Here is a 54,379-nt window from a genome sequence, read left to right as displayed (position 1 = left end):
TGCCGTCATGAAGGATGAGGAACACGTCGTAAGCCTCGCGTTCGCTCTCCGGCCCCATGCCGGGGGAACCGTAGGGCATGCCCGGAACGGCCAGACCCACGGCGCTGGGACGCTCGGCCAGCAGCCGCCGGATATCAGCGGCCGGCACATGGCCCTCGATCATGTAGCCCTCGACTTGGCCGGTGTGACAGGAGACCATCTCTTGCGGGATGCCATTGTCGGACTTGTAGCGCATCAGCATCGTGCCCATGCTCGCCTCGGTCGTGACGGTGAAGCCATCACCCTCCAGGATCTCGATCCAGGCCGAGCAGCAGCCGCAATTCGGGTCCTTCAGGACGTGTATCGACGGTCCTCCGGATTGCGCCAGCGACAGTTGGGGGAGCCCTGCAAGAAGGGCCGCGCTGCCGATCAGCAGGCCGCGTCGGGTGAGGGTGTCTTGTGTCATGTCGTTCTCCATGGGTTGAAGTCAGGTGCGCTCAGAGGTCGATCCGCCTGAGCCGCAGCGCATTGGTGATGACCGAGACCGACGAGAGGCTCATCGCCGCCGCCGCGATCATCGGCGAGAGCAGGAGGCCGGTCAGGGGATAGAGCACCCCCGCGGCGACGGGCACGCCTGCGGCGTTGTAGACGAAGGCGAAGAACAGGTTCTGCTTGATGTTCCTGAGCGTCGCGACGGCCAGTTTCCGCGCGCGGACAAGCCCCACGAGATCGCCGCGCATGAGCGTGATCCCGGCACTTTCCACGGCCACGTCGGCGCCGGTGCTCATGGCGATGCCGACGTCCGCGGCCGCGAGCGCAGGAGCGTCGTTCACGCCATCACCGGCCATGGCGACCGACTTGCCCTTGGCGCGCAGTTCCTCGACCAGCTTCTGCTTGTCCTCCGGCAGGACGCCGGCGCGGACCTCGTCGATGCCGAGCTTTGAGGCCACCGCCTCGGCCGTTCGCCGGTTGTCGCCGGTGGCCATGATGACGGTGAGACCCAGCGCGTGCAGATCGCGGATCGCCGCTTCGGTCGTCTCCTTGATCGGGTCCGCCACGGCGACGATCCCGGCGAGCGTGCCATCCACGGCGACGAACATCGCTGTCTTGCCGTCCGCGCGCAGCGTGTCGGCCTCTGCCTCGGCCTCGTCCGTCGACAGCCCGAGATCGGTCATCATCGCCGCATTGCCGAGCGCGACCCTGCGTCCCCCGACAGTGCCGTGGACCCCTTTGCCGGTGACCGCCTCGAAGTCCTCCGCAGTCTCGAGCGACAGGCTGCGGTCCTTCGCCCCGGCCACGATCGCTTCGGCGAGCGGATGCTCCGACCCGCGCTCGAGCGCAGCGGCAAGGCCGAGTACCTCCGCCTCGTCGCCATGAAGCGCCACCACATCGGTCAGTCGCGGCTTGCCCTCGGTCAACGTGCCGGTCTTGTCGACGATCACCGTATCGACCCGCGCCATGCGTTCCAGCGCCTCGGCATCCTTGATCAAGACGCCCGCCTGCGCGCCCCGGCCGGCGGCCGTGGTGATGGAGATCGGCGTGGCGAGCCCCAGTGCGCAGGGGCAGGCGATGATCAGGACCGAAACGGCCGAGGCGATCGCGAAGGCCAGCGCCGGTTCGGGCCCGGCCCAGAGCCAGACGCCGAAGGCGATGATGGCTATCACAACGACGGTCGGCACGAAAACCGAGGAGACCTTGTCCGCGAGTCCCTGGATCGGCGCCCGCGACCGCCGCGCCCCGGCGACCATCTCTACGATCTGCGACAGCACCGTGTCAGCGCCCACCTGCGTCGCGCGCACCGCCAGCGTGCCGTTCTTGTTGATCGTGCCGCCGGTGACGCGGTCGCCCTCGACTTTCTCCACCGGGACCGGTTCGCCCGTGATCATGCTCTCGTCGACCGACGACCGGCCCTCGACCACCTCGCCGTCCACCGGCACGCTGTCTCCGGGCCGGACCCTCAGAAGGTCGCCCTCGACGATGTTCTCGAGCGGTGCGTCGTATTCCGACCCGTCTGCCAAAATGCGCCGCGCGGTCTTGGGCGCGAGGTCCAGAAGCGCGCGGATCGCGTCGCCCGTCCGCTCCCGCGCGCGTAGCTCCAGCACCTGACCGACGAAGATAAGCGCCACGATGACAACGGCCGCCTCGTAGTACGTACCGACGCCGTGGCCCATCCGGTATTCGGCCGGGAACACGCCCGGCGCGAAGGTCGCGACCAGCGAGTAGAGATAGGCCGCGCCGACGCCGAGCGAGATCAGCGTCCACATGTTCGGCGAGACATTGCGGATCGAGTCGATCCCGCGCCGGAAGAACGGCAGCGCGGCCCAGAGGATCACCGGGGTCGCCAGCACGAACTCAGCATAGACCGAGAGGCGGTGCCCCATCCACCCACGCACGTCTAGCCCGACGAGTTCGCCCATGGTGATGATGATGAGCGGCACCGCCGCCGCCGCCGAGATCCACATGCGTCGCGTGAAATCGACGAGCTCGTGACTCGGTTCGTCCGAAGGCACCATGGGTTCCAGCGCCATGCCGCAGATCGGGCAGCTCCCCGGCTCGTCACGCACGATCTCGGGGTGCATCGGGCAGGTGTATTGCGTGCCGGGCTGGGCCTTCTGTCCGGCCTTCTTCGCGTTGCCGGAGGCGTAGAAGTACGGATCGGCGTCGAACTTCTCCTGGCACCCGGCGGAGCAGAAGTGGAACGTCTCGCCGCCGTAGTCGCGCGTCCGCGCGCCCTCCTTGATCTCGACCTGCATCCCGCAGACTGGGTCGGTCGCGGTCTTTGCGCCGGTTTTGGTGTCGGAGGTAGCGTGATGGTGATGATGGTTGGCCATGGATTGATGTCCTTTCTGTCCCGGTGTGCGGCCTCCAGTCGTTGGAAGGTCAAGAGGTGGGCTCGTGTCTTTCTTCTTGTGCGGAATGGTGGCTGCCATGCGCCGGTTCGTGCGATGGCGGGTTGAGCGCGAGGAAGATGCGCTCGAACAGGAAAACGGCGGTCATGCCGGCGATCGCGATGACGACGATCAGCGGGTCGCTCTGCCATTTGAGCGCGGCGAAGGCCGCAAGGACCACCGCGTCCAGTCCGATCGCCGTCAGCAGGACCCATCCATGCGCGCCGATCTCCTCCCGCAGAGTCCGCCAGACACCCCAGTGGATCAGGATGTCCATCACGAGGTAGAAAAAGGCGCCAAGCGAGGCGATCCGGCTGAGGTCGAAGAAGATCGTCAGCGCGCTGGCGATCACCACCGTATAGACGAGCGTATGGTCGCGGATCGTGCCCGGCATACCGAAATGGCTGTGCGGGATCAGCTTCATGTCGGTCAGCATGGCCAGCATCCGCGACACAGCGAAGATGCTGGCGATCACGCCCGAGGCGGTCGCGACCAGTGCGAGCGCGACTGTCAGGTAGAAGCCGATCCGCCCGAGGGCGGGCTCGGCCGCTTCGGCGAGCGCGTAGTCCTTTGCCGCCACGATCCGATCGAGCGGCAGGCTGGCGCCGACGGCGAAGGCGACGAGAAGGTAGACGACGACACAGATCGCGATGGATATGATGATCGCTCGCCCGACGTTGCGGTGCGGGTCGGTGACCTCGGCGCCGCTGTTGGTGATCGTCGTGAAGCCCTTGAAGGCCAGGATCGCGAGCGCCACCGAGGCAAGGAAGCCCGCAACCGCACCGCCATCCGCGCCTTCCGCCGCCTCGAAAGAGAAGCCGCCGGCCCAGAGCGCGGCAATGCCGAAGGCCGCGATGCCGCCCACCTTGAGGACCGCCATGAGCTGCGACAGAAGACCCACGGAGCGGTTGCCTGCCGCATTCACGAGGTAGGCGAAGACGATGAGGCCCACGCCGATGGCAGGGACCAGCCAGCCCTCGGGCTTCAGATCGAGCCCCCGCAGGAGGTAGGTCGCAAATGTCCGCGCCACGAGGCTTTCGTTGATGACCATCGACAGCGCCATCAGCAGCGCGGCACCGGCCGCGACCGTCGTCGGACCGTAGGCCTTGGTCAGGATCATCCCGATCCCGCCCGCAGACGGCCAGGCGTTGGACATCTTGACGTAGGTATAGGCGCTGAATCCCGTCACCACGGCGCCAGCGACGAAGGCAAGGGGGAACAAGGGACCCGCAAGTTCTGCAATCTGCCCGGTCAGTGCGAGAATGCCCGCTCCGATCATCACGCCGGTTCCCATTGCCACTGTGTCGAAGAGCGACAGGCTGTTCTTCTGATACTGCTGGGCCATCACTTCTTCCTTTCTGCCTTCCCTCGCGTCGCGGCCCAGATCAGCGGCAGCCCGGTCACGAGGCCGAGACCGAGGACCGCCCATGTGGCCCGGCCAAGGTCACCGCTCACCGCCTCGCCGCCGAAATGCGCCAGCAGGAAGCTCGCCGGGATGATGCCGGCCAGTGTCGCCAGTGCGAAGCGCCAGGCATGCAGGCGGCTGAGCCCGGCGGCGTAGCTGATCATGTCGAAGGACACGAAGGGCATGAGACGGCTGGCGAACACCGTCGCCGTCAGGGCGGTCTGGGACCCCAGAAGCCCGGCATCGATCCTGTCCCCGAAGACGCGGCGGACCACGTCGTGCCCCAGAACCCGCGCAAGGCCGAAGGCGATCAACGCGCCAAGCTCGGCGCCGATCACGACCTGAACCGTGCCCCAGACATGTCCGTAGGCCGCACCCGCCGCCAGCGCGATCGGTGCGCTCGGGATCGGGCTGGCCACGACCGCGATTGTCATGAGCGTGACGACCAGCATCGGCCCCCAGAGACCCGCGCGCGCGACCAGCGCCTCCAGTCGCTCGGGCTCGAACCAGTCCCGGACCTCGGCAAGGGCCGAAGGCGCGATGAACCACACCCCGAGCAGGACGATCCCGAGGATCGCCAGACCAGTGAGAATGCCGGCGCGTAGGCTCATCTCAAACCGCCGCGACGGCCTTCGCCAGCAGGTCGCGGACCTGGCCTGCAACGGCGTGCAGCTCGGCGTTCTCGATGGCCTGCATGGACGCGACCGGGTCGATGGCGCCGACCTCCACGCCGCCCTCGACCTCCCGCAGGATGACGTTGCAGGGCAGCATTGCGCCCACCCGCGGCTCGATCCCGATGGCCTGCCAGGCCATCTTCGGGTTACAGGCGCCGAGGATGCGATAGGCCGGCATGTCGACGTCGAGCTTCTTTTTCATAGTCGCCTTGACGTCGATCTCGGTCAGAACGCCAAAACCGTGATCCGCCAGCGCCTCTCGCGCCCGAGCGTCGACGTCGTCGATACTTGCGTCGGGGATCATGCGATTGATTGTGTAGGTCATCGCGAAATCCTTTCTCCTATTTCCGAAGATATTTGATCAGCGCTGCTATGGCCAAAACCAGCAGCACAAGGATCAGCAGGCCGAACAGCCAGCCAAACCCCATACCCCAACTCATTCCGGCGCCCATGTCGTTCCAGTTCATGATGTCGTCCTCCTGTTTTCCGGGCTGCGAGAGGCCCGTCTCTGCGGATCTCGCGAGAAGGTTGTGGAGCGCGCCAACGCAGCAATCGGGACGTCGGGGCGCTCGAAGCGAACGCCCCGCCTGCGGTCAGACCGAAGCCGATACCGCGAACTCGGTCATCATGCCGGTCGCCAGGTGCGGCATGTGATGGCAATGGAGCATCCAGCGCGCGGCTTCGCCCGCGTCCAGCGCCAAGTCCACCATCGACATCGGCGGCACGTAGACCGTGTCGCGCAAGGCGCCTGCCACGCGGCGTCCGTTCAACCCGACGACCTGGAACACGTGGCCGTGCAGATGCATCGGGTGCCCCATCATCGACATGTTGTGAAAGGAGAGCACAACCCGCTCGCCTCTGCGCGCCGTGACCGGCTGGTGCTGGCCCCAGACGGCGCCGTTGATCGTCCAGACATAGGGCTGCATCGAGCCGCCCAGCATCAGCATCTGGCTGCGATCCACGGGGCGCTCCGGCAGGGCGTCCACCGCGATCAGCCGTGCTTCCTGCGCAAGATCGGTGTCGAACGCGGGCGCTTCAGCCTCCGCCACGGCATCGACGCGCCGCACCTCGGCACCGGGCGTGGCGAGGATCAGACCGGTGCGCTCCCTCGCCCCCTCGCGCAGCGCGAGGATCGGCCAGGCTCCGTTTTCGTTCGGCAGGTCGATCTCGAGATCGAGCCTCTGTCCCATGGCGAGCCCGAAACGGTTGCCGGAAAGCGGCTGCACCGCGTGACCGTCCGCCGCGACGAGGCGCGCCCCGGCCGCCCCGGTATCGATCCAGAACACCGTGGCCGCCGCGGCGTTGATGACGCGGAGCCGGATGCGACCGCCGCGCTCGACCTGCACCACGTCGGGGTCAGATAGCGTGCGATCGTTGGCGAGATAGGCGTCCCAGTCGTAGTCGTTCAGGTCCATGGCCATGCCGCCCATCTGGCCGCCCATGCCCATCATCCCGCCCATACCCGGCATCTGGTCCATTGGCATGCCGCCCATGGGCGTCCCCTGCATGGGTTGAGCACCGCCGTGATGCGCGTGTGCGCCGTGGCCGCCGCCCGCGTGACCGCCGCTTATCTCGGCCAGAACCTCTTCCGGGGACTTGAACGAGAAGTCGTGCAGGAACATCACGACCTCCTGCCGGTCGGCGGCGACATCCTCGGCCGAGCGCACGATCAGCGGCGCGGCGAGCAGCTGCATCTCCTGGGTTGGCACATGGCTGTGCATCCAGTGCGTGCCGGGCCGCGCCTCGAAGTCGTAGGATCGGGTCTCGCCCGGCGCGAGCAGGGGCATCGGCATGTCGGGCACGCCGTCCTGCGCGTTGGGCGGGATCTGCCCATGCCAGTGTATGATCGTGCCGACGTCGAGATCGTTGGTCAGATCGACCCGGAACCGCTGTCCGGGATCGAGCACCAGTCCCTGGCCGCCGGAACCGGCAAGGCCGAAGACCGAAGCCGCGCGTCCGTCGATGTCGAGCGTGCGCGTGGCCGCGGCTAGGCGAAGTGAGTCAGGGGTTTGCGCAAGGGCAAACCGGGGCATGTGCGCAACTGCAACGGCGGCCGCGCTTGCGGCAAGAAAACCGCGTCGTGAAAGGGTGTTCATGGTCGTCTCCTCGGGACATTCCGTCCCGTACAAAAATGCCTATGGGGACGCCGCGGGCGTCGGCCCGGGCGCTATCAGAGGAGACGGAGCTTGGGAGGTCGTTCGTTCAGTCCTGGCATATGGCTGACGTGGACGGCCCCGGCGGGAGAGTCGTGGTCCGCGGGCTCGAAGGCGTGTCCGGTCTCCACCCCGGCATCGCCAGGAAAACCGACAGACCTGTACAAACAAACTCGCAAATGGAGGCGTCGGTCGCTCCACAATGCTGGTTGCCGTCACAGGATGGATGAGCGTCGCCGGACGCGTGCATCATCGCACCAAGATGATCCGTATGGTCCAGCTGCATACCGCCCATTCGCGTAGCATGGGCTGCGCCGATCGTCGTAACCACGGCGATCGAGATTATGGCAAGCATGGAGAGGACTCGGGCGAACATGCCAGAAAGATAGACATTGCTCGCAAAAATGTCCAGTGCCGCCGGCGATACGTCTCTGGCTGATTCGGCCTCAGCGTGAAGGCGATAAATTACTAAAGCGATCGGGACCGAACACTTGAGAAGAGGCGTCCGAATAGCGGTGGCAGGTGTGACCGCTGGCGGCATTGTGATTGCGGGCTGGCACTATCGCATTGCTTCAACCAGCGGTATCGCCTCGGTAGAGGTCGTCTCGCAAGGACGGCAGATCTATTCCGATCAATGCGCCGCATGCCACGGAACGGATCTCGAAGGCCAGCCCGACTGGCGCTCCCCGCTTCCGTCTGGCCGATTGCCCGCACCGCCGCATGACGCCAGCGGCCACACCTGGCACCATCCCGACGACGTTTTGTTCCGCATCGTGAAAGAAGGCACGGCCGCGATTGTCGGTGGCGGCTACGAGAGTGACATGCCGGGCTTCGCCGACGTGCTGAGCGATCCGGAAATTCGCGCGGTGCTGGCCTACATCAAGAGCACATGGCCAGAGCGCGAGCGGAACTATCAAGAAAGCATGTCACAGGGAAACTAGATGCTCCAAGTAGAGCTGATGCGGGGCATGGTCACAACGTCAGTGGTAGGCGGAGCGTTTAGGGAAGCGATTCAGAAACAATAGTTTAACGTGGAGTTGGTTGGATATCGGGTCCATCCCGTCCTGCGGTCGCCAAGCAAATCGTTGTTGCAGGGAAACCTCGGATTTTTCTGGCAGATTGGACCGACTTCGCAACGACCTGTGACGGCGATGTGCGATCCGTGTGCACGTCTCTGGGAGCCAGCATAATACCGCCAGAGAGGCGGCGGCCATTAGTCATCCATGCGCTTCAATGATCGCCCGCGTCGTTTGCACTGCCGCTGCCAGTTCTGATCTGCCTGCATGGTTGAGACCCATTCCTGCGAGATCGAGCGACAGCTGTCCCTGGCCACCTCCGCTTGCAGCAGCACGAGCCGCGCGGCCGCGGGCCTTCGCTGCGCTGACAGGGTCAGTTTTCGATGCGTTAGGCGCATTGTGGCCGACTTCCCGCGGTCCCGCAGCCGCCCGCACTTCCTGCAGTTCTTGCTTCAACCTCTCCACCGTTTCCCGGGTCTCAGACATCTGCCGATCCCGCCGCAGCCCGTCCTCGTCCGGATACGGGAAACTCCCCGACTGCCCGGCGTGCAGCACTTTCAAAGCCGGGTCCTCGAAATACTTCACCCTTCTTGCCCGGATCGGCATCTGCGCGTCGATCACGAGGATGACCTCGTCGAGGTCCATGCGTCGGGCCTCATCCTCGGTCAGGAGCGGGGTATCTTCTGTCCTCTCCGAGACGCTGCGCCCTTCGAATGGATTGCGTCCAACAGCACGGGAGCGGGTCACCACACGCTTGGTGGTCTTGCCGACAGCCTGGCTCAATTCCTCGATGGTCTTCTGCTCGGACGGGGTGAGGTAGAGCTTTACCCCGGCGCCGCCCTGCAGCGACCTGCGGGTGTTTTCACCATAGATCTCGTCCAGCGCGGGGATGGTCTGGGTCACGATGGCGAGGTTGCCGCCGAAGGAACGCAGCGTTTTGATGCTCTCGGCGACGATTGGCATTTTCCCGAGCCGGTCAAACTCGTCGAGCATGATCATCACCGGCCAGGGCTCGTCATCGCCGGGTTCCTGTGCTTGCAGCGAGGCAATCAGGTCCGAAAAGAAGAGGCGGATCAGCGGGGCAAGCGGGCGGATCATCTCGGATTCGACCACAAGATAGATCGCATGCGGGCGGCGGCGGATGTCCCGGAACGAGAAGTCAGAGGTCGCGGTGGCCGCGTCGATCGCGCGGTTGTCCCAAGTGTCGAGACCCGATGTCATCAAGAGGGAGAGGTAGGACGTGAGGGTGTCGTTGTTGGTCGAAGCCATGCGCTCAAAGATCAGTTTGGCCGAGGTGTTCTTCACCTCCTGCGAACGCTTCAGGTATTCCTTCTGCTTGTCGCCCCCCGAGGCTGTGATGCGGTAGATCTCGCCGATGGTCGGCACGCCGCGCTCGAAGGCCAGAAGACCTGACGCTACGAAGAGGTCGATACCCCCGGCCAAAAGCCCGCTCAGCTTTTCATTGTCGGTTTGCAGGAAGAGCTTGGCGGTGAGTTTCAGCTCCATCTGCTGCCGGTCGGGGTTGGTCATGGCAGCAATGCGCGCCAGCGGATTATAGCGATGTGTCGGTCGGTCCCAGTCGGTCGGCGCGAAGCGGAAAACCTTGTCCCCCATGCTGGCGCGGAAGCGCGAGGTCTCGCGGAAGTTCTCGCCTTTCACGTCGAGCACCACGGCGGAGCCCTTGTAGGTCAGCAGGTTCGGGATCACGAACCCCACGCCCTTGCCCCGGCCTGTCGGCGCCACGATCAGCGCGTGGGGGAAGGTTTTTGAGACTAGGAACGGGCGCTTGGATTCCGGGGAGCCGAGCTTGCCCAGAAGGAAGCCGCCGCCGGGCTTGGCAAAGAAACCGTTCCTCTTCATCTCGCTGCGAGTCTGCCAATGCGTCGTCCCGAAGCGGGTCAATGCATCCCCCAGAAGCGTGACGCTCAGCATCAGCGATGCCAGGCCGAAGCCGCCCAGGATGAGGTTCACCCAGAGGAAGTCTTTCGGTGCAGACTGAGACAGACCCCGATATTCGCGGGCAAGCAGGGTGACGTCGAAACGCGAGGGAGAAAGCCCATAGCGGAACATGACAAAGCCGGTCGCCACGACATAGCCCATGGCGAGACCGACCAGCACGAGGCTCAAAACTCCTAGGGCAATCTTGCCGTTATCCATGGGTGATCCCCTTCTCACCATGTGCCGCGGCGTGGCGCGCGCGCTGCGCCTCGATCTGCTCTTCGGCCAGAGCATCGAGAACGCGCTCCATGGCCGGGCCATGCGCGGTGACCTCGCTGCTTTGAAGATAGGTCTTGGCGAGTTCCAGCTGGCGCAGCGGATCCTCGGTGAACTTGTCCAGGACGTCCGCATTTCCCGCCCGCAGCGCGTCGATTGCGTCGGGGCTTAGTCGCTCGTTTATCTGCCGGACGATGTCCTGCTGCTCTGACTCGGAGAGCGGGCCCTCGACGTCGGCGTTTCGCACAAAGGCCATGACGGTTGGCGCTGTCTCCTCCAGATACCGGCGCTCGGCGTAGTCCTGTCGCGCCTGGTCCTCGATCTCGAAACTGCGTTCGCTGATATAGGCACGCGACGCGCCGAGCGAACGAAGGTGATTGATTTCGTCTTGGACGGCCTGCCCGAACTCGTCATCCGGCATCTCCGTGCGATAGCGGGCGAGGGTGCGGAGCTCTTCGGTGATCGGACCGAGATGATCCGAAGGATCCCGCAAGGCGAGGTCCATGTCGCCAGCATGAAGCGTGCGGTCCTGCTCCGATACCGCATATTGCGGCGGCATTCGACTGTCAGTCATCTGTTCCCAAGCCATCGAGGCCAATTCGGCATGTTGCGGAGATCTATGCGCATAGGCGTCGAACGCGACGCGGGCCTCTTCAACCTCCACGGCGCCGGCCCGCCTTACAGACGGGTCGTCGGAGAACGGATGATCGAAATCCGTCCGACGGAACTGCGCCACCAGCGCCCTGAACGCCTGCCGCTCCGATGGGGCAAAAATGTCGGGCCCGTCCTTCTCGAGATCACCCCCGGGTGCCGCCAACCGCTCGCCGAGCGCTGGCTCAGCGTTGTCCACCTCGTCGATCTCGGTTGGCGCACGCAGGACGCGTACGTCGGTCAGGACATCGCCCAACCGAACATGCACGGCTTCCAGTCGGTCGAGCGCTTCTTCCCGGTCCGCAGATTTCTCCAGATCGAGGTCGCTTGCTTTGGCAATCCCCTGCAGATCCTGTGCCAGCCACTGGCGCTCCAATGCGGCATTGGCTGCCCCCTCCCGCAGGCGCGCGGCCACAGCCTCGGCATCGATGCCCATGCCTTGCAACGCCTCGGCCAGCTTTGGTGCCACCTCTCCATCGTCAAGACGCGCGAGATGTTCTTCACTTAAGTTCGGCCTTGCATAGATGCCGTCCCGGGATGGGGCATCGAGCAGGGCGGCGGAGCGATCCCCGAGCGGGTTCAAATGCGCGACCGAGGCCAGAACGTCGGTCAGCTTGCGCTCGATCACCGGCCTCTCGGCCGCCGGCGCCCTGTCGATCGCCGCCTCGATCTGGCGAATGTTCTGAGAAAACTCGGTGATCAGCGTGTCGAACGCTGCTTCGTCTTGGGACATGTAGATGGCTCCGTCAGATTGAATCTGACCGCCACTGGCAAGGATGGTGCTGGCCCTCTCGAGCGCTTCGGCCACGTCTTCGAAATTCGAGCGTGACGCCTCCGCCGCGAGCCCGCGATAGATCAGGGCATTCTGTCGGACAGTTTCCAAAGCGGCCGCCAGGTCAGCGCCGGTTCTCTGGCGCTCGACAGGGGGACGGCCCTCGTCGCGGGCCTTGTAGATTTCATCGATCTCGGCGCGGTAGGTCGTGACGCCGCGATCCAGACGGCGCGTCGCCTCAAGGCGGATCCCATGAACTTGGGCCGCCTCGACCATCGCCTCGCGAAAGGCGTCGTAGTTGAAGTGATGATCCTTCCCGAGAAAGAACATTTCGCCATCCTTGCTGCGGCGGTTCAGAACGATATGCGCATGTGGATGCGCGCGATCTTGGTGTATTGCAGCAATATAGTCGAATTGCGACCCCTCACCTTGAAAGAACTTCTCGCAGACCGCCTGGGTGATATCGCGCACCTCTTCACCCCTGGTCCCAACCGGGAATGCCATCAGGAGATGCGACGTATGGCCAAGCTTGGGGCTGTAGCGCTCGTTCCACTGGTTCTCGAACCGCCGCGCCACTCGGTTGATCTCGGCTTCCGAGAGCTGCTTCTTCCCGTCATGGGTGCCGCGACTGTCGAGGATATGGGTCGACTTCGTCGTGAGATATGTGAGCTGAGCCCGTAGCTGCGCCCCGGTGTGGCAGCCCCCTTTCGAGATAGCCTTGAAGATCGCTGGCGAATAGCCGCGCGCGGCCCGAACCATCTGCGCGCCCTTGGAAAGCCCCTGCCAGGATCCCGAAACTCGGCTCCAGCCGCGGTCAAATAGCGCCGGGTCGATGCCACGGACCCGGTCACTCCGCTCCATTTTCATCCCTCTCGGCGAGGTCCGCCAGGGTAGAGCTGATCTCAAGGTCCAGCACGCTGCGCCGCGCACGCGACATCTCCTGAACCTGGTCGGCCAGATCGAAGACCAGACCCGCAAGGGCGCGGACGTCACGGTGGCTTGAGGCCGGGTAGGACAGTCTCTCGCCCCGCAGCTTGGCCTCGTTCAGACGTCGCGCGATCTGGTTCACATTGTTGCCGACCCGGTTGAGCGCGGCGCCGAGATTGCGCAACTCGTCACACATCTCGTCGTCGGGCAGGAAGACACCTTCGGCCGCCAGCATCAGGCGGCGCATGGCATCCGAGCGGTGCGCAATCCCGCGCCGCGACAGCGCCGCGTCGAACCGGCGCAGGTCGTCGTCCGAGACCCGGATCCCCACAACCCGCGATCGGCTGCCGTTCGCTGTCTGACGCTCATCCCGGTGGTTCACCACGTTGTAGATCGTCTTCAGGCTGACATCATAGCGCGCGGCCAATGACGCCGCGGAGACGCCGTTCCGGCGCTCCTGGGCGATGGTCGATCGTTCGATCTCTGACAGTCTGCGACGGCGGGGCATTTTGAAGTTAACGTTCCTATTTCTTGCCAACTTCGTACAAGCCCGCCGACTCCCAGCGCAAGTGGAGTTGGCCATAAGGGCTTGTACTCAATGTAGAAAATCGCCCTGCAGGGGCGATTTGACGCCTTCTGCGGAGTGCATCCCGCGCGCTGCATTCTGCAGCCCGCGAGATGCGCTTCGCGCCCCGTCTTCCGCGTTCCGCGGCCCGTTTCCCGTCTTCTGCCTGCCGTTCTCTGCGGGATGCTGTCTGTTGTCCGGCACCCGACTCACGTCCAGTGCGCCGCGTCACACGCTGACTTAGCTACGCACCCTGCGGCACGGACCGCGTCCCGTGTCGGGTGCTGCGTGCGATCCGCACCCCGGAGAGTGCGCCACGCCGACTGCCCTATGTCTCGCGCGGTCCGCACAATGCTTGACGTCCACAATTGGTCGGGATACCGACGCGGCAATCGTTTTGCGACGTTTCACCATTTTTGCCGGAGATGCCCAGATGCCCAACGACAACCTTGTGGTGATCGCTGCGATGGCCCGGAAGGGGGGGAGTGGCAAGACCACGCTCTCCCGCGCGCTGATCAGCGCCGCCGTCGCAGCCGGCCGCCGGGTGATGCTCATCGATACCGACAGCACTGGCGTGCTGTCGTCCTGGCACGCGCGCGCCGAAGGGGCAGGGTATGGCTCACCGCGCCTGAACTCATCGGTGGCGGAAAGCGTGGCTGACGTCGATCGGATGATCGAGCGGGTCTACGCGGACGGCTCAGCGGATTTCATTTTCATCGACACCGCTGGGGTGGGGGCCGAATGGTCCGACGAGATCGCGGTGCTCGCCGATCACATCGTCACCCCGGTCATGCTCTCGACCTCGGATTTCGACGTCGGCGGCCAGACAGTGGATTGGTTCCGGCAGCTCGCCGTGCGCGTCGATGACGCTTCCTCGCTGCCCCGGCATCATGTTGTCCTGAACATGGTCGACCCGAAGACCACCAAGGCGGATGCGGCGCTGATCGAGAGTGCCATCGGGATGTTCCCGCTCATCGAGACCGTGATGCTGCGCCGGAACGCCTACAAGGAGATGGACGAGAAGGGGCTCTTGCACGCCATCGCGCTGCAGAAGCAGACCGATCCGAACCCGCTGATGCGTCCCCATGTCCGCCACATGGTCGAGGCGCTGGAGGAAGCGACCGACATCCTCAACAACGTCCTCGCGGCCTGACGCGATGCGCAAGAAGATCCCCACGATCACGCGCCCGGACCCAGGCTATGCCGCAGGTCTGAAGGTCTCAGCGCCTGTCGAACCGCAACGCCAGGAGTTTACGAGGCCTGACCCTGAAGGGGTTGGGATCACGCGGGCAAGCGAGGGGTCAGAGCTGATGACGCCCGAACGGCCACCGGCGCCCCATGCCGAAGCCGTCCCTGATGTCGTTGAACGTTCGCCAGGTGTTGCGCAGCCTCAATCCGCGCGGACCCGGAAGGTGGATGTGCGGGTGACAGCCCTGGAGCGCCAGGCCGCCGCCCTGAACGCCAGTGGCGTCAATCCGGCCCATGTCGTCCGGGCCGCGCTGAGGCGCGCGACAAGGCACTGGCAGCTGAAGCCGGAGTTCGTTCCGCCGAGAAGCGACCGAACGGCGAAACCGGCGTCCTGGCGGATGCGCACGACGGTGGCCGTGGATGCGGAGGCCCTGACCGCGATCATGGCCATCGAGGACCCGCTCGACGTCTGCAGCAAGTGGTCGCTGATCCGCGGCCAGCTCGAGCCGCTGGTCTGGCAGGAGATCGACAAGATTCTGGCTGAGTTGACCGGAGCTAGAGCGCAAAGCGAAGACCCACACGCACCGGATGCCGCCAACAAAACGTCCGACGATGGCTAGCGCCTCGCAAGCAAGGTTATCGATCACAAACGCAAGAATCCGCGCAGCCCCTTGTCAACTTTGGATTGCATGTTGCGAGTGCAGCATGACGCCAATAAGAGGCGGCCAAGAATGTAACAGCGATGCAAATCAATCGCTTTGCATGACGAGTTGGAAGGAGTTCACCATGTCCCAAGCCCCGCGTTTGACCGGAAAAGCCATCATGAGAATCGTCTCCAAAACGTCGGGCAAACTGGTCGGCCATCTCTATGAATGGGACAACGGAGAACTTCAGCCCTGGTGGCTCGATGGCGAGGTTCAGGGCGTGCTTTATGAGCCGATGGGTGGTCCAGTTTAGGACCGCCTAAGCTGTCGATCATCTGGAGCGAGTAGCTCTGTCCGTCAGCAGAAGAAGCTCTTCGCATAATCGCCCATTATCGGAGATTTGAGCCTTCAACGGTGGATTCACAAATGAAGTGCAAATTCTGTATGAAACCAGAATCTTGCATGGAGAATGTAAATGGGCCGCTGCTACCCTCACCTGACTTTCGAGGAACGCCGGAAGATTGCGAAGTGGAGTTAAGCGAAGATGCCGGTTCCGGAAATCGCGGATCATCTGGGCCGCGCGCCGTCGACGATCTATCGCGAGCTGCGCAGGAATGTCTTTGAAGACAAGGAGATGCCCGAGCTGAACGGCTACCACGCCCTCCTCGCGCAGAAGATCTACGAGGAGCGTCGTGCGATCCATCGAAAGCTGATCCGCCATCCCGAGATCAAGGCCGCCGTGGAGGACGCCCTGAAATCAGGATGGTCGCCGGAACAGATCGCTGGCCGGATGCGGCTGGAACGGCATCCGATCCGCGTCAGCCATGAAACCATCTACCGCTTCGCCTATTCCAAGGAAGGTCGGGCCGTGCAATTCCACCGCCATCTATCCGAGCATCGCAGGCGCCGCCGACCACGTGGCCAGAGGCGCCACCAGCATGGGCATATCTTCGAGGCCCAGAGCCTTCGCAATCGCCCCGACGAGGTGGCTGAACGTCAGGAATTCGGACACTGGGAGTGTGATCTGATGATGTTCCGCAAGGAGCACGGCAAGGTCAACGTCACCTCGCTGGTCGAGCGCGTCAGCCGGTTGACCGTGGTGCTCCGCAACGAAGATCGCCAGTCAAAACCGATCGTGGAGGCGCTGATCGGCGGCCTGTCGAAACTGCCTGCCGATGCCCGACGTTCGATCACCTTCGACCGCGGCACTGAGTTCTCGGCCAGGCCGCAGCTGAAGGACGGCATGGGCACCGACAGCTGGTTCTGTGACCCGCAGGCACCTTGGCAGAAGGGCACCGTCGAGAACACCAACAACCGATTGCGCCGGGACCTGCCCCGCACAACCGATCCGACCACGCTGACCCCGAAGCGGCTGCGCACCATCTGCCGGAAGCTCAACTCCACGCCAAGGAAATGCCTCGGCTACAGAACACCCGCCGTGGTCTTCGAAAGCCGCCTGCTGGAGATCAGTAACCGGCTGGAATAGGCTCAGGTGTCAGGCTTTGCACTTCGGCGTGAGTTCACAAACTACAATTCGGCGCGTCGCAACCGAAGTGCGTTGCCGATGACCGATACGGAAGACAGGCTCATCGCAGCGGCAGCGATCATCGGCGACAATAGAAGCCCGATGAACGGGTACAGGATGCCAGCGGCGATGGGTACGCCTGCAGCGTTGTAGGCGAAGGCAAAGAACAGGTTTTCCTTGATGTTGCGAAGCGTTGCGGTGGCCAGTTTGCGGGCGCGTACAATGCCGGTCAGGTCGCCGCCCAGAAGGGTGATCCCTGCGCTTTCGACAGCCACGTCGGCTCCGGTGCCCATGGCAATCCCGACATCGGCGGCGGCAAGGGCAGGGGCGTCATTCACCCCGTCGCCGGCCATCGCGATATAGGCGCCTTGCGCACGCAACTCCTCGACAAGGGATTTCTTGTCCTCGGGCAGAACGCCCGCGCGGACCTCGTCGATATCGAGTTGGCGCGCGACCGCTTCGGCGGTGCGCTGGTTGTCGCCGGTCGCCATGATGACCCTAAGGCCAAGCGCGTGCAGGTCGCGGATCGCTGCGGCGGTCGTGTCCTTGATCGGGTCGGCAACGGCGACCAGACCGGCCAGCGTTCCGTCAAGGGCAACATACATGGCCGTCTTACCGTCCGCGCGCATCGCATCGGCGGGCGCGTCCCCAGCAGACGTGTCGACCCCCAGAGCCGCCATCAACGCCGGGTTGCCAAGAGCCACATCGCGGCCTTCAACCCGTCCGGTGACGCCTTTGCCCGTTACCGCATCGAATTCACTTGCGTCGTGGCGTGGGGCGCCCCTGTCCCGTGCACCCTGAACGATGGCTTCGGCCAGAGGGTGTTCGGAGCCGCGTTCCAGGGCGGCGGCATAGGCCAGCACGTCAGCCTCGTTCGCGCCCGACAGGCCGACCACGTCGGTCAGGGTGGGCTTGCCCATGGTCAGCGTGCCGGTCTTGTCGACGATGACGGTATCGACGCGGGCCATGCGCTCCAGTGCCTCGGCGTCCTTGATCAGCACGCCCGCCTGCGCGCCACGCCCGGCGGCGGTGGTGATCGAGATCGGCGTAGCCAGCCCCAGCGCACAGGGGCAGGCGATGATCAGTACGGAAACGGCGGCGGTGATGGCAAACGCCAGCGCCGGGTCAGGACCGATCAAAAGCCACGCGAAGAAGGCCAGCGTTGCAATACCGACCACGGTGGGTACGAAGATCGCCGAAACCCGGTCTGCCAGACCTTGGATTGGCGCCCGCGACCGGCGGGCGCCCGCGACCATGTCGACGATCTGGGAAAGCACCGTGTCGGCACCGACTTGCGTGGCGCGGATCGCCAGCGTGCCATTCTTGTTGATCGTGCCGCCGGTGACGCGGTCGCCTGCGGTCTTTTCGATGGGCACGGGTTCGCCGGTGATCATGCTTTCATCAACCGAGGACCGACCCTCGACCACTTCGGCATCCACCGGAATGCTGTCGCCGGGGCGGACGCGCAGCATGTCGCCCGCGACCACGTTTTCCAGCGGCGCATCGTATTCCTCGCCATCGGGCAGGATGCGGCGAGCGGTCTTTGGAGCAAGGTCCAGCAGGGCGCGGATCGCATCGCCGGTGCGTTCGCGCGCGCGGAGTTCCAGCACCTGCCCGACGAAAATCAGGGCGACGATGACGACCGAGGCCTCGAAATAGGTGCCGACGCCTTCGCCCATCCGGTAGTCCTCGGGGAAGACACTTGGCAGGAAGGTGGCAAAGATCGAATAGACATATGCCGACCCGACCCCAAGCGAGATCAGCGTCCACATGTTGGGTGACAGGTTGCGGAACGAGTCCAGCCCGCGTCTGAAGAACGGCAGCGCGGCCCACAGGACGATGGGCGTGGCCAACAGGAATTCGATGTAGGTCGCGATACGGTGACCCAGCCAGTCGCGGACGGGCAGGCCGACAAGCTCTCCCATCGTCAGGATGACCAAAGGCACCGCCGCCGCGGCGCTGATCCACATCCGGCGGGTGAAGTCGGTCAGTTCTTCGGACGGTTCGTCGCTGGGTAGCATCGGTTCCAGCGCCATGCCGCAGATCGGGCAGGCCCCCGGTTCGTCGCGGACGATCTCGGGGTGCATGGGGCAGGTCCATTGCGTGCCGGGTTGGGCCTGTTGGCCTGTCTTGTCGGCATTGCCGGACGCATAGAACCACGGGTCAGCCTTGAACCTGTCCTCGCAGGAGGCCGAGCAGAAATGATGGGTCTCTCCTCCAAAGGTCTGCGTTCGGGTGTCGTCCTTGACTTCGATGGTCATACCACAGACCGGGTCCGTGGCCGTAGGGGCGCCAGCCGGGATCGGGGCATGCTGCGAATGGGAGTGGTGGGCATGGTCGGGCATGATCGAAGTCCTTTCCCGTATCAGTCATGGGCCCTCCAGCAAGGGGAAGGTCAAGCGCCGTGATGGTGATGCATTTTGGGCGGGTGCCGACGCAAGAAGATGTGCTCGAAGCCAAAAACGATGATCATTCCGACACCTGCGATCACCACGATCCAAGGGTCGGCCTGCACCTTCATCCCGGCAAAGGCAGCCAACACGACGGCGTCCAATCCGATTGCGGTCAGCAAGACCCAGCCGCGCGCGCCCACCTCGGTCCGCAGATTGCGGAACACTCCCCAATGGATCAGCATGTCCATCACCAGATAGAAGAACGCCCCCAGCGACGCGATGCGTCCGAGATCGAAGAAGATGGTCAGCAGCGTGGCAATCACAACCGTGTAGACTAAGGTGTGGTCGCGGATGACGCCGGGCATGCCGAAATGGCTGTGCGGGATCATCCGCATCTCGGTCAGCATGGCCAGCATGCGGGACACGGCAAAGACGCTGGCGATCAGGCCGGAGGCCGTCGCCACGAGCGCCAGGCCGACGGTCAGGTAGAACCCGGTCCGCCCCAGGGCCGGTTCCGCGGCCTCGGCCAGCGCATAGTCCCGTGCAGCAACGATCCGGTCCAGCGGCAGACTGCTGCCGACGGCAAAGGCGACCAACAGGTAGACCAGCGTACAGATGGCGATGGAAACGATGATGGCACGGCCAACGTTGCGGTGCGGGTTCGTGATTTCGGCCCCGCTGTTCGTGATGGTCGTGAACCCCTTGAAGGCAAGGATCGCCAGAGCCATCGAGGCGACAAATCCGGTGATCCCGGTGTCTTGCTGTCCCCCGGTCGCCTCGAAGCTGATCCCGCCCGCCCAAAGCGCTGCTATGCCGAAAACGGTGATGCCCCCGACCTTCAGCGCTGCCATCAGCACCGACAGCCAGCCGACGGACCGGTTGCCCGCGACATTGACCAGCCACGCAAACACGATGACGCTCACGCCGATGGCGGGCACAAGCCATGTGTCGCGCGGCATGTCGAGCCCGCGCAGCAGGTAGGTGGCAAAGGTCCGCGCCACGAGGCTTTCGTTGATGACCATCGACAGCGCCATCAGCAGGGCGGCCCCGGCGGCGACAGTCGTTGGGCCATAGGCTTTTTGCAAGATCATCCCTATGCCGCCCGCAGAGGGGTAGGCGTTCGACATCTTGACATAGGTGTAGGCGCTGAAGGCGGTGACAACGGCACCGGCGATGAAGGCGAAGGGGAAGAGCGGCCCCGCCAAAGCTGCGATCTGACCGGTCAGCGCGAGGATCCCGGCGCCGATCATCACGCCGGTACCCATGGCGATGGCATCCAGCAGGGTCAGGCTGTTCTTGCGATAGTCCGAAGTCATTCCGTATTCCTCTTGTCATCGTCCCGGTGCCGCAAGGCCAGCACCAGCAGCGGTACCGCCGTGACCAGCCCCAGGCCGAGGGCCAGCCATTCCGCCGACCCGAAATCTCCCTGCATGGCGACGCTGCCCACATGGGCCAGAACGAAGCTGGCGGGCAGGATTCCGGCCATCGTCGCCAGCGCAAAGCGCCAGGCGTGCAGGCGGCTCAGTCCGGCGGCATAACTCATCGCGTCGAACGATACGAAGGGCAGCAGGCGGCTGACAAAGACCGTCAGTGTCAATGCGTTTTGCGAACCGAACAGCCCGCGATCGGCACTGTGGCCCAATAAACGCTCGACCGTGCCGCGCCCGAGCGTCCTGGCAAGGGCAAAGGCGATGACCGCGCCGATCTCGGACCCGAGGGCGACGTAGGCTGCCCCGGCATAGTGCCCATAGGCGGCACCTGCCGCCAGCGCGATGGGCGCGCTGGGGATCGGGCTGGCGACAACGGCGGCGGTCATCAGTGCGACAACGGCGACAGGCCCCCAAGGGCCCGCGGCATGGACCCAAGTTTCGACCCGCGCGCGGTCGATCGTCGGCATCTGCCCACCCAGCAGCCAGTACAGGGCCAGCGCGCCAAGCAGCGCCGCCGCGATCCACACAAAGGGGCGAAGCGCCGGACTGAACCGATCCACGCCGCGCCCGGTCATGTCAGGTCAGCGCCTCTGGGAGGGATGCAAGCGCCGCATCCAGCGGCACCACGGGCAGCCCGGCGGCGATCCAGCCCGGCCCGGCCCCGGAGCCCAGCATCCCCTCGGAGATATCGGCATACCCGGTGTAGCCCGCCCGCATCAACGCGCCCAGCACCGACAGCGACCGCCCGCCCGTGGCGCAGATCAGCCCGACGGTGCGCTCGCCCGCGTGGGAGCGGGCCGCAAAGAGGCGGTCGGCAAAGCGGGCTTCGTGCATGCTGATCGGCCAGACCCCGGCGCCGATCCCGGTTTCCTGCCATTCCTCGCGAGAGCGGATGTCGATCACCCGCGCAGTATCGTTCAACAGCGCATCATAAGCCTGACCGGCGGACCATGCGCCCGTGCCCTGCGCCCAGGAAGGAACTGCAAACGGCGCCGCGCCCGAAGCCGCCAGCCCTGCCAGCACGAACCGCCGCGTGCGATCAGGCCGCATCGACAGCCCCCATCAGCATGTCGCGGACCTGGCCCGCGACGGCGTGCAACTGGTCGTTGTCGATTGCCGCCATCGACGCGACGGGATCGATCGCGCTGACTTCGGTGCCGCCCTCGACTTCGCGCAGGATGACGTTGCAGGGCAGCATCGCGCCGACGCGCGGTTCCAGCCCGATGGCCTCATACGCCATCTTGGGATTGCAGGCACCAAGGATGCGGTAGCCCTCCATTTCGGCGTCGATCTTCTTTTTCATCGTCGCCTTGACGTCGATTTCGGTCAGCACGCCGAACCCCGCCTCGGACAGGGCTGCGCGCACGCGCATGTCGGCGTCGTCGATCGACACGCCGCTCAGCAGGCGGTCATGGGTATAGCTCATGGCAGGTCTCCTATCGTTGCGGCATGGCCCGATTGCCGGGGCCATGCCCGTGTAACTGGCTCATTCCTGCGCGGGGTCCATCCTCGGCATGGAACCGATCCGCCCGGCAAAGCCCTGCATTTCGGAACCGGTGATCTTGCCGTCGCCGTCGGCATCGAGATGCTGGAAGCGATCGACCATCGTCTCCTTCATCATCTGTGCGTGCCAATCGGCGAATTCGTCAAGGCTCAGGCTGTCGTCCCCGTCGCCGTCATGGGACATCATGCCTTGCCGCATCATGTCGCCCATGTCCCCCATGCCGTCACCGGACGGGCCCATCATGGGGCGCATCATCTGCATCATGTCGCGGTCCATCATCCCCATTGCGGAGGACCCCATGCCCATCATCGGCATGTCGCCGCCCGCGTGCATCCGCATCATCATCTGCATCATGGTGTTGTGCATGTCGCCATTCATCTGGGGAATCGCCATGTCACCGCCCGTCGGGCCGGCGCCGTTTCCGGTGTGGTGGTCTGAGTCCGCAAGGGCGGGCGCTGCGGTCAGTGCCAGAACCGCAAGAACAGAGACAGCTTGTGTAAATCGGGGCATCGTGTGCTCCTTTCGCTTGAGAGTGTCGTTTCCGGCCCCAGTCAAACGCTGTTTTCGGGCGACATGCAGCCCCGGATTTGTAACGATCTGTCGCAAAGCCGGGGCGTGATACAAACCGCTACAAATCGACCGGTGAAGTTCCCGGCCCCGGTCCGTTAGAAGGGGCGCATGGGACAGCAACCGCATATTCTCGTGGTCGACGATCACGCCCAGATCCGCGAAAGCGTCACGCGGTTTCTGCAAAAGAACGGGGTGCGCGCCACCGCAGCCAAGGATGCGGCCGAAATGGATGCCTGCCTTGCGGTCGGCCAATTCGACCTGATGGTGCTGGACGTCATGATGCCGGGCGAGGACGGCCTGTCCGTCTGTCGCCGTCTGTCGCCGCAAGGCGATCTGCCCATCATCCTTCTGACCGCCCTTGGTGAGGAAACCGACCGGATCGTCGGGCTGGAGCTGGGGGCGGATGACTATCTGGCCAAGCCGTTCAATCCCCGCGAATTGCTTGCCCGGATCAAGTCCGTCCTGCGGCGGACCACGCGCGAAGCCCCCATGGCCGGGCGGCTGGCGGGCCAGACGGTGCGTTTTGCCCACCTGCTACTGGACACGGACCGGCAGATTCTGCGCGACGAATCGGGCGCCGAAACGGCGCTGACCAGCGCTGAGTTCAAGCTGCTGTCGGTCTTTTTGGAACGCCCGCGCATTGTGCTGAGCCGGGATCAGTTGCTGGACCTGACGGCAGGCCGCATGGCCGGACCGCTGGACCGCACCATCGACAACCAGATCAGCCGCCTGCGCCGCAAGATCGAGCCCGACGTGTTGCGCCCGCGCATCATTAAGACGGTGCGCAATGGCGGCTACAGCCTTGCCTGCGATGTCGAGGCCGAGGCATGAGCCTGCGTGCCGCGATGACGCTGCGCTGGCAGTTGGTCCTGCTGATCGTAGCGGCGCTGACCGTGGCGCAGATCATCAGCCTGCTGCTGTTCGCCGACGAGCGCAGCCTTGCGATCCGTGCGGCGCTTGGCTTCGAGGCGGCGGGGCGTGCAGCCAACGTGGCGCGCCTGATCGAAGAGGCGCCACCCGATCTGCATGCCTCGATCCTGCGGGCGGCAAATTCGCCTCTCGTGCGGTTCGACCTGTCGCAGACGGCCTTGGTTCAGCACAGCGACCATTCCGATGGCGGTCTGGTCGAAAGCCGCATCCGTACCCTGCTGGATGACAGCTACAGCCGCGACATCCGTGTCGAGCTTCACCAGATCGAGGGCCAGTTGATGCCGCTCGCCAATCTGTCGCGCGAGATGACAGAGATGCACATGGCGATGATGCGGGGCGAGCTGACAGCCATCGAGATGAACCTATCCATAGCCATTTCCGGGGGGCACTGGCTGAATGTGGGCACCCGCTTCGAACGCCCGCCGATCCAGTGGCCGCTGGAATCCATGCTGGCCTTTGTGCTGTCGGCTACGGTGCTGCTGATCGTGGTGATCTGGTTCGTCATGACGCGGTTGACCGGCCCGCTGCGGCGGCTGGCGCGGGCCGCCGACCGGCTGGGGCGGGGCGAGGACGTGCCTGAACTGCCCGTTGCCGGCCCGACCGAGGTCCGCGACCTGACGGTTTCCTTCAACCGGATGCAGGAACGCCTGACCCGCTTCGTCAATGACCGGACGCGGATGCTGGCGGCGCTGGGGCACGACCTGCGCTCGCCCCTGACGGCGATGCGGGTGCGTGCCGAGATGGTCGACGACGACGAAACCCGCGACAGCATCGTCGCCTCGGTCGAGGAAATGCAGGGCATGGTCGAGGCAACGTTGACTTTCGCACGCGGACTGACCGGATCAGAGCAGCCCGAACGCGTCAATCTGCACGACTACCTCGGCGCTCTGTGCCAGACCCTGCCCGCCGGGGTCGACCTGCTGGGAGCCGACGACACCGAACTGCGCTTGCGCCCCAACGCCATGCGCCGCGCCTTGCGCAACCTGATCGAAAACGCCCTGCGCTACGGCCATATGGCGCGCATCGATTGGCAAAAGACTGGCGGGGAGGTGGTTCTGATCGTTGACGACGACGGACCGGGCATCCCCGAGGACCAGTTGGACAAGGTCTTTGACCCGTTTGTGCGGCTCGAAGAGTCGCGGTCGCTGGAAACCGGCGGGCATGGGCTGGGACTGTCCATCGCCCGGACGATCATCCAGTCGCATGGCGGCGATGTCACTCTGACGAACCGGCCCGAAGGCGGGTTGCGGGCACGGGTGCGGCTGCCGAACGGACATGCGGCCAACACCGAAGGAGAAACACCATGAGACAGATCCTGATTTCACTGGGCGCGGCGCTGGCCGGCGCAGCACCTGCGCTGGCCGATGCCGATGACGGCATGATGAACGGCTATGGCATGGGCGGTTTCGGATTTGGCCTTGGCGGGTTCGGGATGCTGCTGTTCTGGGGCCTCGTGATTGCGATCGTCGTACTGGTCGTGATGCGGCTGACGGGCCGTGGCGACAGCGGGCCAGCCGTGTCCGATGCGCCGGATCCCCTTGAGGAACTGCGCCTGCGCTATGCGCGGGGCGAGATCGACGAAGAGGAGTTCCAGCGTCGCAAAGCTGCGCTGGACAAATAACCGCGACACCCCCGAGGGAGGCCAAGCATGATCCCGGAAATCGGACATTTCTCACTGGCATTGGCGCTGGCCTTGGCCATTGTTCAGAGCGTGTTGCCTATTCTGGGCGCGTCGCGCGGCAACGTCGTGTGGATGCAATCCGCGCAATCCTCGGCCATGGGGCAGGTGGTTTTTGTCGGGTTGGCCTTTGCCGCCTTGATGCGCTCTTTCGTGGTCAGCGACTTTACCGTGCTGAACGTGGTTGAGAATTCCCATTCGCTGAAACCGATGCTGTTCAAGATCGCCGGCACATGGGGCAGCCACGAAGGCTCGCTGCTGTTGTGGGTGCTGATCCTTGCGGTGTTCGGCGCGGGCGTGGCCTTGTTCGGATCGAACATCCCCGCCGCCACCAAGGCGCGCGTCCTGTCGGTGCAGGCCTGGATCAGCGTCGGTTTCCTGAGCTTCCTGCTGTTCACCTCGAACCCGTTCGAACGGGTCTTTCCGCCGCCCGCGAATGGCAATGACCTGAACCCGCTGTTGCAGGACGTTGGTCTCGCCATGCATCCGCCGCTGCTGTATTTCGGGTATGTAGGCTTTTCCATCGTGTTTTCCTTTGCGGTTGCGGCCTTGCTCGAAGGGAGGGTCGATGCCGCCTGGGCGCGCTGGGTGCGGCCGTGGACGCTGGCTGCGTGGATGAGCCTGACAGCCGGGATCGCGCTGGGATCGTGGTGGGCTTATTACGAGTTGGGCTGGGGCGGCTGGTGGTTCTGGGACCCGGTGGAGAATGTCAGCTTCATGCCGTGGCTAATGGGAACGGCGCTGCTGCATTCCGCCATCGTCACGGAAAAGCGCGACGCCTTCAAAAGCTGGACGATCCTGCTGGCGATCCTGACATTTTCGTTGTCGCTGCTGGGCACCTTCATCGTGCGTTCGGGGCTGCTGACCTCGGTTCATGCGTTTGCCGTCGATCCAGAGCGCGGGCTGTACATCCTCGGGCTGTTGGGCCTGTCCATCGGCGGGTCGTTGGCGCTTTATGCGTGGCGGGCCCCCGAGATGGAGGGCGGCGGCCTGTTCCGGCCCGTCAGCCGAGAGGCAGGCCTGCTGCTCAACAATCTGATCCTCGCGGCGGCGACCGGGACGGTGCTGTTCGGAACGCTCTACCCGCTGCTGCTGGAGGCGTTGACCGGCGACAAGATTTCGGTCGGACCACCGTTCTTCAACGCCGCTTTCGTCCCGATGATGCTGGTCCTCGTGCTGTTCATGGGGATCGGGCCGTTCCTGTCGTGGAAGCGCGCCGATATTGGCGGGGTGCTCCAACGGGTGCGCTTCGTGGCGCTGCTGTGCCTCGCTGCGACTCTGATGCTTTGGTATGTTCAGACCGGTGCGCCTGTGTTGGCCTATGTCGCGGTTGCCGCAGCGCTCTGGCTGCTGTTTGCGACGCTTCGGGAATGGGCGCTGCGGATCAAGCTGTTCGACGCACCGCTGTCCGAATCGGCCCGCCGCGCCCGCGCACTACCACGGGCGTCGCATGGCATGACGCTGGCTCATGCCGGGCTGGCGGTGGTCATACTGGGCATGGTCGGGTCAAGCGCCTGGAAGAGCGAAGAAATAGCCTTTGTCCGACCTGGGGACCGCATCGAGATTGCCGGGTTCGAGGTCCTGTTCGAGGGGGTCGAGAAGCGTCGCGGGCCGAATTATCTGGCCGATCAGGGCCGGTTGAAGGTTTGGCGCAATGGCAGCTACGTGACGACTTTGTTCCCCGAACGGCGCAGCTATCCCGTGGCCCGGTCGACGACAACGGAATCCGCGATCCGCTCGACCCTGGCAGGGGATCTCTACGCCTCGATCACGGAACCGGCCTCGGACACGGCGGCCAAGGGCGGGGCGTGGACCCTGCGCATCCTGTACGAACCGCTGGTGAACCTGCTGTGGATTGGTGCGGGCCTGCTGGTGCTGGGTGGCGCGCTGTCGCTATCGGACCGTCGCCTGCGCGTCGGGGCGCCACGGCGGGCGCGCCGACCGCAACCCCAGCCCGCCGAATAGGAGTGACCATGAAACGCATGTTAGCCGGGCTGCCGTTGGTGTTGGCGGCCATCCTCGGGGCCTTTTTCCTTTGGGGACTGGACCCTGAGCGTGACCCAAATGATATCCCCTCGGTTCTGATCTCGCACCCGGTGCCGGAGTTTGCGCTGGACCCGGTCCCAGGACTCGACGTGCCGGGCCTTGCAACAGCGGACCTGTCGGGCAATCCCGGCCCCGTGGTGGTCAATGTCTTTGCCTCGTGGTGCGTGCCGTGCAAGGCCGAACATGCGGTCCTGTCGCGGTTCGTCGAACGGGACGGGGTGCGCCTTCTGGGCATCAACTACAAGGACAAGCCCGAGGACGCCCTGCGTTGGCTCGCCGAGTTGGGCAACCCGTACAGTGCCATCGGCTCTGACCTCGATGGTCGGGCGGGTATCGAATGGGGCATTTCCGGCGTTCCGGAAACCTTCATCGTCGGCGGAGACGGAACGGTTCTGTATCGCTATGTCGGGCCGATCGTGGGCGAGGACGCCGTGGCAAAATTCACGCTCGCGTTGCAGCAGGCGCAAGGCGGCCTGTCATGAGGGCGGTGGTGCTCGCCGTTCTGTTGGCTGTCTTGCCCATGCTCGCGCAGGCTGTAGAGCCGGACGAGATCCTGGCCGACCCGGCGCTTGAGGCGCGCGCCCGCGTGATCTCCAAGCAGCTGCGCTGCGTGGTTTGCCAGAACCAGGACATCGACAGTTCCAACGCCGGGGTGGCGCGGGATTTGCGGCTGCTCGTACGTGAACGGCTGACCGCGGGCGACAGCAATGCGGAAGTGGTCGACTACATCCACGCGCGCTACGGAGATTTCGTCCTGTTGAAACCGCCGTTCACACGTCGGACCGTGGTGCTTTGGCTTGCGCCGCTGGTCCTGATTTTTGCAGCGGTGCTGACCGGGGGGCTCAGTCTTTCGCGGGCCCGACGCCGACGCACCGACGCGGCGCTCGATCCCGAAGACGAGGCGCGCATTGCAGCGGCCATGGACCGATACAAACAGGGAGGATCGGAATGATCTGGGGTATTTTCGCCATCATGGCGATTGCTGGTCTGACCATCGCGCTGTTTCCGATGCGCCGGGCAGGCATGGCACCGGTCTTGCGCGCCGACGCCGTGCCGGCGGTTCTGGTCGACCAGCTCGAAGAAATCGACCGCGACATGGCGCGGGGGCTGGTCTCTGCACCCGAAGCAGAGGCCGCAAGGCAGGAAATCCGCCGCCGCATGGCGCAGGTGCTGCGGCGCGCTGATCGGCAGACCGTCACGACGACAGGCGGGCGCGGCGCGCTGATCCTCGCGGCGGTGTTTGTCCCGGCCATGGCCTTTGGCTACTATTCGTTCGCCGGTGCGCCCGACGTGCCGGCTGTGGCCTTCGCCGACCGCGCCGACGAGCGCGCCGACACGCGACGGATCGCCGATTTGGCTGGGCAATTGCGCGAAAGGCTGAGGGCCGATCCCGACGGCGGCCCGACCGATGGCTGGATGTTGTTGGGCCAGACCTATGCGCGCATGGGACAATTCGACGAAGCCGTTACCGCCTTCCGGACGGCCTCTGGCCGTGACGACGCGGTTTCGGCGACATGGTCGATGCTGGCCGAGGCGATGATCCGGGCCAATGACGGAACCGTCACGCCGGACGCGGTGACCGCTTTGAACAGGGCGCTGACGCTGGACCTCTCGAACCCGGCGGCGGCGTTCTACCTTGCGATCGCGGACGCGCAGGCAGGAGAGGTCGGGGCAGCTCATGACCGCCTGACGGCGCGACTGGCCGAGACGCCGGGCTACCAGCCCTGGATGGACACCTATATTGCGCAGGCGAATGCATTCGCACAAACACTCGGCCGGGCGCCCATCGCGTCGCGTGCGCCTGTTGCCCGCAGCCCCAGTGCCGCCGATGTCGCCGCCGCACAGGAGATGAGCGAAGGCGACAGGGCGGTTTTCATACGGTCCATGGTGGATCGTCTGGCGACGCGGCTTGAGGATGAACCGGATGACGTGAACGGATGGCTCAGGCTGGCGAATGCCTATGGCGTGCTCCAAGAGATGGACAAGGCGCGGGACGCTTACCTTCGCGCGGATGCGCTGTTGCCCGAGGGCGATGCGCGCAAGGCAGAGGTCAGGGCAAGCATCGCACGTCTGGAAAACCCGTGATCAGTCCGGGTTACCGGGCCGCCATGTCCATCGTTGACCGTCGTGTACCAGGTGGATCGGGGCGAGAGGATGGATATCCAGCCGGAACCCGGCAATAGGCGGCAGGTCCAGCGCGCTGACAATGACTCCGCGCAGCACGGGCGGGGCCGCCAGAGCCACCACACGATCTGCCGACGAGGCCGCCATCTGGTCCAGCCAGGGTCGTACGGTCGCGCAGAGGTCTGTCAGGGAGGTACCCCCGCCGGGGCGAGCTTCGGGGTCACGGGTCCACAGTGACAGTGCCTCGGGATCGGTGGCGGCGACTTCGTCCAGGGTCATGTCTGTCCAGTGCCCGAAATCCTGCGCGCCGAGCGCCGCGCAGTCGTTTGGCTGCAATCCAAGCTCCAAGGCCAAGACACCGGTCCCTGGCGCGGTCTGGCAAGCACTGCCCCCAAGCCGGCCAGAGAGGGTACGTGCCCGCTGTACCTGCGCAGCGCTCATATCCGCGGCAAGGCGAAAGGGGTGATGCGCAGACATGGGCGCGGCAACGAGGATCAGGCGCATGGGGGGCTTTCGTACAGGCGAGGCAAGAAAATGTTGGCAGCTCGAGGCATTCTGGCCTATCGATCAGACACAGGGGAATACGGAAGCCGGTGAAAATCCGGCACGGTCGCGCCACTGTGATCGCGCAAGCGTAAGTCAGACACGGATCCCTGGAAAATACTCATGACGCGTCATCAGAAGGAGTACCAAATGACTGTCGCAACCCGTCCCGCCGTTTCGAGCGATCTTCCCGCCATCCCTATGCGGGACATTGCCCCTTGGGCGATCCTGGCCGCGCTGCTGGCTGTCCTGCTGGTCTATTTCGTTGGTGCAGAGCAGGGCGCATGGTCTGTTTTCGCCGGGACCGACGTGCACGAATTCGTGCACGATGCGCGCCACCTTCTTGGCTTTCCCTGCCACTAAGTTACAGCGATGACTCGTCTTCTTGTGCTCGGCCTTCTGGCCGGGCTGTTGGCGTCCGTGGTGACGTTCGGCGTGGCGCGACTTGTCGGTGAACCTGCGCTGGACGCGGCCATCGCGATGAAAACCACCGACAGCCACACACACGCGACAGATACGCCGGATCTTTCCGATACCGGCGGCATGTCGCGCCATTTGCAGGCTGGTCCTGGATTGTTCGTCGGTCTCGCCGCCGTGGGCGTGGCCCTGGGCGGGATCCTGGCAATCAGCTTTGCCGTGGCGCGGGGGCGGATCCTGCATGGATCGACACGGGCCACGGTGGCCTGGATCACGGCGTTGGGCTTTGCCGCGGTGATCGTCGTTCCCATGCTGAAGTTTCCGGGAAATCCGCCAGCAGTTGGCAACCCCGAAACGATCGGGGCGCGCACCCTGGCCTATTTCGCCTTTCTGGCGCTGTCGTTGGCAACCCTCGGGCCGGCTGTCTCGGCGGTGAAAGGGATCGCTTCGCGACGACGCAAGATGCTGATCGGGGCGGGGATCTACGCAGGGGTCATGTCCGGGGCAGCGATCCTGTTGCCCTCGTTCCACGAGGTGGACCCGGCCTTTCCGCGCGATCTGCTCTGGCAGTTCCGGGCATCGACATTGGCGGTGCAGGCAACGCTGTGGGCCAGCACGGGGATCGCCTTTGGCTGGCTGGTCGAACGGTTCGGCCAATCCATTTGACGGGAGGTGTACAGATATCGGCACGGTGACGTTCAGAAAGTAACCTTCACGTTCGGTGCTTGCGGCGGAATTCCGGCGCGACCAAAGCGTTGCCAGATCAGCGAGTTGTTTCCCGATGTCAGGGCCGCAACTGGCCGTCCGCACGCGCGACTGGCCAAGACGCGTGGTTTGCGCGCAAGGCAGAGGTTCAGGCAATACTGGCGCAACTCGGGGGAGACTGAGGTCAGCCGACCCGACGGATCAGGCTAAATTGAAAAGCTTGCTCCGCGCCTTTCGGGGTTTGGTGGAGGTGGCGGCGATGCGCCACCGGCGCGAAACTGTCTGCCAAAAGCACCGCGATATTCTCGGGGCTGTAGCGGACGACCGGCAGGCCGCTGCACCGATCCGGTCCGTCCGGCGCAAAAGTGGCTATGATGGCATGGCCATCGATCCGGACGGCGCGTGTCAAGCTCTCGATATAGGCGGCTCTGTCGGCGGGGTCGGTGAGAAAGTGGAATACCGCCCTGTCATGCCACAGGTCGTACTGTCGCGTCGGCGACCAGGTGGTGATGTCTTTACACAGCCAGGTCAAGCTGCCCCCTGCGGGCCCCAGCCGGTCTCGCGCGGCATCCAAGGCCACTTGCGACAGGTCCAAAATCGTCACGTCGCGCAGCCCCATCGCCAGCACGGCGTCCGTGAAACGGGACATGCCGCCGCCTATGTCGATCACCGACGCGCCTCTGGGAATTCCGGCCATCCGAATTAGGTCGAGCGAAACTGTCGGATCGTCCGTAACCGACCGGTTGAGGCCGCCTGCCGGTTGGAAGCGACCTGATCTAAGACACGTGCTTAACGACGTCCTTTGCGACGTGTCTTGGATGGAGGGGTCATGCTGGGCGAAGTTCTGGGCGTTGAGCGACGCCGACGGTGGAGTGACGACGCAAAGCTCGAGATCGTGCTGGCGGCTGGTGCTGACGGGGCGACGGTGACCCAGGTCGCTCAGCGCTACGAGGTGACACGCTCTCAGATTTACGGTTGGCGGCGGGACCTGAAGCAAAAGGGTCTCTGGTCGCCCGGTCACGGCGCTTACTTCCTTCCCGTCGATTTCCCGGAGTCGGCGGCTCCAGCGCCCACGCCGACCAGATCGGTTCCGGTGGAGTTGCGGTTGACCAACGGGAGATGCTTGAGGTTCGACAGCAGCATGGACGGAGAAGCTCTGACGCGGCTGATCCGGGCCATCGAGGCGGCATGATCGGCCCGGGAACGGGCGTGCGGGTCTACCTTGCCTGCGGCGCCACAGATATGAGGAAGGGCATTTCTGGCCTATCCGCCATGGCACAGGACGTTCTGCGTCAGAAGCCTGCAAGCGGCGCGGTCTTCGCGTTCCGGGGGCGCCGGGGCGACCGGCTCAAGCTGCTCTATTGGGATGGTCAGGGCTTCTGCCTTTACTACAAGGTTCTGGAACGCGGGCGCTTCCCGTGGCCGAGCACCGAAGGCGGCGTTGCCCGGCTTACCTCGGCTCAGCTGGCCATGCTGTGGGAAGGGATCGATTGGCGCCGTCCGGACTGGGGCGCGCCACCTGCGCGCGTGGGATAGATTGTCTCCCTGAAGTCCCTTGTTTTGTTGGCTATTATGGGCGCCGCGTGGTATCTGTCGGCATGTCTGATGACGCCGATATCCTCTCCAACGATCCCGCTGTTCTGAAGGCGATGATCGCCGCCCTCCAGGCGGAGAATGTCCGCATGTCGGTCACGCTGCAGGCTCATGAACACCTGGTCCAGACGCTGCGGCTGAGGATTGCGAAACTGCAGAAACAGGCGTTCGGCAAGTCGTCGGAAAAGATCGAACGGGAGATTGCCCAGCTCGAGCTCGCGCTGGAAGACCTGTTGATCGCGGCGGCCGAGCAGCGCAGCGAACCGATCGAAGATGAGGATGCGGGCCCTCTCGACATGGTGCCCGAAGCCGCCGAGGTGAAACCCCGCCGCAGGCCGCGGGTATCGGATGGGACACCCCGCGAACGCCGCGAACTCGATCCCGGCACCTGCTGCCCGGAGTGCGGGGGCGAGCTGCGCGTGGTAGGAGAAGATGTCAGCGAGTTGCTCGACATGGTTGCCGCGCAGATGAAGGTGATCCAGATCGCACGGGTGAAGAAGTCGTGCCGCCGCTGCGAGAAGATGGTTCAGCCTGCCGCCCCGAGCCGCCCGATCCCCGGCAGCATGGCTGGGCCAGGCCTTCTGGCCCATGTCCTGGTCTCGAAGTTCGATGATCACGTTCCGCTCTATCGCCTCAACGAGATTTATGCCCGCATGGGCGCCGAAGTGCCGGACAGCACGTTGCTGGACTGGTGCGGCCGGGCCATGAAGGTGCTCGAACCGGTCATCGAAAGGATCGAGGCCGAGATCATGGCCGCGCCGATCCTCCATGCAGACGACACTCCGATCCGCGTATTGGACCGGTCACGCCGGGACCGCGGCCTCGGCAAAGGGGTCAAGCAAGGTCGGGTCTGGGCCTATGTCTCAGATCAGAGGCCCTGGGCCGGCAGCGCACCGCCTGGTGTGGTCTACCGCTTCTCGCCGGACCGGAAAGGGGAGCATCCCCGGCAGCACCTGCACGCCAGCAGCGGCATCCTGCAGGCCGATGCCTACGCAGGCTTTGCCCAGCTCTATGAGCCGCGGGCGGACGGCAGTAGCCAGTTCAGGGAGGCGGCCTGCTGGGCCCATCTGCGACGCGACTTCCACGATGTCTGGGAGACAACCAGGTCGGAGATCGCACGCGAGGCGCTCGATCGGATCGGGAAGCTCTACGACGTCGAACGGCAGATCGCCGGTCAACCCGCCGGACTGCGCAAGGCGGCGCGGCAACAGCACTCCAGGCCCAAGGTCGACGCCTTCAAGGCGTGGGCCGAGGCGCAACTCGTGCGCATCCCAGGCAAGGGCGATCTTGCCAAGGCCTTCCGCTATGGGCTCTCCCGTTGGCACTCCTTCGAGCTCTATCTCGAGGACGGGCGCATCGGCATCGACAACAACCCGGCCGAGCGCGCCATGCGCCCAATCGGGATCGGGCGCCGCAACTGGCTGTTCGCCGGCTCCGACAGCGGTGGCGAGACCCTCGCCCGGGCCATGACGTTGATCGAGACCGCCAAGATGAGCGAACTGGACCCGCAGGCCTGGCTAGCCGACGTCCTCGACCGCATCCACGATCACAAGATCAACCGGCTCGACGAACTGCTCCCATGGAATTGGCAGCCGAGAAGCCAGCTTGAGAGCGAGGCCGCCTGATGGCTGAGACAACCTATGTCTGCTTGCTCAGCCACGTTGCCAGCCTGCTCGGAGAGGAGTTGGACCTTCTCGAAGCCATCGTCAGCAACGATGACAACCTCACCTACGGCAATATCGTTAGCGTCCAAGTCGGTCAGGACAACTACCAGACTGCCCTCACGGATGACGGTATCGACGAACTTCGGGACATGCTCATGTCTGCCCGGGTCTCGATCGAGCAATGGCATAGCTTCCTCGAGGACTTCGTGGACGACCCCGACATCATCGAACGCGTCAAGAACATTCCACTGCGGTAGCTATCGGGCGCTTACGATCGTCCTGATGCCAGCTCAGGCTGGTCTCGGGCGTCTTGCCGTAGACGGTGTCCCAGTGTTCTTTTCGATCGACTGACATGGCCATGCCCACTGACGCGGATCTGCAGACCAACTAAAGGTCCAACATATTCCATATACATTATGTTTAAATGTCAGTTCGGCAAGGTTGCCCGATCGAGAGCCTTCAGCACGGATCGGTCCGTCAGGATTTCCGACAGGACGATACCCTCTGGCGCGCCCGGTCCATAGACGACGTTGAAGGGGATGCCGTAACGGTCGAAGCTTTCGAGATAGCGCGCAATCGACTCGTCCGGGCGCGTCCAGTCGGCCTGCATGAGGGTGATGCCGTCAGCGGACAGCGCCGTGCGCACCGGGTCGCGTTCCAGCACCAGGGCTTTGTTGGCCTTGCAGGTCAGGCACCAATCCGCAGTGACATCGACAAAGACGACCTGCCCGCCCGACACCTGCCGCGCGATCTCGGCGCGGGCAAAGCTTTGCCAAGCCAGCGCGCTGCCGTCCGGCGCGGGGGAGGCGGCGGGCGTGGACACGAAGGGAGCGGCCACCAACGTCACAGCGACCAGAAGCGCCGCGCCAGACAGGCGCGGACCCGGTGACAGGCGGCTGAGCGACAGCAACCCGGTCACCGACAGCGCCAATGCCAGCACGATGAGCGCAGTCCACGGCCCGGCGACACCGCTCATGACCCAGACCAGCCACCCGAGCGTGGCCAACAGCATCAGCCCCAGAACCACCTTGACCAGCAGCATCCAGCGCCCGGGCTTCGGCAGGCACGTCACCACTCCTGGCCACGCCGCGACCAGCAGGTATGGCAGAGCCAGCCCCAGCCCCAGCGCGGTAAAGATCACGGCGATATCGAGACCCCGACCGGCCAGCGCAAAGGCTATGGCGGTGCCCAGCAGCGGCGCGGAACAGGGCGTGGCCATGACCGCCGCGAAAAGGCCTGTGGCAAAATCTCCGCCGCCGTTATTGGCCATCCATGTCTGGAGCCTGGACGGCAAGGAAATCTCGAACGCGCCCAGCAGGTTGCCGGAAAAAACCGTCATCACGACGATCAGACCTGCAAGGAAGACCGGGTTCTGGAATTGCAGACCCCAACCCACGGACACACCCGCCCATTTCAATCCGTAGAGTACCGCCGCAAGCGCCCACATGAAGGTGAGGACCCCGGCGGCGGCGGCAAGAAAACCGCGGCGGATGCGCGGGCGATCCTCTGAGCCGTGGCGCAGGACAGACGAGAACTTGATCGACAGGACGGGCAGCACGCAGGGCATAACGTTCAGGATCAGACCGCCAAGGAAGGCAAGCGCGGCGATCCCGGCCAGCATCCCCGCCCCGGTCCTCCGCGTTGCCAGACGAAAGGGCGGGGCAGGGGCGCTTGCCACCTTTGTGGCTGGCACCGTAAAGGCGCGGGTGTCCCCGTCGGTCACTGTGATACGCGGTGTCTCGGGCGGGCCAGAGGACAGGATCGGGAGCCGCGCCCAAAGCAGGCGTCCGTCTTCGCCCAGCCGAATGTCGGGTGCACCGAAGGTGACGCCGTCACCGGCCTCGGGGAAGATGTCGGGCGCGTCGAAGGCCTTGGTGCTGCGCAGCGCGACGGTCAGGCTGCGGGCCGCGTCATCCACATGGAATTGCGCCGAGGTGATGCGCGGAACGGGGGCCATTTGCGGGACCTTGTCCACGAAACGCGCAATCCTGTCGGCAGAGGTCTGGTCGATGCCGCTGCCCGGCGGCAGGTCGAGCGTCAGGACGAAATCCTCAGGCACGCAGATGTCGGAGCATACCAGCAGCGACACGGCCGCGTGCAGCCGGGCCGCGGTGCCGGGCTGTTTCAGCGTGATCCGCAAGGGGAACACAACCTCTCCATGATAGCCGAAATTCTGGATGCCGAAGGCGGTGAAGCGTTCCGGTGCAGGCCATTGAAAATCGACTTCGGCGATGTTGGTCGAGCCGGACCAGTCGACCCGGGGCGGTGTGCCGACCTCTCCCGGCGTGCGCCAATAGGTCTTCCATCCCTCGGATATGGTCAGGTCCAACCCGGCGGCCAAGCTGCGTGATCCCGGCGCCACACCGTTTTGCGCGGTGATGAGCCGGGCAATGACAGGGGTCGAACGATAAACGTCCGACGTGGCGGCCAAGGCCCCGCTCGCAATCAGCGACAGGGCGGTCAGAAACCCGACAAAATACGTCTTCCGGCGCAGCATGGTCACGTCAGTTTCCCGTGTTCAGAACGAATCCTGTCCGGCCATCTGCGCAACGCAGTTGTGCAACGCCGGGCGACGATCCGTCCACGATCTCGCAGCCAGGGGGAAGCAAGGCCGCGACCGTATCTCCACCCTGCGTCGACAGGGCTGAGGGCGAACGGAAGCAGTCACTGAGCGTGGCAGAACAGCCCGACACAACCGCCATTGCCCCAAGCACAAAGACGCGAGGGGTCAAGTCCTTCAGGCCTCCTCGGGGCGGCGCTCCGAGCGCGCCTCGGATTTGGCAGTGTCGTGGCTGTGGCACGATTTGCCCATCATCTTGTGCATGACAAGGTGCGCACCGACGCATAGCACCAGCGGCGCAAAGGCCAGTGCATTCGATCCCAGCCCCGACAATGTGCCGCCGCCGATGAAATATCCGGCGATCGGCAGCAGCATCACGGCGCAGCAGGCCATCATGCCCCAATGCATCAGCTTTCCTGCGCCCCTGGCAGAGTGCCTGTCATCCTTCATCGCCCAATCCTTTCGCGGTGTCGTCGATGGCGGTTATGCCACCCTCCGGCAGCGGAAGGTCAAGGATACAAACAGATACATTTCTCTGGCCCTGCTGCGATTGATGTGTGCGGCCCGGCCTGTATCTATCATTGCCAAAGTTGACGGAGGGTATGACCATGACCAGACAGAAACAGACGCGTCGCGCCGTTCTGCGCGCGGCCATGGCCTCTGCCGGTCTGATCGGAGCGCCGGGCATCCTGCGCGCCGCCGGGGATGTGCAACGGCGCAACATCTCGGCATTTCGGACCCATGACTGGCATGACCATTTCGATAACCTTGGCAAGGGCATCATCATCGCCGACACCGCCAGCAAGATGCTGCAGCACTGGACTGCAGAGGGTGAAATGCGGATCTATCCGACATCGGTTCCGCTGACGGATGAACTGACCAAGCGTGGCTACACCGAAGTCGTCGAAAAACGCAAGAATCCCGGCTGGGCGCCGACCCCGTCGATGCGCGAACGCAACCCGGAATGGCCCGCATATGTCGAGGGCGGCGACCCGACCAATCCCCTGGGAACACGGGCGCTATACCTGTCATGGACCTACTACCGGATCCACGGAACGCAGGACACGCGCAAGATCGGACGCAAGTCCTCGAACGGTTGCATTGGTCTCTACAACCGACAGATCGAAGAGGTCTACGACCGCGCGCCGCTTGGCACACAGGTCAAACTGATCTGAAATCAAACAAGCAGGACAGACAAGATGGACAAGTTGACGGGCCTGATCGGGGTCGTTCTGATCGGTGGTGTCGCGGCACTGGGATGGCAGGTGTTTGGCGCGCAGGACGCGCCGCAAGGGCATTCGATGGTGCCGCCGGACACCAGCAATATTGCTGAAGGTGCGCCCATTGCCGAGGTCTCTCTTCCCGATGACCTGTCGGCCAGTGCAAAGCTGGGCAAGACCATGTTCGAAGCGGCCTGCGCCAAGTGTCATGGCGATAACGCCGCAGGACAGAACGGCATCGCGCCGCCGCTGGTCCACAAGATCTACGAGCCGAACCATCATGGCGACATGGCCTTTCTCATGGCAGCCAAGAACGGCGTGCAATCTCATCACTGGAACTTCGGCAACATGCCGAAAATCGACGGCGTGACCGACGGCGACGTCAAGATGATCGTCGCCTATGTGCGGGAATTGCAGCGGGCGAACGGGATCAACTGATGCGGGTTCGGGTGGGACTTCGGCTGTGTCTGGTGTTGCTCTGCACGATGGTGCTGGCGTCGCTTGGCGTGACCGAGTTCGACCCGCATCCCGAAAGCCGCCGGATCGCCTCCGTCGAGGACCATGTGCATGATTCCGAGGCACAGGGCCATTGCCACCCCGGTATCGACTGCGCCCCTGCGGTGATCTTCCTTGCGCTTCATATGCCGGAGGTCACACCTGTTCGGCTCGACACGCCACGGCTTTCGGAGGCTCGGTTGGACGAGGGTTGGCGCTTTACCGATGATCCACCCCCGCCGCGATATCGTGTCTGATGACTCAGCTGAAAAACGATCAACGGAGACATGAGACTATGAAAAAAACGACTTTGACCGCCGCCATCCTGATTGCCGGCACCACCGTGACCGCACTTGCCCATGGCAGCGCCACAGGCATCGTCAAGGAACGCATGGAGGCCATGATGGCGATGGGTAAGGCGGTGAAAACCGTCACTCCCATGATGCGCGGCGAAACGGCCTATAACGCGGAGGCCCTGCGCGCCGCCGCCCTCACCTTTCAGGCCCATGCCGGCAAAGCCCTGACAGAGCAATTCCCCGAAGGCAGCGGCGGTGCCCCGTCGGAGGCCAAGGATGAGATCTGGCAGGACTGGGCCCGCTTCACTGATCTGGCTGACCAGTTGGAAACCTATGCGCGCGGGCTGGAATTGGCGGCGGCCAACGGTCTGGGAAGCGATGGCAGCATGGGCGCTGGTGCCATGATGGGCGGGAGCAGCATGATGGGGGGCGGGTCCATGATGGGCGACTCAGCCGACATGATGAGCGCTGAGGCCATCGGTGCCATGCCCGCCGATGCGGCCTTCAACATGACCACGCAGGTCTGTTCCGCCTGCCATGCGCGCTTCCGCGCCGAGGATGACTGACCATGCGTCGCATCCTTATGGGCGCGGCGGTGCTGGGCACGGTCGCGCTTGCGGGGGTGGTGTCGCTGGTCGTCTGGCCGGTCGGCGCTGCCACCGTCCCGATCACCTTGTCAGGCAATGTTGATCGCGGTGCCTATCTCGCACGGGCCAGCGGCTGCATCTCTTGCCACTCGAATTTCGAGGCAGGCGGTGCGCCTCTTGCGGGCGGCGCGCCGCTGGATACGCCTTTTGGCACGTTCCACCCGCCAAATCTGACCACTGACCCGGTCAGTGGCCTTGGCAACTGGACGGTCGAGCAATTCGCAAGGGCGGTCCGGCAGGGGGTCGGGCCAAACGGAACCCCGTATTATCCGGCCTTTCCCTATGCGTTTTACGCGGACTTCACCGATCAGGACATCGCCGATCTCTGGGCGGCGTTCCAGACGGTGCCGCCCGTTGCAGACCCTGCGCCCGATCATGTGGTGGGGTTCCCCTTCGATCAGCGTTGGGGGCTGAAACTGTGGCGCGCGGCCTTTCTCCACGACCCGGACACCCGGCCGGTCGAGGGCCGCAGCGACGCATGGAACCGGGGACGGGAACTGGTCCGCGGCCCAGCCCATTGCGGTGCCTGCCATACCCCCCGCAATCTTGCCGGGGGGCGAGACCTTGCTGCACGGTTCGCCGGAAACGCGGCTCTGCCCGGCGGCAGCAAGGCACCCTCGATTCAACCGCAGGCGCTGGAAGAGGGCGGCTGGACGGTTTCGGCGCTGGCGTATGCGCTGGAAACCGGGTTGACGCCTTCGGGTGATGCCTTTGGTGGAAGCATGTCCGAAGTGGTGCGCGAGAACACGCGCTTCATGACACCCGAGGACCGGACCGCCATGGCGACCTACCTTCTGCAAGGCGAAGACGGCGGGCAGACGGACTGACACGAGACGGGCGGGGGCCACGGTGGCCCTCGTCCCCTGCAAAGGACACAAGCGTATGACATACACGCGGCGCACTTTCCTTGCCCTCGCGGGGGCGGCGGCGGGTCTGGGCCTGCCACTGCGGGCGCAGTCCCTCAGCGGTGCCATACCTCTGGTCACGCGCGAGGCCAGCCTGCAACTGCTGCCCAATGGTTACCCGCAGACGCGCATCTGGGGCTATGACGGCGCGGTCCCCGGCACCGAGATCCGTGTGCCGCAAGGCGCGCGCGTGCAACGACAACTGGTCAATGACCTGCCCGAGGCCACCTCCGTGCATTGGCATGGCATCCGCATCGACAACGTCATGGACGGTGTGTCGGGCCTGACGCAGGACGCGGTGCGGCCGGGCGAGACCTTTGATTATGACTTCACCGTGCCGGATGCCGGAACTTATTGGTATCACGCGCATAACCGATCATACGTGCAGGTTGCGCGCGGACTGCGCGGTGCGTTGATCGTCGAAGAGCCTCATGCCCCTGACGTGGATCGCGACGAGGTGCTGATCCTCGACGACTGGCTGATCGACCCTGAAACCGGTCAGATCGCCGACACGTTTGACCAGCCGATGATGATGAGCCACGGCGGGCGAAGCGGGAACTACGTCACCACCAACGGTCAGTATAATCTGACCCTGACGGCACAGCGGAACGACCGACTGCGGCTGCGCCTGATCAATGCCGCCAACGCGCGCATTTTTGCGCTGCGGCTACAGGGGATGACGGGCTGGACCGTCGCACTTGACGGGATGCCCTTGGCACAGCCGCAGCCGGTCGCGGACACGCTCCTGCTGGGTCCGGCGCAGCGGATCGACTTGTTCGTCGACATCACCGCCGCGCAGGGCGAACCGGCGGCGCTGTTGAATGTCGATACCAATGAACCCTTTCCGCAGGTGGCCTTTACGGTGACGGGGCAGGGTGCGCAGGTGGCTCGCGCCGCCCCCGCCGCGTTGCCACCCAATCCGCGAATGGATTTGCTCGATCTGGCCAATGCCACGCCAGTCAAGCTGTACATGTCGGGCGGCGCGATGGGACGGATGAACGCGGCGGTGCTGAACGGTGAACGCAAGGGCTTTCGCCAGCTCGCGGCAGCGGGCTATTTCTGGGCGTTGAACGACGTGGCGAATATGCCCGACACGCCCTTGACGACGCTGTCGCGGGGCGACCACGCGCGGGTCGCGATCACCAATGACACCGTATTTCCCCACGCCATGCACCTTCACGGTATGCACTTCCGTGAGGTCACCCAAGGTAAGACAGGATCGATGCGCGACACGCTGCTGATCGGCGCGAACGAGACCCGGGAAATCGCCTTTGTCGCGGACAACCCGGGCAAGTGGCTCTTCCATTGCCACATGCTTGAACACGCCGCGTCCGGCATGACCACATGGTTGGAGGTCACATGAAGGGGTCAGTATCCATCATCGGGGCCGCGCTGGTTCTGGCGCAGACCGCATTGGCCGACACGCCGGATATCGCCGAAGGCGAGGTCTTGTATGCCGAGAATTGCGCCTCTTGCCACGGGGCCGAGTTGCAGGGGCAGCCCGACTGGCGCGCGCCCGGCCCGGATGGCCGACTGCCTGCCCCGCCGCATGACGAAACCGGCCACACCTGGCATCACAGCGACCGCGTGCTGTTCGGCTATACCAAGCTGGGCGGCAAGGGCTTCATGGCACAGCAGGGCATGGAGTTCGATAGCGGCATGCCCGGCTTTGACGACCGACTGAGCGATCAACAGATCAGGAACATCCTCGCCTACATCCGCTCCACCTGGCCAGACCGGACCCAGCAGGTGCAGGCCGAACGCAGCAAGGCCGACATGGAAAACGGAGACAACTGACATGACATTCAAAACCCCCATACTTGCTCTGGCGCTGGTCGCGCTGACGCCGTTGCCGACCCTGGCGCAGGATCTCGACGAGGCGCGGATCAAGGAGCTGGTTCTCGAAGCGATACGCGAGAACCCGGAAATCGTGATGGAAGCGGTGGCGATCCTTGAGCAACGTCAGGCGGGCGCGCAGGCCGATGCGCAGGCGCGTGCGCTGGACACACAGCGCGAGTTGATCGAGAATGACCCGAACGCCCCGGTGCTGGGCAATCCCGACGGCGACGTGACCGTGGTCGAGTTCTTTGACTACAACTGCCCCTATTGCCGCCGCGTGAAACCCGAGGTCCGCGCGCTCATCGACGCGGATCCGAACATCCGTCTGGTTTATCGCGAATGGCCGATTCTCGGCGACGGCTCGGTCTTTGCCGCAAAGGCTGCGCTGGCGGCCCGCAAGCAGGGAAAATACGAAGACTTCCATTGGGCGATGATGGGTAACGAAGGCCGCGCCGAAGAGGCCAGCGTGCTACGCGTGGCCGAAGAGGTGGGTCTGGACATCGAGCAATTACGTGCCGACATGGATGCCCCGGAAGTCGAAGACCATATCGCGACCTCGATGCAGTTGACGCAGGCGCTTGGGTTCAACGGCACCCCGTCTTTCGTGATCGGCGACGCATTGGTGCCCGGTTTCGTTGAAACCGACCAATTGGCCAAGCTGGTTGCCGAAGCGCGCCAAGCCGCTGAATGAATGTGCGCTGCCCGCGTCCATGCGCGGGCAGCGGTGTCGCTCAGGCTGCGGTGGACTCGTATCCGGCGTCCTTGATCGCAGCCGACAGCTGATCGGCGCTGAGCGCGCTGTCGATACGCACCGTGCGGGTGTCCAGATCGCAGGCGATCTGCGCCGCCGGGTCTGCCGATTTGACCGATTTCTCGATGGCCGAGGTGCAGTGGCCGCAGCTCATGTCGGGAACCTTGAAGTCCATGTTCATACCTTTCCGGATTTTGACTGACAGGGAGATAGAGGTTCCAGCGGGGGGAAGGTCAAGATGGTCGGAGCGGCGCAGAAATTTATTTTCGGCCCTTGACCCTCCAGTGACTGGAAGCCCTATCTCTGCCGCAAGATCAAAGCGAAGGAGCCCCCCATGTCGGACCCGATTCCCCTGACCCTGTCTGTCGAAGGCATGTCCTGCGCGTCCTGCGTGGGCCGCGTGGATCGCGGACTGTCGACTCTGGAGGGCGTGAGCGACGTGTCGGTGAACCTCGCGTCTGAATCGGCGCGGATGCAGGTGGACAGCCCCGACCGCGCGGGCGAGGTCGTGGCTGCGCTGGCCGATCTGGGCTATCCGGCGCGCACCGGGCGGGTGACGATGACCGTCGAGTCCATGTCCTGCGCGTCTTGTGTCGGGCGGGTGGATCGTGCGCTGGCGGCGGTGCCGGGCGTGCTGGAGGTCAACGTGAACCTCGCCGCCGAAACCGCCACCGTCACCTATGCCGAAGGGGCCGTCACCCCGGCCCAGCTGGTCGCGACCAGCACGCAGGCGGGCTATCCCGCCCGGCTGGCCGAGGCCACCGACACCGAGGATCGCAGCACCCGCAAGGCCGAAGAGGCCCGCGCGTTGTCGCGGCGCATGGCCTTTGCCGCGGCGCTGGCGCTGCCGGTCTTCATCGTGGAGATGGGCGGGCATGTCTTCCCGGCCTTTCACCACTGGATCAACGCCACCATCGGCCAGCAGACCAGCTGGGTGCTGCAATTCCTGCTGACGACCCTCGTGCTGGCCGGGCCGGGGCGGATGTTCTACGCCAAGGGCATCCCCGCATTGCTGAAGGGCGCGCCGGACATGAACAGCCTTGTCGCGGTGGGCACCGGGGCGGCGTATATGTATTCGGTCGTGGCGACCTTCTTGCCGGGGCTTTTGCCCGACGCCCTGCGTGCCGTCTATTTCGAGGCAGCGGCGGTGATCGTCGTGTTGATCCTGCTGGGCCGGTTCCTTGAGGCCCGCGCCAAGGGGCGCACCGGTGCCGCCATCGAGAAACTGCTGGGGTTGCAGGTCAAGACCGCGCGCGTGCTGCGCGGCGGCGAGACCGTGGAAATCCCGGTCGAGGAACTGGCGCAAGGGGACATCGTTCTGGTCCGCCCGGGCGAGCGTATTGCCGTCGATGGCGAGGTGACAGAGGGCGCCAGCCGTGTCGATGAAAGCATGCTCACCGGAGAGCCGGTTCCGGCGGCCAAGGCCATTGGCGACAGCGTGACCGGCGGCACGGTCAACGGCACCGGCAGCCTGACGGTCCGCGCGGGGCGCGTCGGGCAGGATACGACGCTGGCGCAGATCATCCGCATGGTCAAAGAGGCGCAGGGGGCAAAGCTGCCGATTCAGGGCTTGGTCGACCGCATCACCCTGTGGTTCGTCCCCGCCGTCATGAGCGTCGCTGTGCTGACCGTGCTGGTCTGGTTGGTCGTCGGGCCGCAGCCCGCGCTGACCATGGCTTTGGTGGCGGGTGTGTCGGTGCTGATTATTGCCTGCCCCTGTGCGATGGGTCTTGCCACGCCGACCTCGATCATGGTGGGCACGGGGCGCGCCGCCGAACTGGGCGTGCTGTTTCGCAAGGGTGACGCGTTGCAGGCGCTGGATGGCGTGCAGGTCGTGGCTTTGGACAAGACCGGCACCGTGACCGAGGGTCGCCCGGAATTGACGGACCTCGTGCTGGCGCCGGGCTTTGACCGCGCCGGGGTGCTGCCCGTGGTGGCCGCTGTCGAGGCGCAGTCCGAGCACCCGATCGCCGAGGCGATCGTGCGTGCCGCACAGGCCGAGGGGATGACCCTGCCGCAGATCGCGGGGTTTGCCTCGGTCACGGGCTACGGTGTGCGCGCCGAGGTCGAGGGCCGGGAGGTGTTGATCGGTGCCGACCGCTTGATGACGCGTGAAGGTGTGGATGTCAGTGCCTTGGCGGATCGCGAGGCGGAACTGGCGGAGACTGGCCGCACCGCGCTGTTCGCCGCCATCGGCGGGCAGGTCGCGGCGGTGATCGGTGTGGCCGATCCGGTGAAACCCGCCAGCAAGGCGGCCATCGCCGCCCTGCGCGCCAAGGGGCTGACCGTCGCCATGATTACTGGTGACAAGCAGGCCACGGCGGATGTCATCGCCCGCGAAACCGGCATCGATCATGTCGTCGCCGGGGTGCTGCCCGATGGCAAGGTCGCCGCGCTGGAGGCCTTGCGCCAAGGCCGCCGCGTCGCCTTTGTCGGGGATGGCATCAATGATGCCCCCGCGCTGGCCCATGCGGATGTGGGCATTGCCATCGGCACCGGCACCGACGTGGCCATCGAATCCGCCGATGTGGTCTTGATGTCGGGCGACCTGCGCGGGGTGGTCAACGCGGTCGAGGTCTCGACCCGGACCATGCGCAACATCCGCGAGAACCTGTTCTGGGCCTTCGCCTACAACACCGCGCTGATCCCGGTGGCGGCAGGGGCCCTGTACCCGGTCTGGGGTGTGCTGCTGTCGCCGATGCTGGCGGCGGGGGCGATGGCGCTGTCCTCGGTCCTTGTCCTGACCAACGCGCTGCGCCTGCGCCGCGTCGCGCCCGCGATGTCGGAACGGGCCGATCCGGCCCGCAGCGGCGCGGCGCCCGTGGCCGCCCCGGCGGAATAAGGAGGCAAGAATGAACATCGGAGACGTCGCCCGCCAATCGGGCTTGCCGCCCAAGACCATCCGCTATTACGAGGATATCGGGCTGATCCGCCCGCAGCGCAGCGAAAACGGCTATCGCAGCTTCCGCGAAAGCGACCTGCACAAGCTGGCCTTTCTGGGCCGGGCCCGCGCGCTTGGCTTCACCATCGAGGATTGCCGGACGCTGATGGCGCTGTATGAGGACGATCACCGCGAAAGTGCGCAGGTCAAGGCGGTGGCCGAGGAACACCTGCGGCAGATCGATGAGAAGATCGCGCAGCTGCAATCCATGCGCGCCACCCTCGACACGCTGATCCACGCCTGCGCCGGGGATCACCGCCCCGACTGCCCGATCCTTCAGGATCTGGCGCGCAGCGACGCGAACCAAGCCTGACGTGCAAGCGCGCCCCGCAACAGGGGCGCGCAGCAGTTTCACTTCGACAGTTCGGTGACGGTCAGTTTACCGTTCACCCGCTCTGCAAGGAAGGTGATCCTGGCACCCTCGCTCAAACCGTCGAGCATGGTCGGATCGGACAGATCGAACACCATCTTCATGGCGGGCATGTCGAGATTTTCCAGCGGGCCGTGATCGATTGTGACCTTGTTCCACTTGGTGTCGATCTTGGTTACGGTCCCCGAGGACATCGGGTGGTCGCCCTCAGCCAACGCGGCCCCGGCTGCAAGGATCATGGCGGCGGACAGTTTCAGAAGTTTGTTCATTTTGGATTTCCTGTGGATTGAAGATCAGTTGACGATAAGGGCGCCGTGCATGCCGCCCTCGTAGTGGCCGGGCAGGAGGCAGGCGAATTCGAACTTGCCCGCTTTGTTGAAGGTCCAGAGGATGTCGGCCTCTTCGCCGGGATCCAGTCGTACCGAGTTCGGGTCGTCGTGTTCCATCTCGGGGAACTTTGCCATCAACACCTTGTGCTCGGCGTTTTCCGCCATCGTGTCCATGACGAACTCGTGGGTTTCCTCGCCCATGTTGACGATGTGCAGACGGACGGTTTCACCCGCCGCAAAGACCATGTCAGCCGAGGGTTCAAAGACGAAAGGCGCGTCCTTGTCGTAATCCTCCCGCATGATGACGTCGATCGTGCGGGTGGGTTCATGGCCGTGCATGGCGGGCATGCCGACGGCCATCTGCCCGCTGCCATGTCCGGCGTCTGCCAAGCCCGGGACAGGGGCCAGGGCGGGCGCCATGGCCAGCCCCAGTATCAGAAGTGCAGTTCTCATGAGCGCGTTTCTCCTGTGCTCTTGCATCAACCCTGCCGCACGCCGCCGCGCGGCGTGATCACGGTTTTGGGGCTGGTGTTGCTTGCGTGTTCGGGCAGCTCGCCCGTCCATTCGTAGGCTTCGGTTCCGGGCGGGTTCTGATACCAGCCGGGATCGCTGTAATCGTCGCGGTCGATGCCCTCGCGGACCTTCACGACACTGAACATGCCACCCATTTCCAGCGGGCCATGGGGTCCCCAGCCCGCCATCATCGGGATGGTGTTCTCGGGGATTTCCATGGACATCTCGCCCATGTCGGCCATTCCGGCGGTGCCCATCGGCATGTAACCGGGCTGATGGCGGCGCATCATCTGGGTCAGTCGGGTCTTGTCGGCACCGATCACCGTGGGCAATTCATGGCCCATGGCGTTCATCGTGTGGTGTGACTTGTGGCAATGGATCGCCCAGTCACCTTCGTGGATTGCGTCGAATTCATAGGCCCGCATGGCACCGACGGGAATGTCGATGCTGACCTCCGGCCAGCGGGCTGTTTCGGGCACCCAGCCGCCATCTGTACAGGTGACATGGAAGTCGTAGCCGTGCATGTGGATCGGGTGGTTGGTCATCGTCAGGTTACCACAGCGCACCCTCACCCGGTCGCCCTTGTTCACCACCAAGGGATCAATGTCAGGGAAAATCCGGCTGTTCCAGGTCCACATGTTGAAGTTGGTCATCTCGGCCACGCGCGGGATGTAGGTGCCGGGATCGATGTCGTAGGCCGCCAGCAGAAACGCAAAATCCCGATCCACCGGCATGAAGGCCGGGTCGCGCGGATGCACGATGAACAGGCCCATCATGCCCATGGCCATCTGCACCATCTCATCCGCATGCGGGTGGTACATGAAGGTGCCGGACTTGGTCAGGTCGAACTCATACACAAAGGTCTTGCCCGGCGGGATCGCGGGGTGGCTGAGGCCACCGACGCCGTCCATCCCCGAAGGCAATATCAGCCCGTGCCAATGCACGGATGTGTGTTCCGGCAAGCGGTTGGTCACGTAGATGCGCACGCGCTCGCCCTCGACCGCCTCGATGGTGGGGCCGGTGGATTGGCCGTTATAGCCCCACAGCCGCGCCATCATGCCATCCGCCATGATGCGCTCGACCGGCTCGGCGACGAGGTGGAATTCCTTCACGTTGCCGTTCATCCGCCACGGCAGGGACCAGCCGTTCAGCGTCACGACCGGGTTATAATCCAGTCCGGTCATGGGACGGTCTGGCACCTGCGTGTAGGGGATGTCGGTAAAGGCGGCCTCTGGCAGGTCGCGGAAACGGGTTTCCGCGGCGGCGGCCGAGGCCAGCACGGCACCGGCACCGGCGGTCAGCCCGGCGCCCAGCAATTGACGACGGTTCATCATTCTTCCCCTCCTTTGGACAGGGTTACGGATCCGCCCCAGATCGCGGCGGTCGCTTCGGTTTCGGCGAGCCAGTAGTCTCGCTTGGCCTCGGCGGCGGACAGCCGGGAGTCCAGCCCCTCCTGCGCGTCGGCGATCAGTTCGAAGGTAGAGGTCAGCATGCCGTTGTAGGACAGCAGCGCCTCTTCATCGATCTGGCGGCGCAGCGGCAGTACCTGGTCGCGCCAATGTCGCGCGATGTTGTGCCGCCCCGTGACCGCCTTGTAGGCCATGCGCGCGTCCGACCGCGCGTCGATGGCCTGCTGTGCAAGGGTGTTCGCCGCCTGCAGGTAGGCCATGCGGCCGCGTTTCGACACCAGCGGGCCAGTGTCATACAGCGGGATTTCGAAATCCAGCGCCAGCGCGGGCGTGGCCTCGGTTTCGCCGTTGGCGCGCTCCAGCTCGACCCCGGCGACCAGCGCCGCGTCGGACACCATGCGGGTCTTGCCGGTCAGACGATAATCCAAGGCGATGGCCTGCAGTTCCAGCTTGCCCGCGGCCAGGTCGACGCGGTTGGCCAGTGCCTGCTGCTCAATGTTGCCTGCCGCGCGCGGACCGCGCGGCAGGGCGGGCAGCGCATCGGGCACGTAGACGGTGGTGGCGCTCCCCCACAGACCCATCAGGCGCAGCAGCTTTTCCTTGGCCAGCTGTGCCTCCAGCCGGGCGGCGGCGCGTTCAGCCGCCAGTTCTGCGGTAAAGGCATGTTCGCGCGCCTGGTCGGCCTTGTTCATGGCGCCGGTCCGGCCCAACTGCACCGCCAGCTCCGATGCGGCCTCGGCCGTGCCGTGGGTCTGTCCGATCAGCGCGGCCGCCTCGAAGGCCCCGACCGCTTCGATCCAGGCGCGGCGGGTTTCCACGGCAAGGTCAATGGTTTGTGCCAGCGCCGCCAGTTCCGCCTGGCGAAAGCGGACTTCGGCCAGCTGGGTACGCGGCTTGGTCGTTGCAAGATCCAGAAGCGCGCCCGCCACGGTCGCCTCGAGCGTGCGGGTCACGTCACCCGCCAGGCCCGAAACGGATACGCCGAGCGTGGGCACCGGGCCCATGGCCACCTCCCACAGGTCCGTCGAAGACAGTCCCAGCTCGGCAAAGCTGGCCTGAAGCGCGCGGTTGTTGATCAGCGCGACCTGCACTGCGGTATCGGCGCTGATCGTCTTGCCATGGACCAGGGCGTGCACGCGCCTTTCCGTGGCCTCGATATCGGCAGCGGACTGGTTCCAAACGGGCACAGCCCCGACGGCCTTGCGGGCGCCCTCTTCGACGCTGACGAAACCGGCACGGTCGGCCTTTGCGCGCTCGATTACAGCGGGATTGGCGCAGGCTGCCACCAGCAGCGCCGCGCCGAGCATCAACGGCAGTTTCATTTGCCGCCCTCCCGCTGTGCATCGTTCAGGCTGCGCCAGTCAGCGGGTTCTTGAAGCCGGTAGCCAAGATAGGCCACATTCGGTCCAGGTTGCGCCATGGTCGCAGGCGGCGTCACAGACGCGGCCGTCAACCCAGGCGCGGTGTCAAGCTCGGGAAGTGCCGCACAGGCACCCACGAGCAGCGGCAATCCAGCCGCAATAGCAAGTTTCACTGGTAGTCCCTCGTCGTGTCAGATGCAGTTATCCGCAGGCGAATCGCCGCGGCGGGGCTGCATCAGGCACGTGGGGGGCGCTGCAAACCTTCGGGAATTGCGGTGATGACAAGCGAAGCTATGTCCCAGGACCGGATCGACACTGGAATGGCGCGCGGCGCCTCCGCATCCGCTGACCGTAGATCGCCGAGGACGCAAATATGCGATGCGCAATGATCCGTAGCGTGATCAACCGCGTGGTCCGTTGTTTGACTGGCGTGGTCGTGCGCCTGCTCAATGGTCGCCTCGTGTCCGTCGCACAGGATCATCGCGGACGCGTTGGACGGCATCAGGGCCATCGCCAGAAAAAGGGCGACGACCTGAAATTTGACCAGAAGTGCGCGAATCCAGTGAGACATTCGTGAATCGATAAGCGAGAAAACGACACCCGGCAAGTCACCAAAACGTGTGGCCAAAATTTCCGTGCCGAGCATGTAGGCGCGGGAAAAAAGGCATTTTTCAGACCATCACCCGAACAGTGCCTTGCTGCCCATCCACAGGCCCATGGCGATCATCATCAGGTTCTCGGTCAGCGACACGAAGCCCAGCGGCACGTTGGACGACCCGCCGACGCAGGCGCATTTCAGCGCGCGCTTGTCGATGTAGACCGCCTTGAACACGCTGACGGCGCCAACCGTGCCGATGAACAGCGCCACGGGGGCCGACAGCCATGTCAGGGCTCCGGCGGTCATCAGGACGCCCGCCAGCGCCTCGCCGAACGGGTAAACCTTGCCGTAGGGCACCCAGCGGCGGGCGAGCAGGTCGTAGTTCAGAAACATGGTCGAAAAGCTCTCGACGTCCTGCAATTTCTGGATCGCGAGTATCGTCATCGACAGCGAGATGAACCATTCCACGGCGCGCACCGTCAGGACCGTGCTGTATTGGTGCCACGAAAGCCCCAGCGCCAGCAGCGCCGCGACGGAGAAGATTGCGATGACCGGCTGGTAGCTGGTGTCGCTCTGGTCCTCCTTGGGCGGGTCGAGGTCGAAATGCACGCGCAGGTCGTCATAGCCGCCGATGCGCTCGCCGTTGATGAAGGTCTGCGGCGTCGTTTCGACCCCGTGCTTCTTCATGAACGCGTCGGTTTCCTCGCGCGTTTCCAGATGGTGGTCATCGACCGTGTAGCCCTGACGTTCCAGCAAATCCTTGGATTTCAACCCAAACGGGCAGAGGTGGTCGGGCATGACCATCCGGTAGAGCGTGGCGGTTTGCGTTGTATCCTTGGGCATCATTGACCTCCTTCGCAGGTGTATTGGCCGCGGAACCCGGCGGAGTAATCCGGTCCAGCGGTGACGATCAGATCGGTCAGGTCGTCGGCCTCGCGAAGGTCGGCGCGCAGCGGGTCGGCACCAAAGCCGTCACCCTGCCGGTCGAGCCGCACGAGGTCACCGCTGATCTTCATCACCGCGGCATCCTCGTCCACCGCCAGAACGGCGGGGCTGGTTGCGGTGTAGGTAAACCGGCAGGTGGCGCCGTCGGGCAGGGCCTTGGCGATGTCGTCGGCGGTCAGGAATTCCGGGTCGACGGTGGCGGTCACCTCGGTCGACAGAGCCTGTCGGGCGTCGACCACCTCGGGCGCGGCGGTCTCGCCGGTCGGATCAGCCTCGCCATTGGCCGAGATATCGGCGATCAAATAGCGCATCTCGGCGATTTCCTTGTCCTGCGCATAGACGATGGCCTCGGCCAGTGTCGCCACGCGCGGATCGGTGATCTCGGCCCGCGATGAGGTCATGATGGCAATCGAATGGTGCGGGATCATCGCCCGCATGAAGGACCGGTCCTGCACCGTGACCTGACTGCGCACCAGCCAGAGCGACAGCGCAAAGACCACGACGGAGCCCACGAAGATGCCCGCGTTCAGCGCCTTGTTGGTGTACATCGACAGCATGAAGGACAGCATGACAAAGGCCATCGTGGCCCCCATCAGCACAGCCATCCAAGCCCGCGTTTCCGAAAAGAAGACGTGCCCCAGAAGGTAGGTGTTCAGATACATCAGCACGAACATCACCAGCGTCGACGTGCCGATCATCAGGAAAAATCTGGAATACTTCATCAATCCTCTCCCGCTTGGCTCACATGTGAAGCAAACGCCCTTCCAGCGCTGGAGGGTTCCGAAATGGCGCGAATTCCGTGCTTTCGGGGAAACAGGCCCGCCTGCGCAGGGCAGGATCACGGGCATTTGACTGGGCGCAGGCATTGCGGGCTGGCCTGCTGAAACGCATGCGAGAACAGGAGATGTCATGACTGGATATACACGCCGCACGATCATAACGGGGCTGGCCATGGCCTTGGCCGCGCCGACGCTGGCGCGCGCCCATCAGGTCACATTGCCCGACCACTTCAACCCGACGGCCGTGCAGACCGGTCGCACAGACTGGCTGCCTGGGGACATCCACGTGGTGCCAGACGAGTTCCACCTGTATCTGATGGGGAAGGACGGGGCGGCGATCCGGTATGGCGTGGGCGTCGGGCGCAAGGGGCTGTACGAATCCGGCGTCTTTACTGTCGCGCGCAAGGCCAAGTGGCCGTGGTGGCGCCCGACCCAGTCGATGATCCGCCGCGATCCGGGGAAATATGCCAAATACAAGAACGGCATGAAGGGCGGCCCGAACAATCCGCTCGGCGCAAGGGCGCTGTACCTGCATGACGATCAGGGGCGTGACACCTATCTGCGCATCCACGGCACCAATGCGCCCTCGACCATCGGCAGCGCCGTCTCGAACGGCTGCGCGCGGCTGACCAATGAGCACGTCAAGGACCTGTATGAAAGGGTCGAGATCGGCGCCCGCGTGACTTTGCACCCCAAGGTGACGACGGCGTGAAGCCCTCGCGGGTTGAACCCCGGAGCACGGTATCCGAAAACCCGGCCGGAACAATCGGAGGACCCCGCGATGCAGATGACAAGGCGACAGGCTTTGGCCTTATTGGCTGCAAGCGCAGCAACACCGGCCTTCTCGGCACCAAGCCGCGTCACCCTGCGCCCCGAAGAGGTCGAAACGGTTGTTGCCGGGCGACGCCTGCCGATGCTGGCCTTCAACGGGCAGGTTCCGGGGCCGGAGATCCGTTTTAGACAAGGCGACAGGGCGCAGATCCGGTTGGACAATGGGCTGAACGACGGGGCCTTGGTGCATTGGCACGGGCTGCGCGTGCCCAACCGCATGGACGGGGTGAACGTGCTGACACAGGATGTGGTCATCCCCGGCGAACGCTTTGACTACCGGTTCGACGTAGCCGATGCGGGGACCTTTTGGTATCACTCGCATTACCTGTCCTATGAACAGGTCAGCCGGGGCCTCTTCGGGGCCTTCATCGTCGAGGAACGCGACCCGCCCGCCGTCGACCACGACATCACCGTGCAGCTGTTCGACCTGCTGCTGGATGCGGACGGCCAGTATGATGACAGCTTCGATCCCGCGCGTTTTGCCACCGAGGGGCGCTTGGGCAACGTCAAGGCCGCCATCCTGTCGCGGGACAGCGTGCAGCAAGGCGACCGGCTGCGCCTGCGGATCATCAACCCCTCGATCGACCGCATCTACCGGCTGTCCGTGACCGGGCTGGCGGGCAAGATCGTGGCGCTGGACGGGATGCCGTTGGAGGGGCCGCAGGCGCTGGCTCCGATGGTGCTGGCCCCCGGTCAACGCTGCGACGTGATCGCCGACGTCACCGGCCCCGTGGCGCTGCGCGACACCTATGATAGGGCGAACGACCTGCTGGGGCAATTGACCGTGACCGGCACGCGCAGCCCCTCGACTGCGCCGATCCCAGCCCTGCCGCCAAACCGCATGGCCCGTCCCGGCACGCCGGATCACACCACAAGGCTTGTGCTTCAAGGCGGCGCGGGCGCACCTGCGCATCGCGGCACCGGAACATGGGCGCTGAACGACGTCTCGGGCCTGCCACGTCGCCCCTTGGTCGCGGCAAAACGCAACCAGACCGTGCGGATCGAGATCGAGAACCGCACCGGCTTTCCCCATGTCATGCACCTGCACGGCCACCATTTCCACGAACTGGACACTTCGGGAGGCCTCGGTCCGCTGCGCGACTCGACCCTGCTGGCGGCGGGAGAGACACGCGCCATCACCGCCGTCCTCGACAATCCGGGCGCGTGGATGCTGCATTGCCACATGCTCAGCCATCAAGCCGATGGCATGGCGACGTGGCTGACTGTCAGTTGAAGGCAGCTATTTCTGATATATTATGAAGGGCGTACCAAAAGGAGTCGTAAGCAACATAATCAGGATTACAAGACAAACGGTTGTAGCCGCAAAGTTAAAGTGTCCCACATCTGCAAATCAGAAGTGTCACACTTCCCCTGTTGCTGACAGGATTGGAG

The 54,379-nt window shown here is 64.6% G+C and carries 57 protein-coding genes, 1 pseudogene and 1 riboswitch (1 of these 59 cut by a window edge); of the genes and pseudogenes, 30 read left to right on the top strand and 28 right to left on the bottom strand.

What is annotated here, in order from left to right:
* The 7 genes from D8Z78_RS16235 to D8Z78_RS16210 form a co-directional block, all read right to left on the bottom strand.
* On the bottom strand, positions 1–445 hold the 5' portion of the coding sequence (locus tag D8Z78_RS16235) for a DUF411 domain-containing protein (protein WP_036745186.1). It extends 41 nt beyond the left edge of the window; only the first 445 of its 486 coding nucleotides appear in the window; the start codon lies at positions 443–445; the stop codon falls past the left edge of the window.
* A gap of 31 nt (positions 446–476) precedes the next feature.
* The gene (locus D8Z78_RS16230; protein ID WP_066707454.1) at positions 477–2,810 is read right to left on the bottom strand and encodes a heavy metal translocating P-type ATPase; all 2,334 of its coding nucleotides are present in this window, start codon (positions 2,808–2,810) and stop codon (positions 477–479) included.
* Positions 2,811–2,859: 49 nt separating this feature from the next.
* Positions 2,860–4,212 (bottom strand): APC family permease, encoded by a 1,353-nt coding sequence (locus tag D8Z78_RS16225; RefSeq protein ID WP_010139851.1) that lies wholly within the window; start codon positions 4,210–4,212, stop codon positions 2,860–2,862.
* Positions 4,212–4,883 carry a TVP38/TMEM64 family protein gene (locus D8Z78_RS16220; protein WP_018001745.1) on the bottom strand — a complete coding sequence of 224 codons (672 nt, stop codon included), beginning with the start codon at positions 4,881–4,883 and terminating at the stop codon, positions 4,212–4,214. Before D8Z78_RS16220 ends, D8Z78_RS16225 begins: the two co-directional genes overlap by 1 nt.
* A 1-nt stretch (position 4,884) precedes the next feature.
* On the bottom strand, positions 4,885–5,271 hold the full coding sequence (locus D8Z78_RS16215) for a DUF302 domain-containing protein (RefSeq protein WP_010139853.1): 387 nt from the start codon (positions 5,269–5,271) through the stop codon (positions 4,885–4,887).
* Positions 5,272–5,287: 16 nt separating this feature from the next.
* Positions 5,288–5,413, bottom strand: coding sequence for a hypothetical protein (locus D8Z78_RS25250; protein ID WP_255446355.1), 126 nt, complete (start codon positions 5,411–5,413; stop codon positions 5,288–5,290).
* A 126-nt stretch (positions 5,414–5,539) separates the two neighbouring features.
* On the bottom strand, positions 5,540–7,042 hold the full coding sequence (locus D8Z78_RS16210; RefSeq protein ID WP_128910813.1) for a multicopper oxidase family protein: 1,503 nt from the start codon (positions 7,040–7,042) through the stop codon (positions 5,540–5,542).
* A gap of 596 nt (positions 7,043–7,638) precedes the next feature.
* Between D8Z78_RS16210 and D8Z78_RS16200 the strand changes: the two genes are divergently transcribed.
* Positions 7,639–8,040 (top strand): c-type cytochrome, encoded by a 402-nt coding sequence (locus D8Z78_RS16200; protein ID WP_442970013.1) that lies wholly within the window; start codon positions 7,639–7,641, stop codon positions 8,038–8,040.
* Positions 8,041–8,316: 276 nt separating this feature from the next.
* Here D8Z78_RS16200 and D8Z78_RS16195 read toward each other — a convergent pair whose 3' ends face one another.
* The 3 genes from D8Z78_RS16195 to mobC are packed head-to-tail and all read right to left on the bottom strand — an operon-like array spanning position 8,317 to position 13,187.
* Positions 8,317–10,272 carry a type IV secretory system conjugative DNA transfer family protein gene (locus tag D8Z78_RS16195; protein ID WP_128910812.1) on the bottom strand — a complete coding sequence of 652 codons (1,956 nt, stop codon included), beginning with the start codon at positions 10,270–10,272 and terminating at the stop codon, positions 8,317–8,319.
* On the bottom strand, positions 10,265–12,613 hold the full coding sequence (locus D8Z78_RS16190) for a relaxase/mobilization nuclease domain-containing protein (protein ID WP_128910811.1): 2,349 nt from the start codon (positions 12,611–12,613) through the stop codon (positions 10,265–10,267). Before D8Z78_RS16190 ends, D8Z78_RS16195 begins: the two co-directional genes overlap by 8 nt.
* Positions 12,600–13,187: a plasmid mobilization relaxosome protein MobC gene (gene mobC / locus D8Z78_RS16185; protein WP_058249092.1), complete on the bottom strand. Its 588-nt coding sequence runs from the start codon at positions 13,185–13,187 to the stop codon at positions 12,600–12,602. The genes D8Z78_RS16190 and mobC overlap by 14 nt, the downstream gene beginning before the upstream one ends.
* Before the next feature lie 490 nt (positions 13,188–13,677).
* Here mobC and D8Z78_RS16180 point away from each other — a divergent pair, with 490 nt between their 5' ends.
* The 4 genes and pseudogenes from D8Z78_RS16180 to D8Z78_RS16170 all read left to right on the top strand — a co-directional run bounded on the left by D8Z78_RS16180 (position 13,678) and on the right by D8Z78_RS16170 (position 16,562).
* Entirely contained in the window at positions 13,678–14,397 is a 720-nt protein-coding gene (locus tag D8Z78_RS16180) for a ParA family protein (protein WP_128910810.1), read from the top strand.
* Between the two features lie 4 nt (positions 14,398–14,401).
* Positions 14,402–15,052: a hypothetical protein gene (locus D8Z78_RS16175; RefSeq protein WP_206169698.1), complete on the top strand. Its 651-nt coding sequence runs from the start codon at positions 14,402–14,404 to the stop codon at positions 15,050–15,052.
* Between the two features lie 166 nt (positions 15,053–15,218).
* Positions 15,219–15,389, top strand: a complete 171-nt coding sequence (locus D8Z78_RS24695; protein WP_159452517.1) for a hypothetical protein — start codon at positions 15,219–15,221, stop codon at positions 15,387–15,389.
* A 162-nt stretch (positions 15,390–15,551) separates the two neighbouring features.
* Positions 15,552–16,562, top strand: a pseudogene (locus tag D8Z78_RS16170) (IS30 family transposase).
* A gap of 41 nt (positions 16,563–16,603) precedes the next feature.
* Here the strand turns inward: D8Z78_RS16170 and D8Z78_RS16165 are convergent.
* From D8Z78_RS16165 to D8Z78_RS25025, 6 genes are read right to left on the bottom strand one after another with little or no spacing between them, the layout of a single operon-like run.
* Positions 16,604–18,946 (bottom strand): heavy metal translocating P-type ATPase, encoded by a 2,343-nt coding sequence (locus D8Z78_RS16165; RefSeq protein WP_058249089.1) that lies wholly within the window; start codon positions 18,944–18,946, stop codon positions 16,604–16,606.
* 50 nt (positions 18,947–18,996) lie between these two features.
* Complete coding sequence (locus D8Z78_RS16160; protein WP_058249088.1) at positions 18,997–20,310, bottom strand: APC family permease; 1,314 nt, start codon at positions 20,308–20,310, stop codon at positions 18,997–18,999.
* Entirely contained in the window at positions 20,307–20,999 is a 693-nt protein-coding gene (locus D8Z78_RS16155) for a TVP38/TMEM64 family protein (RefSeq protein WP_058249087.1), read from the bottom strand. Before D8Z78_RS16155 ends, D8Z78_RS16160 begins: the two co-directional genes overlap by 4 nt.
* Before the next feature lies 1 nt (position 21,000).
* A complete protein-coding gene (locus D8Z78_RS16150; protein ID WP_106268377.1) occupies positions 21,001–21,474 on the bottom strand; it encodes a rhodanese-like domain-containing protein in 474 nt (157 codons plus the stop codon).
* On the bottom strand, positions 21,464–21,850 hold the full coding sequence (locus D8Z78_RS16145; protein WP_058249086.1) for a DUF302 domain-containing protein: 387 nt from the start codon (positions 21,848–21,850) through the stop codon (positions 21,464–21,466). Before D8Z78_RS16145 ends, D8Z78_RS16150 begins: the two co-directional genes overlap by 11 nt.
* A gap of 60 nt (positions 21,851–21,910) precedes the next feature.
* Complete coding sequence (locus D8Z78_RS25025) at positions 21,911–22,438, bottom strand: EF-hand domain-containing protein (protein WP_058249085.1); 528 nt, start codon at positions 22,436–22,438, stop codon at positions 21,911–21,913.
* A gap of 168 nt (positions 22,439–22,606) precedes the next feature.
* Here D8Z78_RS25025 and D8Z78_RS16135 point away from each other — a divergent pair, with 168 nt between their 5' ends.
* From D8Z78_RS16135 to ccmI, 7 genes are read left to right on the top strand one after another with little or no spacing between them, the layout of a single operon-like run.
* Entirely contained in the window at positions 22,607–23,329 is a 723-nt protein-coding gene (locus D8Z78_RS16135; protein WP_058249084.1) for a response regulator, read from the top strand.
* Complete coding sequence (locus D8Z78_RS16130) at positions 23,326–24,735, top strand: ATP-binding protein (protein ID WP_058249083.1); 1,410 nt, start codon at positions 23,326–23,328, stop codon at positions 24,733–24,735. The genes D8Z78_RS16135 and D8Z78_RS16130 overlap by 4 nt, the downstream gene beginning before the upstream one ends.
* On the top strand, positions 24,732–25,049 hold the full coding sequence (locus D8Z78_RS16125) for an SHOCT domain-containing protein (RefSeq protein ID WP_234988890.1): 318 nt from the start codon (positions 24,732–24,734) through the stop codon (positions 25,047–25,049). Before D8Z78_RS16130 ends, D8Z78_RS16125 begins: the two co-directional genes overlap by 4 nt.
* 27 nt (positions 25,050–25,076) lie before the next feature.
* On the top strand, positions 25,077–27,071 hold the full coding sequence (locus D8Z78_RS16120; protein WP_058249082.1) for a heme lyase CcmF/NrfE family subunit: 1,995 nt from the start codon (positions 25,077–25,079) through the stop codon (positions 27,069–27,071).
* Between the two features lie 8 nt (positions 27,072–27,079).
* The gene (locus D8Z78_RS16115; RefSeq protein ID WP_058249081.1) at positions 27,080–27,634 is read left to right on the top strand and encodes a DsbE family thiol:disulfide interchange protein; all 555 of its coding nucleotides are present in this window, start codon (positions 27,080–27,082) and stop codon (positions 27,632–27,634) included.
* On the top strand, positions 27,631–28,104 hold the full coding sequence (locus D8Z78_RS16110) for a cytochrome c-type biogenesis protein (protein ID WP_058249080.1): 474 nt from the start codon (positions 27,631–27,633) through the stop codon (positions 28,102–28,104). The genes D8Z78_RS16115 and D8Z78_RS16110 overlap by 4 nt, the downstream gene beginning before the upstream one ends.
* Positions 28,101–29,237 (top strand): c-type cytochrome biogenesis protein CcmI, encoded by a 1,137-nt coding sequence (gene ccmI, locus D8Z78_RS16105; RefSeq protein WP_058249079.1) that lies wholly within the window; start codon positions 28,101–28,103, stop codon positions 29,235–29,237. Before D8Z78_RS16110 ends, ccmI begins: the two co-directional genes overlap by 4 nt.
* On the opposite strand, the gene D8Z78_RS16100 is transcribed toward ccmI, so the two are convergent.
* Complete coding sequence (locus D8Z78_RS16100) at positions 29,238–29,780, bottom strand: histidine phosphatase family protein (protein ID WP_058249078.1); 543 nt, start codon at positions 29,778–29,780, stop codon at positions 29,238–29,240. It abuts the gene before it with no gap.
* Between the two features lie 35 nt (positions 29,781–29,815).
* A riboswitch (cobalamin riboswitch) is annotated at positions 29,816–29,947 on the top strand.
* Between the two features lie 22 nt (positions 29,948–29,969).
* On the opposite strand from D8Z78_RS16100, the gene D8Z78_RS16095 reads away from it, so the two are divergent.
* Both D8Z78_RS16095 and D8Z78_RS16090 read left to right on the top strand, forming a co-directional pair.
* Positions 29,970–30,182 carry a CbtB domain-containing protein gene (locus tag D8Z78_RS16095; RefSeq protein WP_106268384.1) on the top strand — a complete coding sequence of 71 codons (213 nt, stop codon included), beginning with the start codon at positions 29,970–29,972 and terminating at the stop codon, positions 30,180–30,182.
* Positions 30,183–30,191: 9 nt separating this feature from the next.
* Positions 30,192–30,902 (top strand): CbtA family protein, encoded by a 711-nt coding sequence (locus D8Z78_RS16090; RefSeq protein WP_128910808.1) that lies wholly within the window; start codon positions 30,192–30,194, stop codon positions 30,900–30,902.
* Positions 30,903–31,125: 223 nt separating this feature from the next.
* On the opposite strand, the gene D8Z78_RS16085 is transcribed toward D8Z78_RS16090, so the two are convergent.
* Positions 31,126–31,638, bottom strand: coding sequence for a class I SAM-dependent methyltransferase (locus tag D8Z78_RS16085; protein ID WP_083499941.1), 513 nt, complete (start codon positions 31,636–31,638; stop codon positions 31,126–31,128).
* A gap of 132 nt (positions 31,639–31,770) precedes the next feature.
* On the opposite strand from D8Z78_RS16085, the gene tnpA reads away from it, so the two are divergent.
* The 4 genes from tnpA (at position 31,771) to D8Z78_RS16065 (ending at position 34,455) form a co-directional block, all read left to right on the top strand.
* A complete protein-coding gene (gene tnpA / locus D8Z78_RS16080; RefSeq protein WP_058249106.1) occupies positions 31,771–32,133 on the top strand; it encodes an IS66-like element accessory protein TnpA in 363 nt (120 codons plus the stop codon).
* Positions 32,061–32,477 (top strand): IS66 family insertion sequence element accessory protein TnpB, encoded by a 417-nt coding sequence (tnpB, locus tag D8Z78_RS16075; RefSeq protein ID WP_476718454.1) that lies wholly within the window; start codon positions 32,061–32,063, stop codon positions 32,475–32,477. Before tnpA ends, tnpB begins: the two co-directional genes overlap by 73 nt.
* Positions 32,478–32,539: 62 nt before the next feature.
* Positions 32,540–34,159 carry an IS66 family transposase gene (gene tnpC / locus D8Z78_RS16070; RefSeq protein ID WP_058249074.1) on the top strand — a complete coding sequence of 540 codons (1,620 nt, stop codon included), beginning with the start codon at positions 32,540–32,542 and terminating at the stop codon, positions 34,157–34,159.
* A complete protein-coding gene (locus D8Z78_RS16065) occupies positions 34,159–34,455 on the top strand; it encodes a hypothetical protein (RefSeq protein ID WP_058249073.1) in 297 nt (98 codons plus the stop codon). The genes tnpC and D8Z78_RS16065 overlap by 1 nt, the downstream gene beginning before the upstream one ends.
* A gap of 170 nt (positions 34,456–34,625) precedes the next feature.
* On the opposite strand, the gene D8Z78_RS16060 is transcribed toward D8Z78_RS16065, so the two are convergent.
* Positions 34,626–36,695 carry a protein-disulfide reductase DsbD family protein gene (locus tag D8Z78_RS16060; protein ID WP_058249072.1) on the bottom strand — a complete coding sequence of 690 codons (2,070 nt, stop codon included), beginning with the start codon at positions 36,693–36,695 and terminating at the stop codon, positions 34,626–34,628.
* Between the two features lie 240 nt (positions 36,696–36,935).
* Positions 36,936–37,166 carry a DUF2933 domain-containing protein gene (locus D8Z78_RS16055; RefSeq protein ID WP_240672154.1) on the bottom strand — a complete coding sequence of 77 codons (231 nt, stop codon included), beginning with the start codon at positions 37,164–37,166 and terminating at the stop codon, positions 36,936–36,938.
* A gap of 194 nt (positions 37,167–37,360) precedes the next feature.
* Between D8Z78_RS16055 and D8Z78_RS16050 the strand changes: the two genes are divergently transcribed.
* From D8Z78_RS16050 to D8Z78_RS16015, 8 genes are read left to right on the top strand one after another with little or no spacing between them, the layout of a single operon-like run.
* On the top strand, positions 37,361–37,933 hold the full coding sequence (locus tag D8Z78_RS16050; protein WP_058249070.1) for a L,D-transpeptidase: 573 nt from the start codon (positions 37,361–37,363) through the stop codon (positions 37,931–37,933).
* Positions 37,934–37,957: 24 nt separating this feature from the next.
* Positions 37,958–38,416: a c-type cytochrome gene (locus tag D8Z78_RS16045; protein ID WP_058249069.1), complete on the top strand. Its 459-nt coding sequence runs from the start codon at positions 37,958–37,960 to the stop codon at positions 38,414–38,416.
* A complete protein-coding gene (locus D8Z78_RS16040) occupies positions 38,416–38,730 on the top strand; it encodes a hypothetical protein (RefSeq protein WP_058249068.1) in 315 nt (104 codons plus the stop codon). The genes D8Z78_RS16045 and D8Z78_RS16040 overlap by 1 nt, the downstream gene beginning before the upstream one ends.
* A gap of 38 nt (positions 38,731–38,768) precedes the next feature.
* Positions 38,769–39,335 carry a c-type cytochrome gene (locus D8Z78_RS16035; RefSeq protein ID WP_058249067.1) on the top strand — a complete coding sequence of 189 codons (567 nt, stop codon included), beginning with the start codon at positions 38,769–38,771 and terminating at the stop codon, positions 39,333–39,335.
* A gap of 2 nt (positions 39,336–39,337) precedes the next feature.
* Positions 39,338–40,243 carry a c-type cytochrome gene (locus tag D8Z78_RS16030; RefSeq protein WP_058249066.1) on the top strand — a complete coding sequence of 302 codons (906 nt, stop codon included), beginning with the start codon at positions 39,338–39,340 and terminating at the stop codon, positions 40,241–40,243.
* 55 nt (positions 40,244–40,298) lie between these two features.
* Positions 40,299–41,684 (top strand): multicopper oxidase family protein, encoded by a 1,386-nt coding sequence (locus tag D8Z78_RS16025; RefSeq protein WP_058249065.1) that lies wholly within the window; start codon positions 40,299–40,301, stop codon positions 41,682–41,684.
* On the top strand, positions 41,681–42,118 hold the full coding sequence (locus D8Z78_RS16020; RefSeq protein WP_106268390.1) for a c-type cytochrome: 438 nt from the start codon (positions 41,681–41,683) through the stop codon (positions 42,116–42,118). Before D8Z78_RS16025 ends, D8Z78_RS16020 begins: the two co-directional genes overlap by 4 nt.
* Before the next feature lies 1 nt (position 42,119).
* Entirely contained in the window at positions 42,120–42,851 is a 732-nt protein-coding gene (locus D8Z78_RS16015; RefSeq protein WP_058249063.1) for a DsbA family protein, read from the top strand.
* Between the two features lie 40 nt (positions 42,852–42,891).
* Here the strand turns inward: D8Z78_RS16015 and D8Z78_RS16010 are convergent, their stop codons facing one another.
* On the bottom strand, positions 42,892–43,086 hold the full coding sequence (locus D8Z78_RS16010) for a heavy-metal-associated domain-containing protein (RefSeq protein ID WP_058249062.1): 195 nt from the start codon (positions 43,084–43,086) through the stop codon (positions 42,892–42,894).
* 159 nt (positions 43,087–43,245) lie between these two features.
* On the opposite strand from D8Z78_RS16010, the gene D8Z78_RS16005 reads away from it, so the two are divergent.
* Entirely contained in the window at positions 43,246–45,753 is a 2,508-nt protein-coding gene (locus tag D8Z78_RS16005) for a heavy metal translocating P-type ATPase (RefSeq protein ID WP_128910807.1), read from the top strand.
* Positions 45,754–45,763: 10 nt separating this feature from the next.
* Entirely contained in the window at positions 45,764–46,165 is a 402-nt protein-coding gene (gene cueR, locus D8Z78_RS16000; RefSeq protein ID WP_058249060.1) for a Cu(I)-responsive transcriptional regulator, read from the top strand.
* A 38-nt stretch (positions 46,166–46,203) separates the two neighbouring features.
* Here cueR and D8Z78_RS24690 read toward each other — a convergent pair whose 3' ends face one another.
* The 7 genes from D8Z78_RS24690 to D8Z78_RS15970 all read right to left on the bottom strand — a co-directional run bounded on the left by D8Z78_RS24690 (position 46,204) and on the right by D8Z78_RS15970 (position 52,099).
* Positions 46,204–46,491, bottom strand: a complete 288-nt coding sequence (locus D8Z78_RS24690) for a copper-binding protein (protein ID WP_058249059.1) — start codon at positions 46,489–46,491, stop codon at positions 46,204–46,206.
* Between the two features lie 24 nt (positions 46,492–46,515).
* Complete coding sequence (locus D8Z78_RS24685; RefSeq protein ID WP_058249058.1) at positions 46,516–47,004, bottom strand: cupredoxin domain-containing protein; 489 nt, start codon at positions 47,002–47,004, stop codon at positions 46,516–46,518.
* A 26-nt stretch (positions 47,005–47,030) separates the two neighbouring features.
* A complete protein-coding gene (locus D8Z78_RS15990) occupies positions 47,031–48,398 on the bottom strand; it encodes a multicopper oxidase family protein (RefSeq protein ID WP_058249057.1) in 1,368 nt (455 codons plus the stop codon).
* On the bottom strand, positions 48,395–49,795 hold the full coding sequence (locus D8Z78_RS15985; RefSeq protein WP_058249056.1) for a TolC family protein: 1,401 nt from the start codon (positions 49,793–49,795) through the stop codon (positions 48,395–48,397). The genes D8Z78_RS15990 and D8Z78_RS15985 overlap by 4 nt, the downstream gene beginning before the upstream one ends.
* Positions 49,796–50,069: 274 nt before the next feature.
* Entirely contained in the window at positions 50,070–50,480 is a 411-nt protein-coding gene (locus D8Z78_RS15980; protein WP_058249055.1) for a hypothetical protein, read from the bottom strand.
* A gap of 33 nt (positions 50,481–50,513) precedes the next feature.
* The gene (locus D8Z78_RS15975) at positions 50,514–51,275 is read right to left on the bottom strand and encodes a glutaredoxin family protein (RefSeq protein ID WP_172431723.1); all 762 of its coding nucleotides are present in this window, start codon (positions 51,273–51,275) and stop codon (positions 50,514–50,516) included.
* Entirely contained in the window at positions 51,275–52,099 is an 825-nt protein-coding gene (locus tag D8Z78_RS15970) for a DUF305 domain-containing protein (RefSeq protein WP_172431724.1), read from the bottom strand. The genes D8Z78_RS15975 and D8Z78_RS15970 overlap by 1 nt, the downstream gene beginning before the upstream one ends.
* 187 nt (positions 52,100–52,286) lie before the next feature.
* On the opposite strand from D8Z78_RS15970, the gene D8Z78_RS15965 reads away from it, so the two are divergent.
* Both D8Z78_RS15965 and D8Z78_RS15960 read left to right on the top strand, forming a co-directional pair.
* The gene (locus tag D8Z78_RS15965; RefSeq protein WP_058249054.1) at positions 52,287–52,868 is read left to right on the top strand and encodes a L,D-transpeptidase; all 582 of its coding nucleotides are present in this window, start codon (positions 52,287–52,289) and stop codon (positions 52,866–52,868) included.
* A gap of 69 nt (positions 52,869–52,937) precedes the next feature.
* On the top strand, positions 52,938–54,221 hold the full coding sequence (locus D8Z78_RS15960; protein WP_240672153.1) for a multicopper oxidase family protein: 1,284 nt from the start codon (positions 52,938–52,940) through the stop codon (positions 54,219–54,221).
* The last annotated feature ends 158 nt before the right edge of the window (positions 54,222–54,379 follow it).

The sequence above is a fragment of the Tropicibacter alexandrii genome, assembly GCF_003667315.2.
GTDB lineage: Bacteria > Pseudomonadota > Alphaproteobacteria > Rhodobacterales > Rhodobacteraceae > Tropicibacter > Tropicibacter alexandrii.
This window is presented reverse-complemented; position numbering and strand designations above follow the sequence as displayed.

What these genes read in the sequence shown, in the direction of transcription:
- D8Z78_RS16230 (WP_066707454.1), bottom strand. Translation starts at nt 2,810, where the DNA reads ATGGCCAACCATCATCACCATCACGCTACCTCCGACACCAAAACCGGC.
- D8Z78_RS16225 (WP_010139851.1), bottom strand. Translation starts at nt 4,212, where the DNA reads ATGGCCCAGCAGTATCAGAAGAACAGCCTGTCGCTCTTCGACACAGTG.
- D8Z78_RS16220 (WP_018001745.1), bottom strand. Translation starts at nt 4,883, where the DNA reads ATGAGCCTACGCGCCGGCATTCTCACTGGTCTGGCGATCCTCGGGATC.
- D8Z78_RS16215 (WP_010139853.1), bottom strand. Translation starts at nt 5,271, where the DNA reads ATGACCTACACAATCAATCGCATGATCCCCGACGCAAGTATCGACGAC.
- D8Z78_RS25250 (WP_255446355.1), bottom strand. Translation starts at nt 5,413, where the DNA reads ATGAACTGGAACGACATGGGCGCCGGAATGAGTTGGGGTATGGGGTTT.
- D8Z78_RS16210 (WP_128910813.1), bottom strand. Translation starts at nt 7,042, where the DNA reads ATGAACACCCTTTCACGACGCGGTTTTCTTGCCGCAAGCGCGGCCGCC.
- D8Z78_RS16195 (WP_128910812.1), bottom strand. Translation starts at nt 10,272, where the DNA reads ATGGATAACGGCAAGATTGCCCTAGGAGTTTTGAGCCTCGTGCTGGTC.
- D8Z78_RS16190 (WP_128910811.1), bottom strand. Translation starts at nt 12,613, where the DNA reads ATGGAGCGGAGTGACCGGGTCCGTGGCATCGACCCGGCGCTATTTGAC.
- mobC (WP_058249092.1), bottom strand. Translation starts at nt 13,187, where the DNA reads ATGCCCCGCCGTCGCAGACTGTCAGAGATCGAACGATCGACCATCGCC.
- D8Z78_RS16180 (WP_128910810.1), top strand. Translation starts at nt 13,678, where the DNA reads ATGCCCAACGACAACCTTGTGGTGATCGCTGCGATGGCCCGGAAGGGG.
- D8Z78_RS16175 (WP_206169698.1), top strand. Translation starts at nt 14,402, where the DNA reads ATGCGCAAGAAGATCCCCACGATCACGCGCCCGGACCCAGGCTATGCC.
- D8Z78_RS24695 (WP_159452517.1), top strand. Translation starts at nt 15,219, where the DNA reads ATGTCCCAAGCCCCGCGTTTGACCGGAAAAGCCATCATGAGAATCGTC.
- D8Z78_RS16165 (WP_058249089.1), bottom strand. Translation starts at nt 18,946, where the DNA reads ATGCCCGACCATGCCCACCACTCCCATTCGCAGCATGCCCCGATCCCG.
- D8Z78_RS16160 (WP_058249088.1), bottom strand. Translation starts at nt 20,310, where the DNA reads ATGACTTCGGACTATCGCAAGAACAGCCTGACCCTGCTGGATGCCATC.
- D8Z78_RS16155 (WP_058249087.1), bottom strand. Translation starts at nt 20,999, where the DNA reads ATGACCGGGCGCGGCGTGGATCGGTTCAGTCCGGCGCTTCGCCCCTTT.
- D8Z78_RS16150 (WP_106268377.1), bottom strand. Translation starts at nt 21,474, where the DNA reads ATGCGGCCTGATCGCACGCGGCGGTTCGTGCTGGCAGGGCTGGCGGCT.
- D8Z78_RS16145 (WP_058249086.1), bottom strand. Translation starts at nt 21,850, where the DNA reads ATGAGCTATACCCATGACCGCCTGCTGAGCGGCGTGTCGATCGACGAC.
- D8Z78_RS25025 (WP_058249085.1), bottom strand. Translation starts at nt 22,438, where the DNA reads ATGCCCCGATTTACACAAGCTGTCTCTGTTCTTGCGGTTCTGGCACTG.
- D8Z78_RS16135 (WP_058249084.1), top strand. Translation starts at nt 22,607, where the DNA reads ATGGGACAGCAACCGCATATTCTCGTGGTCGACGATCACGCCCAGATC.
- D8Z78_RS16130 (WP_058249083.1), top strand. Translation starts at nt 23,326, where the DNA reads ATGAGCCTGCGTGCCGCGATGACGCTGCGCTGGCAGTTGGTCCTGCTG.
- D8Z78_RS16125 (WP_234988890.1), top strand. Translation starts at nt 24,732, where the DNA reads ATGAGACAGATCCTGATTTCACTGGGCGCGGCGCTGGCCGGCGCAGCA.
- D8Z78_RS16120 (WP_058249082.1), top strand. Translation starts at nt 25,077, where the DNA reads ATGATCCCGGAAATCGGACATTTCTCACTGGCATTGGCGCTGGCCTTG.
- D8Z78_RS16115 (WP_058249081.1), top strand. Translation starts at nt 27,080, where the DNA reads ATGAAACGCATGTTAGCCGGGCTGCCGTTGGTGTTGGCGGCCATCCTC.
- D8Z78_RS16110 (WP_058249080.1), top strand. Translation starts at nt 27,631, where the DNA reads ATGAGGGCGGTGGTGCTCGCCGTTCTGTTGGCTGTCTTGCCCATGCTC.
- ccmI (WP_058249079.1), top strand. Translation starts at nt 28,101, where the DNA reads ATGATCTGGGGTATTTTCGCCATCATGGCGATTGCTGGTCTGACCATC.
- D8Z78_RS16100 (WP_058249078.1), bottom strand. Translation starts at nt 29,780, where the DNA reads ATGCGCCTGATCCTCGTTGCCGCGCCCATGTCTGCGCATCACCCCTTT.
- D8Z78_RS16095 (WP_106268384.1), top strand. Translation starts at nt 29,970, where the DNA reads ATGACTGTCGCAACCCGTCCCGCCGTTTCGAGCGATCTTCCCGCCATC.
- D8Z78_RS16090 (WP_128910808.1), top strand. Translation starts at nt 30,192, where the DNA reads ATGACTCGTCTTCTTGTGCTCGGCCTTCTGGCCGGGCTGTTGGCGTCC.
- D8Z78_RS16085 (WP_083499941.1), bottom strand. Translation starts at nt 31,638, where the DNA reads ATGGCCGGAATTCCCAGAGGCGCGTCGGTGATCGACATAGGCGGCGGC.
- tnpA (WP_058249106.1), top strand. Translation starts at nt 31,771, where the DNA reads ATGCTGGGCGAAGTTCTGGGCGTTGAGCGACGCCGACGGTGGAGTGAC.
- tnpB (WP_476718454.1), top strand. Translation starts at nt 32,061, where the DNA reads ATGCTTGAGGTTCGACAGCAGCATGGACGGAGAAGCTCTGACGCGGCT.
- tnpC (WP_058249074.1), top strand. Translation starts at nt 32,540, where the DNA reads ATGTCTGATGACGCCGATATCCTCTCCAACGATCCCGCTGTTCTGAAG.
- D8Z78_RS16065 (WP_058249073.1), top strand. Translation starts at nt 34,159, where the DNA reads ATGGCTGAGACAACCTATGTCTGCTTGCTCAGCCACGTTGCCAGCCTG.
- D8Z78_RS16060 (WP_058249072.1), bottom strand. Translation starts at nt 36,695, where the DNA reads ATGCTGCGCCGGAAGACGTATTTTGTCGGGTTTCTGACCGCCCTGTCG.
- D8Z78_RS16055 (WP_240672154.1), bottom strand. Translation starts at nt 37,166, where the DNA reads ATGCATTGGGGCATGATGGCCTGCTGCGCCGTGATGCTGCTGCCGATC.
- D8Z78_RS16050 (WP_058249070.1), top strand. Translation starts at nt 37,361, where the DNA reads ATGACCATGACCAGACAGAAACAGACGCGTCGCGCCGTTCTGCGCGCG.
- D8Z78_RS16045 (WP_058249069.1), top strand. Translation starts at nt 37,958, where the DNA reads ATGGACAAGTTGACGGGCCTGATCGGGGTCGTTCTGATCGGTGGTGTC.
- D8Z78_RS16040 (WP_058249068.1), top strand. Translation starts at nt 38,416, where the DNA reads ATGCGGGTTCGGGTGGGACTTCGGCTGTGTCTGGTGTTGCTCTGCACG.
- D8Z78_RS16035 (WP_058249067.1), top strand. Translation starts at nt 38,769, where the DNA reads ATGAAAAAAACGACTTTGACCGCCGCCATCCTGATTGCCGGCACCACC.
- D8Z78_RS16030 (WP_058249066.1), top strand. Translation starts at nt 39,338, where the DNA reads ATGCGTCGCATCCTTATGGGCGCGGCGGTGCTGGGCACGGTCGCGCTT.
- D8Z78_RS16025 (WP_058249065.1), top strand. Translation starts at nt 40,299, where the DNA reads ATGACATACACGCGGCGCACTTTCCTTGCCCTCGCGGGGGCGGCGGCG.
- D8Z78_RS16020 (WP_106268390.1), top strand. Translation starts at nt 41,681, where the DNA reads ATGAAGGGGTCAGTATCCATCATCGGGGCCGCGCTGGTTCTGGCGCAG.
- D8Z78_RS16015 (WP_058249063.1), top strand. Translation starts at nt 42,120, where the DNA reads ATGACATTCAAAACCCCCATACTTGCTCTGGCGCTGGTCGCGCTGACG.
- D8Z78_RS16010 (WP_058249062.1), bottom strand. Translation starts at nt 43,086, where the DNA reads ATGGACTTCAAGGTTCCCGACATGAGCTGCGGCCACTGCACCTCGGCC.
- D8Z78_RS16005 (WP_128910807.1), top strand. Translation starts at nt 43,246, where the DNA reads ATGTCGGACCCGATTCCCCTGACCCTGTCTGTCGAAGGCATGTCCTGC.
- cueR (WP_058249060.1), top strand. Translation starts at nt 45,764, where the DNA reads ATGAACATCGGAGACGTCGCCCGCCAATCGGGCTTGCCGCCCAAGACC.
- D8Z78_RS24690 (WP_058249059.1), bottom strand. Translation starts at nt 46,491, where the DNA reads ATGAACAAACTTCTGAAACTGTCCGCCGCCATGATCCTTGCAGCCGGG.
- D8Z78_RS24685 (WP_058249058.1), bottom strand. Translation starts at nt 47,004, where the DNA reads ATGAGAACTGCACTTCTGATACTGGGGCTGGCCATGGCGCCCGCCCTG.
- D8Z78_RS15990 (WP_058249057.1), bottom strand. Translation starts at nt 48,398, where the DNA reads ATGATGAACCGTCGTCAATTGCTGGGCGCCGGGCTGACCGCCGGTGCC.
- D8Z78_RS15985 (WP_058249056.1), bottom strand. Translation starts at nt 49,795, where the DNA reads ATGAAACTGCCGTTGATGCTCGGCGCGGCGCTGCTGGTGGCAGCCTGC.
- D8Z78_RS15980 (WP_058249055.1), bottom strand. Translation starts at nt 50,480, where the DNA reads ATGCTCGGCACGGAAATTTTGGCCACACGTTTTGGTGACTTGCCGGGT.
- D8Z78_RS15975 (WP_172431723.1), bottom strand. Translation starts at nt 51,275, where the DNA reads ATGCCCAAGGATACAACGCAAACCGCCACGCTCTACCGGATGGTCATG.
- D8Z78_RS15970 (WP_172431724.1), bottom strand. Translation starts at nt 52,099, where the DNA reads ATGAAGTATTCCAGATTTTTCCTGATGATCGGCACGTCGACGCTGGTG.
- D8Z78_RS15965 (WP_058249054.1), top strand. Translation starts at nt 52,287, where the DNA reads ATGACTGGATATACACGCCGCACGATCATAACGGGGCTGGCCATGGCC.
- D8Z78_RS15960 (WP_240672153.1), top strand. Translation starts at nt 52,938, where the DNA reads ATGCAGATGACAAGGCGACAGGCTTTGGCCTTATTGGCTGCAAGCGCA.